Here is a 57,671-nt window from a genome sequence, read left to right as displayed (position 1 = left end):
TTTTCACTTTATTCCTCAAAATTGATGCACCCATTGCGCTGGAACCCATGCCTGCATCACATGCAAAAATAATACTTTCGACATTTGCAAATGACACTTCTTGAACAGCTTCTTCAGCAATCGATTGTTGCATAAAGTCTGCTGCACGGCTCTCTTTACCTTTTAACGCAGACGTTTTTTCCGTAGCTTTTAACAAGTCATCCTCTTCAGTTTCCTTGCCTGTTTTTAAGATGATCGATGCTACAATGAATGACACAACTGTTGCAAAGAGCACGCCCGCGATAACAGCTACAAAGCCACCTTTTGGCGTCATGGCAAGGATGGCAAAAATACTACCTGGCGATGCCGTGGCAACCAAGCCGCCTCCCAATAATTGAAATGTAAATACGCCCGTAGCGCCTCCTGCAATGGCAGCAACCAATAGCAATGGTCTCATTAAAATGTACGGGAAATAAATTTCATGAATCCCCCCGAGGAAATGAATGATCCCTGCCCCTGATGCCGTTTGCTTCGCCATCCCTTTACCAAAAATCATATACGCAAGTAATATCCCGAGACCGGGTCCTGGATTGGCCTCTAATAGAAAGAGAATCGATTTACCTGTTTGTGTAGCTTGCTCAAGCCCAATCGGACTTAACACACCATGGTTAATAGCATTATTTAAAAACAACACTTTTGCTGGCTCTATCAATATGCTAGCAATTGGCAATAAATTCGCATCGACAATCGCTTGCACACCTGCTCCAAGAGCTTTATTCAACGCCTCTACAACTGGGCCAATTCCTTTAAAAGCAACTAAAGCTAAAATGAAGCCAATAATGCCTGATGAAAAGTTATTGACAAGCATTTCAAAACCTGATTTTATTTTTCCTTCAACTAATTTATCAAATTGTTTAATGGACCATCCACCTAAAGGTCCTACAATCATTGCACCGAGGAACATTGGAGCATCTGGTGCTCCAACAATAACCCCCATTGTGACAATTGCCCCAACGACTCCCCCACGAATATCATGGACAAGACGGCCACCTGTAAAACCGATTAAAATTGGTAATAAGTAATAAATCATAGGATCTACCAGTTCACTAAAGCTTGCGTTCGGAATCCAACCCGTCGGAATAAATAATGCTGTAATAATCCCCCAAGCAATAAATGCACCGATATTCGGCATGATCATCCCACTTAAAAAACTTCCAAAACGTTGGACTTTCATTTTGAATCCTGAATTTGTTTGCTGTTCATTTTCCATAAACATACACTCCCTTCCTTTTTTATAAAGCGACAACTGTTTGATTACTACCAATAATAAAGCGTTTACATTCGTTAAGCAATTGAATGTAAACGCTATTTTGTCACTTCTATTGTTGCCATGTGTGTGCTTGATGGAACTAAGTATACACGTAGCTCTGCTTTATTGTCAGAATTAACAGTTTTCTATCTAGTTAATGGTCAACGCATATCTATTTGCTGATAAATCGTAATTAATTCTCCGGATATTGTGTTTGCAAAAACGTAACCGATTGAGTAATTAACTCTTTTAATACGTTCGTATCGATATCATCGACTTTATTAATGTACACACATGCTTTGCCAGAAGTGTGTTTTCCAAATGTCGCCAACAATGCATCACGTTCGCTATCTCCGGGTGCAAAATACAAACTAGTTTTTGCTTTTCGCGGAGAGAAACCTGCCAAAGGTGCGTCACCTTCGTGGCCCGTTTTGTATACATAATGATACGATCCAAAACCAATAATGCTTGGTCCCCACATTTTTGCTTCAAAGCCAGTCGTCTCTTTAAATATATCAAGTAGCGAGTAAGCATCTGCACGTTTTTTCGGATTTTCTACATTCTCAATAAATTCAATAACATCATTGTCTGTTGCCTTCATTTTTTGTTCGTACATATTTTATACCCCCTCTCTTCTATCACTCTACGAACTCGTCTAGACATTTTTTACATATGCATGATTTTCTCAATTGATCGTAAGGTACTAGGTCGAAAATTGCTTTCGGAAAGAACTCTCCACTACACCAACATATACCTAGAGATTTTTCTGTGGAATTACAGCAATTATTATTGCCTTTACAAATAGGACATTGGTAACTTTCTGCTGTATTGAATGCTTGGACCATCGTTTTACCTCCCTTATTTACACAGATTATTTCAGAGCTCATTATACATATCTCACACATTTAAACGGTCATAGGACTAAACGATTAGTATTGCTTACACATCAGAAGAAATTTTTGATTAATTAATATGAAGATATACGAGCAGTTGATTTCATTTCACTTTTCCTTAAATAATTTAAGTGATGAATTTCTACTCTATAAATTAAACTTTTTATATGTTTCTGTAAAAAAGGTTTAACTTTTCCGTTGTAATCCTCAAGTGATTTGCATACATAGTCTTCGTCCATAGAAACAGTAAAACTACATGTGATCACTACAGATTGTTCTTCCTCAGTAGTTGAATACCACTCGGTTATTTCAATAATTTTCATACTTACAAATTTGTTTTTCATATATGTTTTTGTTTTTGGTAATTTACTGTTGGACAGAAAAGATACAATTCCTTTTACATAAATCATTCTATTTACCTCCTAATTAAGCTGGGAAAATAGATTTCTATATAGCTAGTGAAATCCTTAATATATTGATTCAGATATTGGTAAGATACACGCCATACTCCCCCTGCTTATGCAAATGCTTTGCATGTATTGTATCACAATAAGAACATCGGTTTCATTATTTTTCGTCGATTAATTCACGCTAACAACAAGGGAGCTTGGTTCTCTAAGTCAAAATCTAACTTTGCAACATAACTGAGCAAAGCATCGTCCAATTAGGAAGAACTACAAGAAACGAGTGGATGATATGAAAAAGAAAATAGTCATAGCTGGTGGAACGGGTTTTATAGGTCAATACTTTGAAGAGAAGTTTACGAATATAGGCTATGAAGTAATTATCATTTCAAGACAACCCCATCATCTTTTTTGGACGGATAGTGTAGGTATTGTAGATGCCTTAGAAGGTGCCGAGATGCTCATCAATCTTGCTGGGAAGTCCGTCAACTGCCGCTATAATAAGAAGAATAAAAAAGAAATCCTAGACTCCAGAACTGGGACCACAGAAATACTTGGAAATGCTCTGCTAGCCTGTAAAAATCCACCGCCATTATGGATCAATTCGAGCTCGGCTACGATTTATCGACATGCGGAGGATCGACCTATGACGGAGGCTAGTGGCGATATTGGAACCGGATTCTCCGTAGAAGTAGCACAAGCTTGGGAGAAATCCCTATTTGATTTTCAGCTCTCCCAAACAAGGAAAGTCGCTTTAAGAATTGCTATTGTCCTCGGTGAAGATGGTGGAGTGATGGAGCCCTACCTCAACCTCGTCCGCTTTGGGCTCGGCGGAGTGCAAGGAACAGGTAACCAAATGTTTAGTTGGATTCATATAGAAGATGTGTTTCGAATCATCCTATTTCTTCAAAGCAACGAACAATTGAATGGCATATTCAATTGTTCGGCTCCCCAGCCGATCACGAATCGAGTATTCATGACACAACTGCGAAAAACGATGAACCGAAAGATCGGATTACCCTCGCCAAAATGGATGCTCGAAATGGGAGCCATCTTTATGAACACTGAAACGGAATTGATTTTGAAAAGCCGTTGGGTTATTCCTGATCGATTAGAAAAGGAAGGTTTTCAGTTTACATTTGGTACAATCGGGGAGGCACTTCAACAAATACTAAAAAGTTCTAATAAGATACAATGATTAATATGGACATAAAAACGGTTCAAGGAATAATACCCCCTTGAACCGTTTTTCATCGTAAAGTATTGGGTTTCAATTCCACTGTACATATTCCTCAATTCATCTAAAAAGCTGGTCGCCTATCGTATTTCCGCTTCAACTCGTCAGTGACTGGGACAGCACCATTTTGACCACATGCTCGTTGATAATGTCCTATAATCTCACTCCGCTGTTGATAGGCTTTTCGACTATATATGTTGAACAAATGAATACGGCGTATACGCTTTACAAAGGCTTTTGGGTGGCCACTGAAAAAGCCCCACTACATAGAGCAAATTAGAATTCCTGCCAATACCGCTTCGACGCTTTGTGGATGCCTCCCGCGATAAGCCAGAAAGAAGACCCCTTTCAGTCTCATCGCTCCGGCTACCACGAAGACGCACCTTCGCTGGATGGACTATGTGAGAAAGAGCATTTCGTTACCGGAATGAGACCTGCAATCTCTAGTGCGTCTTTCTTGAATTAAATCACTATCAAAAAGTAATCACATTATAATCTCGGCATCTACACTCCGAATCATAACTCTCTTCAATAATGAACAACGCTAGCGTAGGCGTGGCAAAGGGGTAGCCGAAGCCGTGAGACTGGATGCGAAGCGCCAATCCAGGCTTAGGGCGAGAGGCGTCAAGCGTTCTACCCCCCCCGAATTACACCTCTCTCATTATTGAGCGCCACAGTAAATTCAATGGGATTCTTTAATTCAACATATTTAGTTGCAATTTGCATTTTTTTCGAATGAAACCCTTCTCTACTCTCTTTTAAACTAGTATTTGCAACAATCTTGTTTGCGTTAGATTCTGTCACTTTATCGCCCTTTAGGTTTATTTATCATCTTTTTTATAATTCGAATCTGACCTCGATGATTTAGTTCGTCTTCAAACACATGAAACCATTTAAAATAATTGTTCGTGGGTAGTCCATCCCAAAATGACATTTGTTCAAATAACCATTCATCTTTCAATGTTTTAAACGTTTCAATTGTTTTGTTCCTTGTTTCAGCTAATTGTTCCAAATAGAAATCAATGCTATTTCCTTTAATTTGATCTCGCGCACTATTCCCTAAATCTAATCCTGGATTTAGCGTACTACTATCATCATCTGTAATATCTCGATTTTCGAACGTGAAGATTTGGTATGCCTTTTCAACCGATATCATATGAGCAAGCAACATTCCGATTGAATTCGATTCTTCTCCATAAAGAAAATCCAATTCTTCAACTGTTAAACTTTCGATTTCACGAATCGTTGTAACTCTAGTATAATCCATCATAGAAACCAGTTTACTGAACTCTAGACTTAACCCCTCTTTTTGATCAATTAAAAATATCGTATTATTCTCCAAAAGTAGTTCACTGCCGAAACTAACTAGGAAATTGAATCGGTATATCAGCTTGAATGAGATTGAATCTCTACTGATACACTTTGCTTGGTGGTTAGTTCCCTGCTACACTAACTATCTAATGAAGCAATTCGATAATGAATTGGACATCGTTACCATTTTCTTCTCTTCAATTATGATAGAAAATAAGAACTTAGGCTCGATGGATCTTTTTAGTCGCCAAGCCGAAAATTATTGTCCAATATTTCAGACATCATTATCTTAACATATATAGGAGATATAGTGATACATACCTTACCCTAGATCAGCATCTGCGACGATTGAACACTAGTCGTGATAAAGTATTAATTGAACAAATAGGGCTTTTCTCAGCTGTTATCCCACCTAGAATGTTCGTACTGTAATTTTTTAAATGGGGCTCATATCCCCCTTTGCAGCGAGATGAAAGATTTTATTAAGAAGAGGTGCAATGATGAATATATTTACACAACACAACCCGACGAAGTTATATTTTGGTAGGGGACAAATTAGTCAATTATCAACAGAAGTTGCTCATAAGAAAGTCCTTCTAGTTTATGGTGGAGGCAGTATTAAGCAAAATGGTGTCTATGAAGATGTGATGAAAGAACTCACTAAAGCAGAAGCCATGGTATTTGAATTTCCTGGTGTGGAACAAAATCCACGTTTAACAACGGTGCATAGAGGCGTTGAAATTTGCAAATCAGAGGGAATCGACATTCTTTTAGCCGTCGGTGGCGGAAGTGCGATTGATTGTACGAAAGCTATTGCTGTTGGAGCTAAGTATGACGGAGATGTTTGGGATTTAATTACTCGAAAAGCTCCGATAACATCAGCTCTCCCAATCGGAACTGTCCTTACATTAGCGGCAACTGGCTCTGAAATGAATCCGATATCTGTTATTTCAAACTGGGACACAAAGGATAAACTTGGTTGGGGTTCGCCACATGTATTCCCGCAGTTTTCAATCCTGGATCCGACTTATACGTACTCGGTGTCCCGTAAACAAACAGTGTATGGAATTGTCGATAGTATGTCTCATGCTCTTGAAAGTTATTTCCATCGTACAAGAAACACGCCTATGATCGATGGATTCATTGAATCACTACTCCGAACAGCGATTCAAACTGCACCAAAATTACTTGAAGGCTTAACTTCTTATGAACATCGTGAGACGATGATGTATATTAGTACAACTGCATTTAATGAAACATTGTCGAATGGAACAGATGGCGGTGACTGGGGGTCTCATCGAATAGAACATGCACTTTCGGCTGTTTATGACATACCACACGGTGGAGGACTGGCCATATTGTTCCCAAACTGGTTAGAGCATGTACTTGAAGATGATCCATCCCGAGTAAAAATGTTGGCAATGAACGTTTTTGGTATTTCTGATAAAGGCAAGAGTGATATTGAAGTCGCAAAAGAAGGAGCGAAAGCGCTTCGTACATTCTGGGATTCTCTCGATGCTCCCAATCGTTTGAGCGACTATGGGATTGACGACAAAGATATTGAATTAATTATCGATAAAACTTTTATCAAACCTGGGGTTGGCCTTTACAAAGAATTAGATCGAGAAAGTGTCAGAGATATTTTAATTCGTTCCATGTAAGGTTGCAGGTCAATACATCAAATAGAAAGCCATAGAAAAGAAACCACTTTTGAAATAAAGTGGTTTTTTCTTTGTCTTATAACTGAACACTAACACCTGACTATACGCTATTTTAGGGACTCTGAAAGCCAGACCGTAATTTAACAAATTCGAATAACAAAGGCACATTACTATATTTTTGCAATGAAGCCGTCCTTTCAGAAATCTTTTCCCAGCTTTCCTTATAAGAATCTGCACCGTTTACCAATGGCATAGATCCCTGTAAAAAGTCTTCAATTGGTATCTCCAACTGCTCAATAAACCGTTCTACTTCTGGAAATTTCCTATCCTTTTCTGGATTGGGTTCTTTGAATAGAACATGTTCCAAATTTCTTGAAAAGTAATACATACGGTAGTCGATTTCACCAGCAATTATCTTATCCAATGCCTTCATTATATTGATATTTGTACTTCTATCCATATTTCTAGCTGCTATTTGTTGCTTTTGTTTTTCATGCGGAACAGTTATTCGATCCTCGTGGTAAAGCGTTAATTCTTTTTGGGTGTCATCAATAACAATCGCATCTTCTGGGATGAAACAACCATCCATATCAATAATATGCAATACACAGAATACATCTTCAGGACGAAATTTACTTTTTATCATAAATTCATTTACTGCATTTCCAATCACAGACTTGATAGGTTCTTCCGGCCTGTCCAAGTCATATAAAATATCGCCGTGCTGAATATGGAAACGTATATTATGCTGCTCGAAAAGACTGCGTAACCGATTGTATAGCAATACCTCTTCGCAGCTTCCCTCGACAAGTAATAACACGACCTTCTTTTTAGTATTTGTCATGTATAATCCCAGCTTTTCGGAATGCCGTTTTAATATCATATAAATTCGTTTCTGCATAGACTTCTTCGTCTTGACCGCCCAGTTGCACTGCACGTAGATAGATATCCCGTGCATTGCTTAGCCTTTCAACCCCTTTTAATTGTTGGTATCTATCCTCTTCGTTAAGAGTCGTAAACCATAAGTTTCGAATTGGAAGCACTTCTAATATTCTTAAATTATGAGAAGTGAAAAAAAGTTGACCTTGTGCATTTTCGTTCAGAACTTCTAATATTTCGCCAAGTAAGTATTCAAAAATCCCTGCATCGAGCTCATCAATTACAACACAAGCGTTCGGATTATTATAAACTGCAATAAGAGTACTTAAGATAGAAATGATTTTCAATGTACCTTCCGATTCACTTCGTAAAGGAAGTTCAATCTCCCCTTGTTTTGATAGAAACTCAAAGCGAACCCCTTCACTGCCATCACTCAACTTCTGCTTATTGATCTGCCTTATCTTTATTAGTAGGCCTGGGATAATGGTCTGCAAGACAATATTCGTCTGACTAACCACTTGGTCAATCGTTTTAAATAAGTCCAGTGGTAACACCATTGTGTCCGCCATCTCATAGGGTATATGTCCACGCTTTCTTTCCAAATGAACACTAAAAGGCATAACAAGATTGGCAACTAATAAACCATATTGAATCGTATCAATAATGTGTAAATCACGATTAAGGTCATCTGAAAGACTTTTCATGATTTCAATTTCAGTTTCTTCTAAATGCTCTTCATATACTTCCTTTAACTCTTCTCGAAATACAAAAGAAGTTGAGTTACTAGTGGCCATTCTATTTGCTACTATGACTGAGACCCTTGCAGATTCATTCATTTCATGTGATTCATTAGCTCCTATCGTTAATCCTTTAACAGTTTTCGAAATTAGAACTTTGAATGGCTCATTTTCCTTATTTTCTCGATATACTACTTGTTCTTCGACAACTTGATACCTTCCTTTTCCCGCCGTCAAAGAAACTGAATAGTTAACGTAGAATTCACCGAATTGATTTTCAACAATAAATTGAAACAATAAACGAATAGTCTTTTCATTAAAATATAGCAAATTAGATGTGAGCTTGGGAAGTGGAGCATTATAATTGGCTGATAATAAAGTCTTTAACAGATTGAACGCTTCCACTGCCGCAGTTTTCCCAGAACCATTTTGACCATAAAACCCTATGACATCAGCTTTCTCCAATGTATTGAAAGTTGAATTTGTGTGAAACTCACCATTTTTAACGTTTTTCAAATTAGTTATTTCTACTTTGGTTACCCTGACAATACTTTTCATGGAGGTCCTCCTATGAATTTCTACATAAAATGAAGATATTCATTTACTTTCAATGATAAATGCATTTAAAGAGTAAATTATTATATGCGTTTATCGGCGGTGAAAATGTAATTTACTTATCAATATGCTCTTACTTGTCATAAGTTATTCAGGCTAGCAATTGGAAGCTGTAGTGAAATTAGGGTGTATTGACTGAGTAGCTTTACACAGACGTCTACCTAAAACTAATTTTCAATGCTTTAGAAATATTTACGTTATATTTAAGACAACACAAAAATGCCTACCGAAACGATAGGCATTTTAACATACGTTTTATCTTTGAAAAGTTTCGCCGTTGATTATGACTTGTGTGGCACGGAATGGGATATTTACATTCATTGAGAAATACGGCTCCAAAATGCTATAAAATGACTCCCATTGACTATCTACTTCATCATATTTACCATTAAGCTCCAAGTCAATGATACCTGTATAAATTTTTTGTAGTTTAGAAAGATCTTCCTTAGATACTTCGAAATCATAATAAGCCATTTGTTCATCAAATGAGGGCATTGGATTGGCAGCGCGATAATACGGACGCATCACGGAGTCAAATGCCTCCCATTTATCCATCGCGAGTTGATCGTCTCCATCACTACTAGCCTGGCGAGCATCCTCATATAATTTCTTTATCACCGGAAAATCTGTTTTGGAAATAGTCGTACCTAAATCTATAATATACTCTTCAAATGTGGGCTCTACATAATAAGTATTGACAATTTCAAAAAACTGATCTAATTTAACGCCAGATTCTATCTCCGCCCCACTTTTTGCAAGTGAAACCCATTGATAATATAGTTCTTCCATTTGCAGCAGGTCATTAGACGTAAATGGATATTCAAACATACTTATATAGACGTCAAATGCTTCAGGCTCCCAATTTGCAAGATAATATGGATTGGTTATTCGATTAATTTGCACCCATAGTTCTCCTGCCTCCTCCCATAACTCATCCTTTTCTAAAGTCATTACCTCATTGTAAAGAAGTTCAAGCTTTTTAATTTCATCTTTTGTCACCCCGAGCGGTAGATTTTTAACAAAGTAGTCAAAGCTATAAAAATCCGCAATGCTTTCCAGGACTTCTCCTTCGATTTGCACCAAAGCTCCAACTGAGAAATTCATCGCCTGGATTTTCTCCTCAGTAAAAGTATGCAATCCTACATGGTAGCGTTCACCGCTATCACCTTTAACGATTATTTCATTACCCCAATTTTCAACGACTGTCCCTTTGACAATCTGTCCAATTTGAAAGTGTGATCCAGCTTGTTCCACCGCTGCGAAAGTATAAGATGGCATCACTCCGCCAATCCCAAGTGCTAATGCTATAGAAAGGACCAACATTCTCTGCTTTTCTCTGCTCATATCTCATTCCCCTTTTACTAAATAATTGTGTAAGAAAAATACGCTTGGACAATATTCATTCTTCCATCTAAATGTCATTGAACCATTCATTATATGTTCTGACTTAATAAATGATGACAAACAAATAAAAGAAAAAACGTTGTATTCTTTCCTTTGCTATAATGAACTATAACGAAATGTATTTAATAGTTAGGGTGTGCGTGCATGAATTCGAATGAAAAACAACCGCCTGATTTAAAAGACGTTGATTCAAATGAGGAAATTGATGATGAAGAGCTACAAGCACTGGTATTAGAAGCACAACAGGAGGTCCTTTATAGAGAGGCGCAAGAAAAAACAACCCCCAAAACGAAACGCCCATTTCCAAAATGGCTATTTTGGCTTATCTCCATTGTGATGGTTTTCAACACATTTGCGATCATTTTTGAAGTGTATTCAATCCCAGCCATTGAATTCTTACAAACTTCCTCAAAATTATCGAAGCAAGAAAACATTGCTACCTATAAGAAATCTGTTGTTGTTATTCAATCCGCTGAAAGCAAAGGCACAGGTTTCTCCATTTCGAGTGACGGAACTATTCTAACAAACTATCATGTTGTCAAAGGAACCGACACAGTAAATGTCTTTTTCCCAGTAGAAGGACGTTTTACGGCAGAAGTTGTATATACCTATCCATCAGTCGATCTTGCTGTATTAAAAGTCAATGGACAAGACCTACCCCATTTAGAACTCGCTGAAAAAACGACTTTTACAGCTAATGAAGCCATAAACTTTATTGGTAATCCTTTAAGTTTTAAGGGCATTGCAAATGAAGGTACGATAATTGATTATATCCAGCTACCAGATTGGGATGTACCTGTCGTTATGATGAAGGCACCGGTTTATCGAGGTAATAGCGGTAGCCCCGTATTTAATAGCAAGGGGCTGGTGATTGGCATTGTTTTCGCCACGTTAGATCATGAAACACATGGAAAAGTCGGTTTATTTGTTCCGGTAGATGAGTTTTATGATCGACAATAAGTAGTGTTTGTAGATAAGATGTTAAATAGATATATAGGTGGTGTTTGGCAACCATTTTCAACATCAAAGAATCCAAATACAAAGCCACTAAAGGAAAATTAATTCCCTTAGTGGCTTTACTTTTTAATCTTATTTAATTCGTAATTCTGATTCGCTATCGAAAAAGTGTGCTTTATTAAGGTCAAATGCTAAGTCGATTGTTTCTCCAGCCACAACATTGAAACGCGCATCTACACGTGCAACAAAGTCTTGGTCATTTACTTTAGAATAAAGTATAATCTCGGCTCCCATTAATTCAGCAACTTCAATCGAAGCCCTGATTTTTGTTTCAGGAGAAAAATCAAGGAATAACGGTTCATCATGAATATCTTCTGGACGAACTCCTAGAATGATATCTTTACCAATATAGTTTTGCTCGCGAAGATATTTCATTTTACCCTCGGGTACCAGAACCTTTACATCTCCCATGACAAAATGATTCTCTTCTAGTTTACCGTTTAAGAAGTTCATTGCTGGAGAACCAATAAAACCACCAACAAAAACATTGTTAGGTTCATCGTAAACTTCTTTAGGGGCTCCTACTTGCTGAATAAATCCATCCTTCATTACTACGAGCCGCGTGGCCATTGTCATCGCTTCCGTTTGGTCATGGGTTACATAAACAGTTGTTGTTTGCAGGCGCCTGTGCAACTTTTGAATCTCCGCACGCATTTGTACGCGTAACTTAGCATCTAAGTTAGATAATGGCTCATCCATTAAGAATACTTCGGCATCACGTACAATAGCACGTCCTAAAGCAACACGTTGACGCTGTCCACCTGAAAGTGCCTTTGGTTTACGATTTAAGAGGTCCTCAAGTCCCAAAATTTTAGCCGCATTATCAACACGTTTTTTTATTTCATCTTTTTTAAATTTACGTAGCTTCAAACCAAATGCCATATTATTGTAAACGTCCATATGTGGATATAATGCATAGTTTTGGAAAACCATAGCAATGTCACGATCTTTTGGTGGGACATCGTTCACTCTTTTACCCCCGATGAAAAGATCGCCTCCTGATATTTCTTCCAAACCAGCAATCATTCTAAGTGTTGTTGATTTTCCACAACCTGATGGACCAACTAATACTAAAAATTCTTTATCTCTAATTTCCAAACTAAAATCTTTAACGGAAACAACATCTTTATCATATACTTTTCTTATATTTACCAATTTCAAGTCTGCCATTTTATTCCCTCCAGTGTATGTAAGTGCTTTCATCTACTATTAATAGAATACAATATTTACACTATTTGAGTAATGGTGAATATGCACAAAGATCTGGACAGTCTTCGTGCATATTTACTATGAACGGTGTTTCCGAACAAATGGAGTTACTTTCTGGCTAAAAGTGCCAGGTAAACTGTCATTGCATGATGAAATTGTCGGACATCAATCCCCGTCTTTTCAAAAAAACGATCCAACCGATATTGTAGGCTATTTCGGTGCATATGTAATACTTTTGCAGTCTCCGATATATTTAAATTACATTGAAGAAACGTTTCAATCATTTTCAGTGTTTCTTCATCGTTTATGTATTCTTGTAAAATAGTTTTGCCAATATCGGAACGTAAATCTGATTCTGTTTGATTGATAAGTAGATAGGGCACAGCATCAATAAACGTTACTACTGTCTTATTCGTATATATAAATACTTTCTTAGCCGCATTTATTAATGAGTGATAATACTGAGCGATGTCCTCCAAACCGTCTTTATAAGATCCTATAAAGAAGTTGATTTTCACGTATAAATCGCTCATGAGTATATCTTTAATCTCTTCAAAAGAGATGCTATCTTCATAGACTGTCTGTTCTTCTATAATAATCCCTTCATGTCCATTTTCCCATAGAATAGGAACTGGATTTGCAAATAGTTCTTGAATGGCATCTTTAAATATAATTGGGTCAATTTGATTTTTTTTGATTGAAAAGTAAATAAAGCGATAGGGATTTTTAATTTCAAAGTTAGAATTTATTTCAGTCGAATGAATTGTATTTCTCCACTTTTGTTCTTCATCGGTAGGTAATGGTAAGTTTATATTATATGGTAATAAGAAAGTAGTTAATAAAGATACATCTTTGGAAGTTAATTCTTCTTCACTAATACCAATTATTTCATTGTCGTCTGTCACAAACCACTTATATGTACGGTCTAGGTTATCCTTTCTCTCAGAATATACAAGAAGTGAAGAATAAATTTTACGTAATTGATTGATCATCAAAGCACCTCTTTACCTTTTTCAAAAAACATTTTCACTTTAGATTATTATGTCAAAATTAATAGTACCACATTAATACTTACATACGCCTTGCAATTAGATGATTCCGTTTTTGCAACTACACATAAACATAAATATGATGATGTTCCAGTAAAACGAAGTAATGTAAAAATGCCTAAGGAATTTTCCCTTTGGCATTTTTGTGATAACCAATGTATTAGTAAAAGCTTCTGCTGAAACAAGCATAGACGCTTTTACAGCCTCATTACAAACTCAATACGCCCCTCTAATTTCCGGTTGCACTTCATCCTTGTAAAATTCCGCCAATTTGGTCATTTCCTTTTCCGTAAAACTTTCTACGTTTACAGCTTGCAAGTTATCTTCTACTTGAGCAACGCTTTTAAATCCAGGTATTACACAAGAAATTGCATCGTGTTCTAAAATCCACTTGAGTGCTGCCCGTGTCATATTCCCTCTATTTTCAGCTATCCAAGTAAGTTTGTCACTTAACTCTATACCCTTTGCAAATTCTACCCCTGCAAATGTTTCTCCAATATTAAATGCTTCTCCATCTCGATTAAAATTACGATGATCATCTATTTCAAACTGTGAATTGGTTTTAAATTTCCCTGTTAATAACCCACTTGCTAGTGGAACCCGCGCGAGAATACCAACCCCCTGTTCCTTTACTTGCGGAAATAGTGCTTCTAACGGCTTTTGACGAAATAGGTTAAATATGACTTGCAATGCACTAACATTAGGTTGCTCCAGGCAGAATAAACCCTCTTCAACAGTTTCAACACTAACACCATAATAGCGAATTTTCCCCTGTTCTTTCAAACGATCAAGTACTTCAAACACTTGACCATTCTTTAAAATCTCCATTGGTGGACAATGAATTTGAAACAAATCAAGTTGATCGCGATTAAGTCGTCTTAAGCTGTCTTCACAATACTTTGTAACACTTTCCATTGAGTATGTTTTAGGGTCATGTACATCCCCTGCTCGACAGAATTTAGTTGCTATATGAATTTCAGATTGTTTTCCTTTGGTTGCTTTCGCTAATAGTTCCTCACTATGGCCATCTCCATAAACATCTGCCGTATCGAAAAAGTTTACACCTTTTCCTATTGCGTGGTCTAAAGCTTTCAATGCTTCTAGATCATTCGTTCTTCCCCAAGCTCCGCCAATTGCCCAAGTACCAAAGCTGAGCTCACTTACCTTTAAATCTGTATTGCCAATTTGACGATAATTCATTTGTCCTCACTCCACTTATCCAAGTATTTTTTAACAAAGCCTATAACAACAGATTTGAAATACAAGAACAAAAGCTTTAATACGTATACTAATGAATAAAAGCCGTTTTGGCACTCACGATAATATTAATTATTCACTCTTTTACGAACAAATCATATCCATTTCATTTCCGCAAAACTTCGGTGAACATGCTTCAAACTGTATATAATAGTTCTATCCTATTTGGATTCACTTGTTCTTGTTAGATCTCATTAGTGACTTTTATGTCAGAATTTCACACTTATCTGTTATGTTCGTCATTAACTTCTTCACCGTTATGCAGAATAGTTACTAGTATTTCTATAAATAAGAGTCCCAACTAACTAGTTGAGACTCTTATTTAAAAGGACTACCTACGGAATTCTAAAAGCCTTCGATTAATATCTTTTGTTTGACCGTAAATATCCTGATAAATAGCGAACATCTTTTTATATTTTTCCACATTAGTTTTATTGGGATGAAATCGTTTATCTTCCTTCAAGAACTCATTCGCGCAATCCTTCAATGAATCAAACCATGAACATCCATAAGCTGCTAACATGGCTGCCCCCATACCTGGTCCTTGTTCGCTTTTAAGTCTAACAATATCAGCATCGAAAATATCAGCCTGCATCTGAAGCCAATCTTCATTTTTCGCACCACCGCCAATTGATATGACCGTATCGATTTGTTTGCCCTTTTGACGAAAAATATCAATAGTTTCATTTAGCGAAAATGTAATCCCTTCAAGAATTGCTCGAACAAAATCTTTTCTGTGATGAGAACTGTCCATTCCAATAAAGCTTGCACGAATTGCAGCATCTGCATGTGGTGTTCTTTCACCCACCAAATAAGGAGTAAATACCAGTCCATTAGATCCAACAGGGACAGACCCAACATCGACTAGTAAATCATCGAAAGATTCGTCCCCCGCAAAAACGTCTTTAAACCAAGTTAAGCTATAACCCGCTGCAAGAGTGACACCCATTGTATAAAACGCGTCGGGAGCACCATGATTAAAGTAATGAACCTTTCCTTGAAAATCTTTATCAGGACTTGCTTCATAAGACAAAACAACACCAGATGTCCCAATACTACAAAGTGTTTTTCCATCCTCTAAAATCCCTGAACCAATAGCACCACAAGCATTATCAGCACCACCTGCAAATACACGTGTAGAGTTGGCAAGACCAGTAGATTCTGCAAATTCAGATGTTATCTTACCTACTTCCTGATAGGAGTGAACTAATGGTGGACAAAGACTGGTATCAATATCTAGTAATTCACAGATTTCTGTACTCCATTCTTTTTTACTGACATCCAATAGAAGTGTTCCAGCTGCATCAGAGTACTCCATTTGTAATTTACCTGTAAGCTTGTAACGCAAGTAATCTTTTGGAAGAACAAACGTCTTAACCTTACTAAATAACTCTGGCTCATGTTCTTTAACCCATACTATTTTTGGTAAAGTGAATCCTTCTAATGCGTGGTTTTTTGTAATAGATAACAAACGCTTTTCTCCAACGACTTCATAAATTCGCTTGCACTCCGCTGTTGTCCTTGTATCATTCCAGAGAATCGCATGACGTAATACTTCATTATTTTCATCTAACAAAACAAGTCCATGCATTTGCCCAGAAAAACTAATGCCTTCAATATCTTCTGGATCCCCATCGAAATCCTTCAAAAGATCAAGTAGACCCGATACAGTCTGATCAACCCAATCTTTAGGGTTTTGCTCACTATATCCCGTTTTCTCTTGAATTAGTGGGTAAGATTTCGATACCTCTTGAACAACAGCGCCATGTTGATTGACGAGTAAAATTTTAACAGCACTTGTTCCTAAATCTATACCTATTACATATTTCATAGCTACATCTCTCCTGCCATTCAAAACTTAATTAGTTAGCGAAAGCTTTCAATAAGTATTGATTGATTGTTGCTTTAATTTGTTCTAAGCGACCAGATGTCTGTTTTATATCTGATAAACCATAAGCATACTCTTCCAGTTTACGGAAGTCTGTTTTTCCTTCAACAATAGCAAGTCCAATACCTTCTGTGTAAGTCTGATAGCGATTTTCGACTATACTTTCCAAGACCTTATCATCAATTAAATTTTGTGCCACCCTTAAACCTACTGCAAAAGCATCCATTCCAGCAATATGTGCATGGAATAAATCTTCTGGCTCAAATGAACCTCTTCTTACTTTCGCATCGAAGTTTAGGCCGCCCCTACCAAGTCCGCCATTTTTAAGAATTTCATACATTGCAAGTGTTGTTGACCATAAATCCGTAGGGAATTCATCTGTATCCCATCCGATAAGTGGATCCCCTTGGTTTGCATCAACTGAACCCAGCATATTATTAATGCGTGCATAGTGAAGTTCATGTTCAAATGTATGTCCCGCTAGTGTCGCGTGGTTTGCTTCAATATTGAACTTGAAATGATCTTCAAGACCATAACTTTGCAAGAATGCATGTGCAGTAGCTACGTCATAATCATATTGATGTGTTGAAGGCTCTTTTGGCTTAGGTTCAATTAAAAATTGGGCATCAAAGCCAATTTCTTTGGCGTAGTCAATAGCCATATTATAGAAACGTGCTAAGTTATCCAGCTCCAGCTTCATGTTTGTATTCAGAAGTGTTTCATAACCTTCGCGGCCACCCCAGAATACATAGTTTTCTGCACCAAGTTCCTTACCGATTTCTAATCCCTTTTTCACTTTAGCTGCAGAATAAGCAAATACATCTGCACTACTTGAAGTGGCAGCACCATGAACAAATCGTGGGTGTGTAAAGTTATTCGCCGTATTCCAAAGTAATTTTGCTTTACTATCTTTCATATAGTCTTTGATCATACTTACAATTGTATCTAAGTTTTGATTAGACTCTCTTAAACTGCTACCCTCTGGTGCTATATCAATATCATGGAAACAGAAAAATGGTACATCAATTTTATCGTAAAATTCAAATGAAGCATCTACGCGGGCTTTAGCTAAATCCATACCACTAAACTTATCCCACGAGCGAATCATGTTGCCTCCGCCAAATGGATCTGAGCCATTCATCGTAAATGTATGCCAATACGAGACTCCGTAGCGTAATATTTCTTCCATTGTTTTATCACCGATTTTTTCCTCGGGATTATAAAATTTAAATGCATATGGATTTGTTGATAATGAACCCTCGAATTTAATCTTGTCAATGTTTAGGAAATAAGTCATTGTTTGTACCTCCTAGATTTTTTATGTTACAAAGCAACAGCGAATGTAAAGGCTTACATTTGTAATTATAACACAAATCATTAGTTTGTCTATTAGTTGAACAAAGTTTTTAACTTAAAAAACTGATTGCATTTATCACTGGAAATGATGAACTTTTTATATGAGTAGTGTATGCTTTTAATGATTCCTCTTTCTATTAAATAATGAGATTGGCTTATTCTATAAGTCAGGAAATAAGGGTGGTTGTCAATGAATCCTACTAGTGGCTTTATTTATAACGTTTTTGAATGGATAACAAGGTTTGCCTATTTAAATTTATTGTGGATACTTTTTTCATTAGCAGGCGGAATAATTTTCGGCTTTTTCCCAGCTACTATAGCAATGTTTGCAATAACCCGAGAATGGTTAAAAGGAAATACAGAAAAGCCAATTTTAAAAGCCTTTTGGGAATACTATCGGAGAGACTTCTTAAAAAGCAATCTTTTGGGAATATTTATTAGTATAATAATCTTCTTAATTACGATTGATATTATTTACATTCAAGGTAATACTAACGGGGATTTAACATGGACATATATACCTTTATTTGCATTTATGTTACTTTTCATTATGTTATTATTTTATATCTTTCCTGCCTTTGTTCATTACGATATAAAAGTACAATATGTTATGAAAAACAGCTTTTTTATTATGTTAATAAACCCCTTCAATAGTTTATTGATAATACTCTGTCTTGTACCACTCTTTTTTATTATGAAAAGTTTTCCTGCCTTGGCATTCATATTTGGTGGAAGTTCATACGCATACATAACAATGTGGGTCAGTTTACATGCTTTTAATAAAACGAATAAGAAAAATGGCAATCCCGTTAATATCGAGAATTAACGACTTTTTTCACGAAAAAAACTTCACACAACGGAGCAGTTCAATCCCCCGTTGTATGAAGTTTTTTTATGTGCCATACACTTATTACCCTTTCACTGCACTAGCAGAAATCCCTTCAACGACTTTATTACTAAAGAAGATGAATGCAAGAATAATTGGTAACACACTAATGATTAACGTTGCTCCGATTGCTCCCCAGTCTGTCATATATTGCCCAATAAAGTTTTGAATACCTACGGTTAATGTTTTATATTTTTCTGAACTTATAAACGTATTTACAAATACAAATTCATTCCAATTATAAATCATATTAATAACCACAGTAGTAGACATTACTGGCACAGTCATCGGAAGAATAATTTGGAAAAACAATCGATGAACTGAAGATCCATCTATAATTGCGGCTTCTTCTATTTCACGAGGCAATGTGTAATAAAAGCCGAGTAATATCATCATTGTGATTGGTAAATTATAAGCCGTATATGTAATGACAACAGCGAAAGGATTATCAATTAAGTCTACGCTTAAGAACATACTGAAAAGTGGTATCAAAGCAGAGTGTATTGGAATCATTAGTCCAACCATAAACAACCCCAATACGAAACCGCTTAACTTCCATTTCATTCTTGTAATTGCGAAAGTTGCCATGCTCGCAAACAATACTGTTAGGATAATCGCTAGACCAGTAATCCAAACACTATTGAAGAAATAAATGCCTATTCCACCATCCCAAACCTTTTGGTAGTTTTCCCATCTAAACTCCGACGGTAGAGCAAATGGTGATCCAGCAAATATCTCTTTATTATCTTTTAATGAGAAAATGAAAAGCCATATTATTGGGAGTATCTGGAACAACGCTACAGCTGCTAGACAAACGTAAAGAAAAAAGTAACCAATGCGACCCATATCATAAACCTCCTTCTAATATTCTATTGGCTCGTTGGAAGTAGTAAATTTCCGAACAACTAACGTTACTACTAAGGTAATGATCAACAATAAGAATCCAATGGCACTTCCATATCCAAAATCATAACTTGAAAAAGCTAGTTTATACATATAGGACGCCATAACCTCACTCGCTCCATTTGGTCCTCCACCAGTCATAACATAAATCAAATCGAAGTACTTTAGTGATCCAACAATAGCTAATACGACTGTGACGCTTACTACTTCTTTAATTAGAGGTAGCTTAATCCTAAGGGCAATTTGAAAAGCAGATGCACCATCAATTTTCGCTGCCTCTATCATCGATTCAGGAATATTTTTAAGTGCTGCATAGTAAATCAAAATATAAAATCCAGCATATTGCCACAAAATTGGTATGAAAATAGCAAATAATACTAGTGATGGCTCGGCCAACCACGCGGGCGGATTATCAATCCCTATTTTGATAAGAATAGCATTTAAAATACCATTCGACGGATTGTATACTTTGATCCAAAGTTGAGCGATCGCAACTGAAGACAAAAGCATTGGAATCAGGTATATTTTCCTCAGTAAATCAGCGCCTTTTATTTTGGATGCCAATATTAATGAAACTAACAAATATAGCGCTAAGCTCATTGTCGAGAAAATTGCTAGTAAAAACGAATGATAAGCACTACTCCAAAATTTGAGATCCTTAATCCCATTAATATAATTTTCTAATCCAATAAATTTCATTGCACCAATGCCGTCCCAGTCCATTAATCCATAGTAACCCGTAAGGATTAATGGAATAAATATTAGTACAGTAATCAACAGGAGTGCTGGTAAAATATAAAGTGCTATATATAGCTTATTTGACATTACTTTATTCATTACACTCAACCCCATATCTTATGAAGTAGAAGAGGACCATCCGATGTTAAGGATATGTCCTCTTCATTGTTAATTTGACTTTACGCAATGCAGAATGCTTTTTACTATTTCGAAAGGGCTTCTTCGTGCGCTTTCGCAAACTCTTCAGGTGTCATTTGATTCCCAAAAAGGGCTTGAATCGCATCTAAATGCACTTGTGCTACACTTGGACTCATTTGAACGTCAGCAAACATAGTAATATTGCTTGCTGAATTAAGTTCATCCAATATATCGATATACATTTGTGGCAGGTCTAAGGATCCAGCATCCACTTTTGATGCTGGAATAACGCCAGCTTTTGTGACAGATTTCTCGCCCCATTGTTTAACAAAAAATGCGGCAAATTCTTTAGCTTCTTCTTTTACATCAGAATCTTCCGCAACAAATAATCCAACTCCAGGTCCCCCAATAAAACTATTCATATCTCCCTTTCCATCCACAGTTGGAAACTTGAGATACTCTACAGAATCTCTAAATTCTTGAGGTACATCTTCATTTGTTGTGTAATTTGGTAAATCCCATGTTGCAATTAAATACATTGGTGCTTGTTCATTCATAAACATACTTTTCGCTTCTTCATCAGAAAGACCATTAAATCCTTTGACAAATGCCCCCATATCAACAAGGTTTTGCACTTTTTCTGCTGCTTCAATTAATGCTGGATCCTCGAAAGTACCGGATCTATCGATCGCTTTATTAAGGACTTCAGCACCACCAATTCGGTCTGCTAGATACATATACCATAACGAACCTGTCCAAGGATCTTTGTTACCTAAAGCGATAGGTTGTATTCCATCTGCCTTAAATACATTAATTACATTTTCTAGTTCCTCAAATGTTTCTGGTGCTTCGAGATTATGCTCTGCAAACATAGTTTTATTATAATATATTGACGCAATGTTCAATTCTAGTGGAAGACCGTAAGTCACCCCATCTATTGCATAAGCCTCTACAGTTCCTGGAATGAACGTATCGCTTAATTCTTTATCAATAAGATCATCTAATGGAGCAAACATATTACCACCTACATAGGGTTCTAAAAATCCTGCTGCCCAAGTCATTCCAACGTCTGGTAATTCTTTAGATGTTGATAGAACCTTTAACTTATCTTTGTATTGCTCATTGCTTAACACTTCTAAATCAATTTTGACACCTTCATGTTCCTTTTCAAAATCAGCAATAATTTCACTTACAATTTCATGATGCTGTTTAGAGCTCCCCTCGGGCCATAGATGCATAAACTTTATTTCAGTATCACTAGATGTTTTACCTGAATCTGAACAACCTACTAATAATAAAGACAAAACAAAAGTGGATAGCAGAATTGTAAACGCTTTCTTTTTCCTCATTATTTATCTCCCCCAACTCAAGTTTTTGAAACAACAATATTCAGATTGTTGTATGCATTTTCATTATAGCAAACAGGAAGTTGTTAGTCTAGTGGATGAACAAAGTTTTTTTCTACGTCTATTTTTGTGATTTTTAATTGTGTTTTTCCCAAAAAAATAGGAAAAGGACGTTATAATTCTTTTCACAAAAGTTAGGTAGACACTCAAATCAGTTGAATACGAAGTTGTATCTAATCAAGTTTTTATTTGTTAGAATGAAAAAAAAGAGAGAAAGAGTTGAATGGAATGAAGATGGATGCTAATCAAACTTGGAATCATCATGTAGTCAAAAAAGGCAATAAATCTTTAGTTTTAGATAAAATTAAAAATAACTCCCCTATTTCAAGGGCTGCTGTTGCAAATCAAACTGGTTTAAACAAAGGAACTGTCTCATCCTTAGTGAGCGAATTACTAGAGGATCACTTAATCTATGAGTCTGGTCCAGGTGAATCTAGCGGCGGGAGAAGACCTGTCATGTTATTATTTAATAATTCAGCTGGCTATTCGATAGGAATAGATCTAGGGGTGAATTACTTACTCGGCGTTTTAACTGACCTAGACGGAAATATTTTTCAAGAGAAAGTAATGACTTTTAAGAACCTTTCTTATAATGAAATTGAAGAACAATTATTTAACACCATCGATTCCCTAATTTCTTCTGTGCCACCTAGCCCTCACGGAATCGTTGGAATCGGTGTTGGTGTACCGGGAATAGTTGATAATAGTGGGGAAGTTTTGCTAGCGCCAAATCTAAACTGGACAAACGTTAATTTAAAGTCAATTTTACAAAAAAAATATAACCTTCCAGTTATTATTGAAAACGAGGCAAATGCTGGTGCCTACGGAGAGAAGAAATTTGGTGCTGGAAAAGAGTTTGAAAATATCATTTATGTAAGTGCTGGGATTGGAATAGGTGTCGGACTTATTCTTAATGGTTCTTTGTATAAAGGGTCCAATGGTTTTTCTGGTGAGCTTGGCCATATGACAATACAAGTTAATGGTTCTAAATGTCGTTGTGGAAATGATGGTTGTTGGGAATTGTATGCGTCAGAACAAGCATTAATCAATAACGCTGGACTGTTAGATATCCCCCTCCCTTCTAACAAAGAAGGCGACTTAAATAATTTATTAACTCTCGCAGAGAATGGCAATAAAGAGGTTATCAAACTATTTGAACAAACTGGGGACTATTTAGGTGTAGGTATAAATAACATTATTAATATCTTTAATCCACAACAAGTGATTATTGGTAACCGGATGGCCTCTTCTAAAAAGTGGCTAGAGGAATCTTTGAATACAAGAGTAGCTAACCAAGCTCTATGGTTTCAACGAAGTGATTTACAAATTGATTTTTCGGAGTTATCCACACTCTCGTCCGCATTAGGCGTAGCTGCTTTTTCAATAGAAAACTTTTTGAGTGTTAGTATCCAACAAAGAAGTATAATTCAAATTTAAAGTAGTAGTAACGGCAAACCTTTTGTTACTTTAGTCATTCGTTAATCAACTATCACTAATTTGCTAATCCAATTAACTAGTGTATTATCTAATATAGTATTGTGAAAATTGCTAATTAATGATTTCATTTATTTATTAATCCCATTACTCCCCTGCCAATAACTGTCGGATTATTGATAAACAATAGGTCATTAATTAGTATTTTTATAATTGTATTTAACCTTTCTCCATTTTGTAAGCACTTACATGCATTCACTATTTTTCAGGGTGCTCAGATTTGGTGAAAGATAAAAATTATGTAAAGGGTGAATTAAAATGACAATCATTCGAAATCCAATTTTACCTGGATTCAATCCAGATCCAAGCATTTGCCGCGTAGGAGAAGATTATTATATTGCCGTTTCTACCTTTGAGTGGTTCCCTGGTGTGGGTATATATCATTCCAAGGATTTAAATAATTGGAGATTAGTTTCAAGGCCCCTTAATCGATTAAGCCAATTAAATATGATGGGAAATCCTAATTCAGGGGGTGTATGGGCCCCCCAACTCTCACATAGTGACGGTAAGTTTTGGCTAATCTATACGGATGTGAAGGTAACAGAAGGACAATGGAAAGATTGCCACAATTACCTTGTAACCAGTGAAACTATTGATGGAGAATGGTCTGAGCGTACTTACTTAAACAGCTCCGGCTTCGATCCATCATTGTATCATGACGAAGACGGTAGAAAGTATCTAGCGAACATGTACTGGGATCATCGTATCGATCATCATAATTTTTATGGTATAGTTCTTCAAGAATATAACGTCAAGGAACAAAAACTAGTTGGAGAATCTAAAATAATTTTTAAAGGGACAGATATCAAATTAGTTGAAGCCCCTCATATATATAAAATCAATGATTATTACTACTTATTAACAGCAGAGGGTGGTACAAAATATGATCATGCTGCCACGATCGCACGATCAAAAAATCTTTGGGGACCATATGAAGTGCATCCCGAGAATCCATTGATCACATCATGGCCATATCCTAGAAATCCACTTCAAAAGTCTGGACATGCTTCAATTGTTCATACACATACAGATGAATGGTTTTTAGTACACTTAACAGGAAGGCCCTTACCAAGAGAAAACCAACCATTGTTGGATGATCGAGGATATTGCCCACTTGGACGGGAAACTGCCATTCAAAGAATGGAATGGGAAAATGATTGGCCATATGTGGTTGGCGGTAACGGACCGTCCCTTGAAATTGAAGGACCTGATATCGTAGAAGTAAAATGGAAGAATGATTATGATGAGAAAGATGACTTTGATATTGATGAATTAAATAATCATTTTCAATCACTGCGTATCCCATTAGGCAAAGATATTGTTTCACTTAAAGACAATCCTGGCCATCTGCGACTATATGGAAAAGAATCCTTGACTTCAAAGTTCACTCAGGCTTTTATAGCTAGACGTTGGCAACATTTTAACTTTACTGCAGAAACGAAAGTGAACTTCACTCCAAACTCTTTCCAGCAATCTGCAGGACTAGTCAACTATTATAATACAGAAAACTGGACAGCACTTCAGATTTCCTGGCACGAAGAGAAAGGTAGAATCCTTGAACTCAGCACTTACGATAACTTTATATTTGCTCAACCGCTTCAAGGTAAAGAAATCGTCATTCCAGATACTATAGAATATGTTCACCTCAGAGTTGATGTAAAAACCAATTTTTACGAGTATTCTTATTCCTTTGACGGAGTGAATTGGACTGTTATACCTGTCAAACTTGCATCACATAAGCTTTCTGATGACTATATCAAAGGTGGAGGCTTCTTTACTGGTGCATTTGTCGGCATGCAGTGTCAAGATACATCAGGTCAGAATCGACACGCTGATTTCGATTACTTTATTTATAAAGAAAGGATATAAATATTCCTGTATTTAAACTGAGTGGAAGCAAATATCACCCCAAAAAGACATGTGTTCCAATAGGAATCACATGTCTTTTTTGATTGAGTAAACACAAACAGAAGTATATAAACTATTACATCACAATGACATGAAGCACGAATGAACTATTTTCTCATTGTCCTTCGATTAAATTAAGCTTTGCGATGTTTTGGGATAACAAGCCCTTTCCTTGAATCATTTGATAATACTGGGTTTCGATTAGCCTGGAATCTAGGATATAATATCAGTACTATATAACAACGTATTATTATTAAGTTTTTATAAATCTATATATTGTATAACTGGGTACCTAAATAAACTAAGTAAAGGTGCTTAAAAGGTGTAGCTTAAGCCCTAAGAGTTGCGCCGAAGCTCCTTGACTTAGCGTCGGGGGAAAATCCCCCATGTCATAGTAAATTCAATGGGATTCAATATTCCGCATATCAATATATATATAATATTCCCTATATTTCATGTTACTGGACCTTCACTTCTTTTCCATTTTCAAGATTAATAGACTTTCCGTTGTGTGAGATAGTTAACGCCTCTCCCTCTATTACCAAATAAGTTACTTCAGTTCTATCCATATGGATTTTTAGTAGCCTGCCTAGATATTGTAAATAAAAACCGAGTGAATCCCATTCACTAGGAAGAGAGGGTGTTAATGAAAGCCCCCCTTCTTTCACTCGTAAACCAGCAAATCCATAAACGATTGCTAGCCAAGTCCCACCCATATTGGCCATATGAAGGCCATCTTTTGTATTTCCATGTGTATTATCCAAATCTAGGCGAACCGTTTCATTAAAATAATCATAGGCTTTCTTTTCGTAGCCTAGTTTGGAAGCCATTATGCTAAATACACAGGAAGATAATGATGAATCATGAGTGGTGATTTGTTCGTAATAATCGTAGGATCTTTTAATTGTTTCGAAATCTTGTTCATCTTCTAGCAGAAAATGAGCCAAGACAGTATCTGCTTGTTTGCAAACTTGATATCTATAAAGTGTTAACGGATGATAATTCAATAAAAGTGGGAACTTATCTTTCGGAGTATTCTCTAAATCCCAACGCGCTTTTTGCAAAAAACTATCGTCCTGAGCATTGATTTTATAAGTTTCATCGTATGGCAGATACATTTTTTCACCTGCTTCAGTCCATTTTCTTACTTCTAATTCTGTCAGTTCTAACCTTTCAGCTAATTGTTTTAGATGATTACCATCCTCTTCTTTTAACAGATAATATACTTTAGCAGCCCACAGTAAATTATGTTTTGCCATGACATTCGTATAATAATTATTATTCACAACGCATGTATATTCGTCTGGACCAGTTACACTATCAATTCTAAATAAGCCATTTTTCATGTGACCAACATCACCCCATAAACGTGCAGTTTCAAATAGGACTTCTGCCATATACTCTTTTAAAAATGCCTCGTCCTTCGTTACTAAATAATATTGAATATAACTATATGCGATATCTGCACTTATATGATACTGCGCAGTTCCGGCAGGGAAAAACGACGAGCTTTCCGGACCGGAAATCGTTCTCCAAGGGAATAAAGCCCCTTTTTCATGTCCCATCTCCATAGCTCTTTCCTTAGCACTCCCTAAAATAGAGTATCTATGAAGTAATAAGTTTTTCGCAATTTCAGGGCTCGTCATTAAGAATACCGGAAACATATAGATTTCAGTATCCCAGAAATAATGCCCTTCATAACCTTCACCAGATAAACCTTTTGCTGCAATATTACTTACCGGATCTTTGCCGACTGATTGTAAAAGTTGAAAGAGATTAAAACGAATGCCTTCTTGAAGCAGTGCATCACCATCAATCTTCACATCGGATTTACTCCAGAAATTATCTAGATATTCTCTTTGCTCCAGTAAAAGATCTTCAAAAGAAGATCCTTTAAGCTGCCGTTGAATAGCAATTGCATTTTCAATAACTGTTTCTCCATGTCTGAGTGTATCTGTATAAACATTGTATTTTGTAAATTGCACTGTTTCATCACCAACGCATGAGTAAGTCTCTTCTACGTAATTATCTGCGGTTTTACTTTCATACATATACTTTCCAGATTCAATCACAGAAGAAGTAACACAAGCCACTTCAAGCTTAGTAATATAGGTACTGTTTTTTACTATGCTGAATTCTTCTTCCTTTCGAACTTCCGTTACATGTAGTCTTTTAGCATGACCTGAAGCTACCCGGGGGTCATTTTTATCAACAAAGTTAGAGACATCGCCATTAACAGTCGAAACAATTTTCAGTTGCTGAATATGGCTTAAAGGCTCTATATTAATATTTACTGCAAATAATTCCCTTCTAACAAAAGAAATGAGTCGTTTAAAATGGATTTTAACTTCTTTTCCGTTAGGTGATCTCCAATGTACAATTCGTTCGGCAAAACCCGCATCCATATGCAGATTTCGTTGGACATTAATTACTTCTCCTTCAAACATAGAAAATAGTTCGTCATCCAAATAAATATGTATAAATTGCCCATCAATGACATTCAGGATCTTTTGCTGTGTTTCTGGAAACCCATGCAACTTCTCTCCATAATTTATTTCTGTTTCATCATGAAAAGCATTTATATATGTACCTCGAATCGATTTATATGTATCCTTATAGCCCTCCTCGAAATTCCCTCTCACACCTAGATACCCATTGCCTAAGGACAAAAGACTTTCATTTAGCAGTAAGTTTTCATTATCTAACTCTGACTTCGTTAATTTCCACGTCATTGATATATCACTCCTTAGTCAATTAATATTTGTATGAAGATTTAAATTTCTTTATTCAAATTTGATTAAATTATATTTTCTCATTATATCGTTTTACAATTTCTTCAAACATCAATTCAGACGTATTTCCTACTAGATAGTCTGCATGCGATAAATGTTCTAATGCACCAACGCCAACAGAAAACATATTTGCTTTATTAATTGCCTCTACACCTACGGCTGCATCTTCTAGACCGATACATTCAGAGTAGGGAATATTCAAGAAGTCCGCTGCTGTTGTAAACGTTTCAGGATTAGGTTTTCCTTTCGTTACTTTTGTAGCATCTACAACGTAATCAAAATAATTTGTCAATAAAAGTTTCTCTAATACCTTAAGTGCATTTTTACTAGCTGAGCCAAGCGCAATTTTAATATGCTGAGCTTTGATTTTCTTCAATAGACTTTCAATGCCAGGCAATATATAATCTGGATTTATCAAGTCTATAAACTCCAAATAATGGTCATTCTTTTGATTTGCCAGTCTTAATCGCTCCTCATAAGACAAGCTTCGCGAGGAGGGGGTCAATTCCAAAATACGCTCTAAAGATTCCATACGACTTATTCCTTTAAGTTGTTCATTAAACTGTCTATCCATCGATACACCAAGTTCCTGTGCAAGCTTTTGCCACGCCAAAAAGTGGAACTCTGCTGTATCTGTGATAACGCCATCAAGGTCGAATATAAAAGCTTTTGGGTAGTGTGTCATGTCTTACTCCCCTTTCTTTTTAAGTAATTATATCGGGATTTGGCAGCTTCTTTACTTACGTAACGCCTTGACACTTTCCCGTTCGAGTAACTGATAGTCGACATAAATATGCTTCTTATCTAGTTTGTTTTCCATCAAACTTTGTAGCAACTGCGCTGAAAGCCTTCCGATTTCAATGAAATCCTGTCGAATTGTAGTAAGTTTCGGTTGGGTATAGCCACTAAGTACTAAATCATCAAACCCAGTAATAGAAATATCCTCAGGAATTCTTAATCCTGCTTCTTTTACCGCCCTCATTACACCAAATGCCATCAAATCACTAAAGCAAAGAAACGCTGTTGGTTGTTTAGTTTGCAGATACTTTTCCGCCAAAATATACGCTTGCTGCTCGGAAAATTGAGCATACAGCACGTCTTCATCACACATCACCAAGTCATTTTCTTTAAATGCTTCCTGAACTCCTTTAATCCTCTCTGCATTTACATCGGTTTCTTTTGTCCCCGCCACGATAACAATGTCTCGATGATTGCGTTCTATTAAGTAACCAGCAATCTCTCTACTAGCTTTGGCGTTGTCAATAGAGACACTGCCAATCAATCCATTGTTCATATCTGTCATAATGTCGACAATCACACAGGGGATATTGGTATCGATTAGTTCTTTATAATATGGATCATCAGTGCGTATTCCCTGTAAAATCGCACCACCAATATTTCGCTCCCGACAATATTGAGCATAACTTTTTTGTTTCTGCTTCAATGAATCTATTAGAAAAATCGACAATTCATTTTGACTTTCTTCAACAGCAGTATACACTCCTTTGAATATATCGAATGCGTTGTTATCTTTTTCATTATTGTTAAGAACGCCAGATGAAATCAATCCAATAGTCATTTGCTTTTTTGATGATAAATTTTTGGCTACAACATTAGGTGTATAATTCAATTCTTTTGCGATAGCGAAAATTCTTTGTCGTGTTTTTTCACTAATATCAACATAATTATTGAAAGCTTTTGATACGACACCAATGGATACACCTGCTTTTTTTGCAACATCTTTTATTGTAGTCATTTTAGAATCACTTCCTTAATTAGTTAATATTAATAACGGGCAATCGCATTATCTATAGAGTCGAACCCGATAATGCTCTCATAAAACCCGAAAAAACTTGCATTCTCTTTCCCACTGCAAGAACGAATTTATTTCACTGCGCCTTCCCCAATGCCTTTAATAATATGTTTTTGTGCAAGTACATAGAAAATTACAACTGGAATGATTGTCAACATCAATCCCGCCATTGCTAAATTCCACTTAATCGTAAATTCGCCAAAGAAATAAAAAGTTGATAGTGGTATTGTTCGAAGCCCCTTGTCAGTAAGTGTTAGGGACGGTAATAGATAATCATTCCAAATATTAATAACGTTTAGGATCATCACAGTAACAGTAATCGGTTTCAACATCGGGAAAATGATTTTCCAAAAGACCCCAAACTTTGAAGCTCCATCAATCGTAGCTGCTTCTTCCAGAGTGATTGGAATAGACTTAATAAAACCATGATATAGAAAGACAGAAATACTTGAACTAAATCCAACATGCATAAAAATTAAACCTTCACGAGTATTGAACATTGGAATGTGTAACGTATTCGTAATAGTACTCATGAGTTGCATTAAAGGCATCATCAATGTTTGGAAAGGTATAAGCATCGTTGCTATAAAAGTCATGAAAATAATTTTGCTCAACTTATTGTCCGTTCTAGCTAACATCCATGCAGTCATCGAAGATAAAACAACAATAATCACAACTGAGAAAATAGTAATATATAATGAGTTTCCCAGCGCAGTCAAAAAATTCATCTTTTCCATAGCTTCTAGATAATACTGAAAACTGAATTTCCCAGGCAATGCAAGTGCATTTTCATAAAGTTCACGGCGATCTTTAAATGAGTTTACAATGATTATGTAAATGGGAGATAAGAAGAAAAGTGCTGCCAATAAGAGTAATACTTCTTTTGTAATTCCTCGTATTTTTCCCATCACATCTCTACCTCCCGCTTCTTCGTAATATAGACTTGAGTCAGTGTAATAGCAGCAACAACAAAGAAAAATACAATTGCTTTCGCTTGACCAAATCCATAATTACCATAACCAAAAATTTCATTATAAATATTCATCGCAAACATTTCCGTCGAATTAGCTGGGCCACCACCTGTTAAGGACAAGTTTACATCATAAATTTTAAATGCTGATGAAAGAGTTAAAAATAAACTGATTGTAAAAGCTGGCATTAATAAAGGAAAAGTGATTTTTCTAAGTCTTTGCCACCCACTTGCACCATCAATTTTAGATGCTTCGACTACGTCATTGGGAATACCTTGAATTCCCGCGATATAAATGATCATAATGTATCCCGCCATTTGCCATGTGAAAACGAGAACTAGGGCATATAATGCATAATCAATATCGATTAGCCAATTAAAAAATACATTGTCTAGTCCAGTCACTTTACCTATCAATGTAAATACATCCAAAAAGATAAATTGCCAAATGTATCCTAGTATTAGTCCACCGATCAAATAGGGCATAAATACCATTGTACGTGCCATATTTGCAATTCTGAGTTTGGATGTCACCAGTAAAGCAAAAGCTAGTCCTACCACATTTACTGAAATAACTGCTAAAAATGTAAACAATGTCGTTTTCCATGTAGATGCAAGAAAACGTGTGTCACCAAATAACTTGATGAAATTATCAAATCCTACAAATACTTTTGGGTTTGCTGCAATCCCATCCCATTCGAAAAAGGAGTAGTAAATTCCTATTAAAAAAGGAATAATCACTACCGTAACAAAAATTAGCAATAGCGGAGCAGTAAATAATATGTACCACCCTTTATTATTTTTTCCTGGCATGTAACCACCACTTTCTAGTAGTTTTTCTATCTTTCAACTAGTTAATAAAGGAAGATAGATTATAAAAATCTATCTTCCTATTCATGATAACTATGATGTTATAGTGATATTATTTCACAGCGTTTTTCCATGCTCCATCCATTTTTTGAATGAATTCATCACCTGTCATATCTTTTGACAAGAAGAATTCTTCTGCAGCTGGCGCAAAATCATTCGGAATAATATTAGCTGGGAAATAATTTAGTGCCCAAGGTATTGTTTGACCACTATTTGAAGCTTTTAATACATCTTGAGATAGTGGATCTAAATTGCCTGCATCGATATTTGTCAAAGCTGGAACAAATCCGAATTCCTCAACAATGTATTGATGACCCGTTTCAGTTGTAAACATCCAGTTCAAAAAGTCATTTGCTGCTTTAACTTCAGCCTCATCTTTTTCCCCATTAATCGTCCAGTTGTTACCGACTCCAACAGCCAATTTATCATTGCCCATTAATGGGAACGGTAACATGCCTACTTCAAAATCCACATCGAAATCAGACAGCATCCCCCACGCCCAGTTACCTTGATGAATCATTGCAGATTTACCAGCAGCAAAGTCACCTACTTCTTTGTCATACGTTACATCCAATGGACTTACCGTATTCGTTTTAATAGCATCCATAAATTTCCCAAACTCTTGGAATTCTTTCGTGCCTGCCATCGTAACTCCACCATCTGTCAATTTATCGATGAACTCGTAATGATCGTTTTGCAATGCGAAAGGATAGTTTGCAATATGGCCAATTAAGAAATAAGCTTCTTTAGAAAGACCAAAACCATTAATATCTTCAGCTTTAAACTTTTCTAATGTACGTACAAAAGATTCATAGTCGGCAACGTCTTCAGGTTTAACTAAATCTTTGTTGTAAACCATACCAAATCCTTCGACGCCATATGGAACACCAACGATCTTATCATCAATTTCTAATTCCATTCCAGGAGCAATGTGTTTTACATATCCTTCAGAAGTCATATCGTAAGCATACGATTTTAGTTTTTCAGCTTCTGTCACATTTTGAAGACTAAAAATAGACGGACCTTGATTACTGTTCAGACGAATTTGTAGTTGTTGGAAGTAATCATCACCTGTTGTCCCCCAGACTTCCACTTCGACGCCTGTTTCTTTCGTATATTCTTTTGTCAGTGCTTCCAACTGATCAGATATTTCAACCTTACTTTGGAAAATCGTGATTTTTTGAGCTGCTGATTTTTCAGGCTCTTTAGTACTTTCTTCCGATTTTTCACCATCTTCTTTTCCACTACTACATGCAGTTAAAAGAAGTAATAAAGCTATTAGCAATAGACTACCAATCTTTCTTTTTTGATGCTTCATTTAATTTCCCCCTCTTATCATTTGAATTTTTATAGTAAATAAAATGAATAATCATTTTATAACTACCAACATTTAATACACCCTTTACTAGTTATCCTGCATTAGTTAGCTTTATATGCAGAGGATGCAGGTCCTCCATCGAGTGATATTTCACTCTGTTAAACCAAATGGTATTTCTATAAAATCATCACACTCATGAATTTCACCAAAAACCTCAAATGTTATGCTCTCCTTGTTTTCCACCTTCACTGACAAGGTAGATTTTGTTATTGAAATAGTAACCGGCTGAGCCTGCCAATGAATCGTAAACTTCATATGATGCCAATGTTTTGGTATTCTTGGGTTTATTCTCAGTCTTCCATCGACAAGCCTGATTCCAGCAAAACCAAAGATTGCTGATTTCCAAATACCACCAATAGAAGCCGCATGAACACCATCATCTGATGTATTCATCAGTGGTCCTAAGTCGATTTCACTAGATTTTTTAAATAAAGAATAGGCTAAATCAATGTCACCAATATCATTTGCTACGATTGCGTGTGTCGCCAAACTTAGCGATGAATCATGTAATGTCTTCGGTTCATAATAATTAAAATTTGCTCGTTTAACAGCTTCTGAAATGCGTTCATCATCATTTAAAAAAGTTTGTTCTAACAAGTAAAACAAGATTAATGTGTCCGCCTGTTTCGTAACCTGCAATTTATTTATTTGTTCCGAATTATAATCTCGATAGATACCTCTAACTTTCTCCTGATTTTTATATTTCGCGAGATCAATTTCTTTTAACAGTAAATACGTATCATCTTGCGGTATTACTAGATCTTCTTCGCGCGGTTCTGGTAAATAGATTTTTCCTGCTTTATCCTGCCAATGTTGATATGCTTTATCCAAATTCAACTTTTTGGTTAGTTCTTTTAAACACATCGGGTTTTCCATTGTTAACTTTTCATAATAGCGGATTGCTAGTTTCATATTGAAATACGCCATATAATTCGTAAAGGCATTGTTATCTACATGTTCTTTGTACTCATCCGGACCAATTACATCATTGATATGATATTTTTGTTTTTTCTCGTTCCACTCAAGCCGACTTGCCCAAAACGTTGCTGTATCAAAAATAATCTCATAACCATAGTGGTCCATGAATCCCTGATCAGCTGTAACATTATAGTATTGATAAACAGCAAAGGCGATATCTGCAGTAATGTGCTGTTCGATAAATCCTGACCAAATTTTCGTCTGATTTCCAGTAACGATATCAATATCTCCCCAAACTGGCGTTACTTCTCCATCTGTCGGCCAGGCTACTTCCCACGGATACATCGCACCAAGGTAACCATTTTCTCTAGCTTTTTTCCTTGCTCCTACTAAACCATGGTAACGATAGGTTAATAGCGATTTTGCAACTTTGGGATTAGAATAGATGAAAAATGGAAGAATGAATAATTCTGTATCCCAAAACGAATGTCCTTTATACCCTTCTCCACTTAACGCTTTTGCTGCGATTCCCATTCTGTCATCGTGTGCTGGTGTCATAATGGTTAAATGGTAAAGCGAAAAACGCAATGCAAGTTGATCAAAGTCATCATCGCTATTAATCTCGAAATTATATGCTTCCCATATCTTGTTCTGCCACGTCTCCAAATGTGACTGAAAAAGTGTATCATATCCTTTTCCGGAGCTGTCTTGTAAATCTTGTAATGAATGGTCGCGAAGTTGTTGTATATTGTATTCAGCTTTTTCGAATTCCTTATCTCGGCTAGTGAACACTGTTGTTATTTTTTCTATTTCCAGTTTATCAGTAGGCTGAAGACTGAAATCATAAGTCAACCATACTTTTCGACGATCCATATTCATCTCAGGAACTTTGATTCTTTCCTCATCATTAACCGTAATTTTATGAGTTGTGTTAATTACAACATCAATTTTAGATTCATTAGTTGTTTGGACTAACTGAATGAATTGCTTATCAAAAATTCTTCGTTCACCTTCAAGAAAATGTTGTGATCCAGAATTGCTCATTTGTGCATCAATACCGGAATCAAGGGAAATTCGAACTGGATCTGTAAGACTTTTAACCATCATTTTCATCCCAATTAAATGTAAGTTATCCAGTGAAACAAACCGTCTAAAATGGAATCGTAATTCTTTTCCTCTTGGTGAAGTCCAGTCAAAATACCTTGTCAGCTCAGCCGTTTTCAGATTTAATTGTCGCTGGTAATTCTTCGTTTCTCCAAATTCAAGGCTAAAACGTTCACCATCTATCCGTATATCAAACCTTGTAACATCCGCTAAATTTGGTAACTCCGTAACTTCATTTTCCTCAGCTCTATTAAATGTTCCACTTATAAGCAAATTTCTTTTGTCTTTTATGTATGGCTCTTCAGTAGTAGATCTCAATCCCATATATCCATTTCCAAGATACATAATTGATTCACTTTTCCCTAATGTATCAGGAGAAAACTCAACTTCGGAAACAACCCAATTCTTGAGTTCTCCTTTACCTTGCGAATAATTCATCATACAATGAAAGTCCTCCCTTCAGTGAATACGCTTTCATTAATTCACGAAAACGTTTTAGTTTTAAACTAAAAAAATATACGCTTTGATTGAGATGCTCAATGTGACCATTTGCGAAATCGTTTTAGATTTTGTTTAAAAACTAATATATGAGCTTACAACGAATTATAGAACCGATATTCTAAATTGTCAATCAATTTATTTTGATTTCTATGATCCTTTAGTCTACTAGTAATCTGTTCGAAAGGAATATCTATCGATTCATTGACTTCAAAAAAGTTGCTATCCCCTATGACAAGGAAATCTTGCCCATAAGTTCTAACAACTTTATATCTACTAATTCAAAGTTTCCTTTTCAACATTCCCAGTTTCTACTTGCCTCCTCATTACGAGTCAGAAGTTAACCCCTCTACTACCGTCATAACTGCCTCTTTTAATTTCAATAAAAGCGCGTCACTTTCAACTTTTGTCGCGCCCTTCACTCCAAAATAGAACTTAATTTTCGGTTCTGTTCCAGATGGACGGATGGCGAACCATGCACCATTAGACAATATAAATTTAAGAGCATTCGCGATAGGTAAATTGAGTGGCCGCCGATCCCCCGTTTCAACGTTAACAAAATGTCCAGATGAATAATCTTCAGTGATTGAAAGGGGTTTGGTAAACTCTTTTACAAATGATGTCGACCGGAAATAATTCACGATTTCATCAATTTTCGCCATTCCAGTCTTCCCTCTTAGCGTTATTGATTCCAAACTTTCTTGATAAAAGCCGTGCTCTTCATACAGTTCGTGTAGTCCATCCAATAATGTTTGGCCTTTTGCTTTATAACGAGCGGCCACTTCAGCAATTAAAACCGATGCTTGGACAGCGTCTTTATCCCGTACGAAATCGCCAATCAGGTAGCCATAGCTCTCCTCATAACCAAATAAGAAAGTTGACTCTGCAGTTTCTTCAAATTCTAAGATTTTTTCACTTATAAATTTAAACCCTGTAAGGACGTCCATCGTTTTAACACCATACTTGTCTGCAATCGCCCTACCAAGTTCTGATGTGACGATTGTTTTTAAAACAACACCATTTTTCGGCATTGTATCGCGGTCCGACTTATCTTCCAACAATGCATTTAATAGTAATGCACCAATCTGATTACCTGTTAAAAAAACATATTCTCCTTCTAAATCCCGTACTGCAACTCCCATTCGGTCTGCATCTGGATCAGTAGCTATGAGTAGATCCGCTTTCACTTTATAGCCATATGTAAGTGCCATTTCGAAGGCTTGTGATTCCTCCGGATTTGGGTACTTAACGGTTGTAAAATTCGGATCTGGAATTGCCTGTTCACTAACTATGGTTACGTCCGAGAAGCCTGCTACCTCTAGTCCTCTACTAACTAATTTGCCCCCTGCTCCGTGAAGTGGAGAATATACAATCGATAGACCTTTATCCGGCTCTCCGCCTAAAAGTATTCCATTCAAATGCAATACATACCGGTCGCTCATTTCATGATTCAAATAAGTAAGCAATCCCTCTTTTAAGAGAATAGCCTCTTCCGCGACCTCAACCGAAAATAGATCATTAATACTCTCCGTATGAGCAGTAATCGCATTTGCGGCTTCTAAAGTTACTTGTCCACCATCTTCTCCGTATACCTTCAGTCCATTGTATTCTGATGGATTATGGCTTGCTGTAATGACAATGCCCGAAAACGTATTCAACTCCCGCACTGCAAAGGATAACAATGGAGTAGATTGAAGTTCATCAAACAAATAACAACGAATGCCATTAAACCCAAGGACTTTCGCCACTTCAAGACCAAATTCCGCAGATTGATGCCTCGGATCATAAGCAATTACGACGCCCCTATTTTCTGCAACCTCCCCGCAGCTTTTTATATATAAAGCAAGCCCAAGTGCCGCTTTCCTAACAGTGTAGATATTCATCCGATTCGTACCAAACCCCAGTTCTCCGCGCAAGCCGGCCGTGCCGAATGAGAGATTTTTATAAAAACAATCTTCCAGTAATTCTTTATTGTTTTTTTCAACCAGAAGTTGTTGCTTTAGTGCAACTTCTAAATCACCATAATTAAACCATTTTGCTGCTCCATCTTGCCACGCCACATGAATAACCTCCCAAAGTCATTTGAATGCACCACTACGTTCATATGCTACAGAACCCCTACAAATTGTCAACTCGACTGAACCTTCTTGCCCTAGAACAACAACATCAGCATCTTTACCAGTCATTAATGATCCTTTTCGTCCTGATAGCCCTAAACGATTCGCTTGGTTTATTGAGGTGATTTGCAGTTGTTCATGGATAGACAACTCTAGCCACTTGGCGAGGTTCAATCTAGCGCTATTCATCGTCACTATGCTTCCAGCCAAAGAACCAGTCGACGTTAATAAACATTTGTCGTCGCGCACAGTCACTTCCTGGCCGCCCAAATCATACTCCCCATCTGGCATCCCTTTCGCACGCATCCCGTCAGTTATGACTAGTACTTTTTCAAGCCCTTTCATTTTCACAATGAGTTTCATTAAATCCGGATGAAAATGAATGCCATCTGGAATAATTTCAACATGGATATCGTCCTGTAAAAGAACTGCTCCAACAACTCCAGGATCACGATGGTGCATTCCTTTCATGCCATTAAACAAATGCGTTGCATGGCTAACACCGTGTGATATGGCATGAACTGATTCATCATAGGATGCATTTGTATGACCCATCGATGGAATCACATTGGTTTTGTTAAGTTCAGTTAGAAGTTCAAAATCGTTGTCCAACTCCGGCGCATATGTGATGATTTTAATAGAACATCCAGATAATTCCTGCCATTCTTTAAATAAATTAGCATCCGGCGTAATAATAGCATTTTCTGGTTGGGCCCCTTTTTGTGTTTTATTAATAAAAGGGCCTTCTAAATGAATACCTAGCATTTCCGCGGTTCCCGGATCATTGCTTTCTACTCGATATCTCCCAAGACTTTTTAGCGTTTCACTAGTATAAGAGACTGGATTCGTTATGGTTGTTGCCAGGAATGAGGTCGTCCCCTCTTTTGCTAGAGCCAGCGCAATTCCTTCAAAAGCTTCCTGTTTACTATCCATAAAGTCAAACCCTGCCGCGCCATGAACGTGAATATCAATCATACCTGGAATCACATATTGTTTCCCTTTACAATCGATTACTCGATCCGCCGTAGCCAAAGAGGGGCAATCTCCCATTACACCAATAGACTCGATTTTTTCTTCTTTAATATGTATAAACCCTTCGTACAATACACTATCTTCCAAAACTAGTGTAGCATTAATTAAATATAAGTTTCCCAAGAATAACTTCCTTCCATAGGTTCAGTCTAGTATTGCAATATAAATCGACACTCATTCAATTATGCACAATCACACTTATCCTCTTTCGATTCTATCGACCAACATCTGCTCAACAGCCCACTCTACTTTTTCTGCATTAATGTGACCCGTTTTTTCTTCCAGCGCATTTAGAACACCAATTGATAGTCCATATTTGATTAAGGCTGCATCTTCTAAACCACGGGCTATTCCCGCAGCAAACCCCGCAATAACGGAATCACCAGAACCTACAGGATTAACCGCCTTAACCTTAGGCGCCTTTGCTCTGTAAAGGGTCTTGTTATTTTTCACAATTGCGCCATCCGCGCCTAGCGTGACAACAACCCAAGGGATATCTGTAAATAGCGTTGATTCTAGCGCTTCCATAATTTGTGTTTCATCAAGAGACGTTTGACCAAGTAAATCTGCAAGTTCTTCCTCATTCGGTTTAATTAAATAAGGCTTATGTTCACTTGCTACTAGTGCTGTTAATATAGCCCCATTTGAATCTAGTAAAACCTGGGTATCATATTGGTTGCAAATCTTCACTAATTCAACATAAAAATCCGTCGGCAAGCCTTTTGGCAGACTTCCAGATAGTGTTACAATCTCAACCTGTTCTGCATATTCAGTAAATTTATCTAAAAAAAGTGCCGCTTCACCTACTGATATTACTGGGCCAGTTTCTAATATCTCCGTCTGTTTTCCTTCATGGATTACAGCTATGCAATTGCGCGTTTCACCATCTATCGGAACAAAAAAATCTTGAATTCCAATTACCGCAAGTTGCGTACGAATGAAATCTCCTAAGCTACCACCTAAAAAGCCCGATGCAGCGACATCTTCGCCTAGTTGTTGCAATACCCGTGCTACATTCAACCCTTTTCCGCCCGCAGTTTTAGATACATCTTCGACCCTGTTTACCGTATCAAGCAATAAGTTATCAAGCTTATAACTAATATCTACTGCTGGATTTAATGTAATCGTTAATATCATCGTATACCACTCCATCCTCAATAATACATTACAAAGTTTACCCCTGTATACTCAAATGGAGTGAGAATATTCTCTCACTCCACATCGTCATGCTTTTCCGTCACTCATGCACATGATTATTTTCTCTTTAACTGCGTTCCTCATAGCGTCTTTAGCTGGTTTCATATACTTTCTTGTATCTGTTTCATTTGGATTTTCTATTAAATACGTGCGCAATGCTTCAGAGAACGGGATCTTTAGCTCCGTCGAAATATTTACTTTTGCGCAACCAAGTGAAATACATGTTCGAACATCCTCTTGTGAAATTCCCGAAGCACCATGAAGCACAATTGGAATTTCTACTAATTTTTTTATCTTTTCTAGACGATCAAAGTCAAGATTCGGTTTAGTCTCATAAAGACCGTGACCTGTGCCAATCGCAACAGCGAGTGAGTCAATACCTGTTCTCTCAATAAATTCTTGTACAGTATCTGGATCTGTATACGCTGCATCTGCTGCTTCAACAATAATATCATCTTCTTGCCCAACTAATTTCCCTAGTTCAGCTTCGACAGTCGCACCATATTTGTGAGCTTCATCTACTACTTTTTTAGAGAGAGCAATATTTTCTTCAAAAGTACCATGTGATCCATCCACCATGACCGCTTTTACACCTAACTCAAGCGATTCTACAATCGATTCAACTGTTTCATGATGATCTAAGTGCAATGCAATTGGTATATCATTGCTCTTTGCTGCTACTTCAGCAATTGCTTGAATATATTCACGACCACCATAAGCCATCGTTCCAGGAGTCGCCGCTAGGATGACGGGCGATCTTAATTCAACTGCTGCCTCAATGACCACTTGGATTGTTTCTAGATTATGAATATTAAAAGCAGGAACAGCATACCCTTCTTTTCTAGCTTTAATGAGCATTTCTTTCGTGTTTTGTACGTATCCCATCACTTTTCCCCCTAGTTATTCCATTAATGAATTGAATCGATTTGATAACTGGATAACTTATTTTTTATAGTCGTAAATAGTAACACCTTTAACGACACGGCTAATCGCTCCATCCGGACTCGGATTGTCTGGTGTGATTCCTAATTGAATTGATTTTTTCAATGCTAGAGCTTGGGCGAAAATGATATACAATAATGCAAGATGGAAGTCGCTTGAAAGTGATTCTGTGCCAGTATTTACTGAAATAACCCAGTCAGCTAGTTTTTCAACTTCTTCATCCTTCGTTTCAGTAAGTGCTACAATTTTCATGCCAGATTTTGCTGCCGCTAATTCCCGTAAAATATCCAGATCGTATTTTCTTGTATAGGGATCTTGTGACATGAATAAAACGACTGCTGATTTGTCATTCAAAATTGATTTCGGACCATGACGGAATCCGAGTGATGATTCGTGGATTGCAACAACTTGTCCACCGGAGAGTTCAAGCATTTTTAAAGCTGCTTCATGTGACAGTTGAGCAAGTAAACCTGAACCTAAATATGCAATTCGTTCAAAATCAAATCCCAATACTTCATCAACAGTGTTCCCTAGTCTTTCAATTAACTGTTCCGCACTAGTAATAACTTGTGTTGCTACGTCTTTCGTAAAGACATCCTCAGTAAACAACACATAAGCAGCAATGGTCATACTCGTGAAACTACTTGTCATTGCTAATGATTGATCATTTGCTTTTTCAGGCATTAACAGCGTAATACTTTTGTCATCGCCTTGAATATTTTTCGCTAATTGTCCATCCTTATTACATGTAATAACAACTTGATAAAAGTCAGTAACAATCTCTTGCCCTAATGTAACAGTCGCAACACTTTCCGGGCTATTACCGGACCGTGCAAATGACACCAAGATTGTTGGTATCTCTTTAAATAAGTATTCTGTTGGATTGGAGACAATATCAGTTGTTGGGATTGATTCAAATTGGACGTTTTGTTGATTTTGTCGTGCTAATTCTGGAACTAAAGTGTCGCCAACAAATGCAGATGTACCGGCACCAGTTAAAATAACTCGAACAGTATCATGTTTTTTGTAAATGGATGTAAGAAATCCTTTAAATGTTTCTTGCTGCTCTACTAAATCTGTAACCAGTTCCTTCCATACAACTGGCTGTTGATGTATTTCCCTTGACGTATGTACCGCATTGCTTTTCTTAATTTGGCCTGAAGTTAGATTAAACATTTTTAACATCCTCCACTTCTTCAATGAATACTTCCCTTACTTTTTCACACTATCGCGAATAATAAGTTTGGTCGAAACAAGTATTTTCTTCGCTATTTTTCTGCCTTCTAGTCGTTCTAATAATGTATCTACAGCTGTTTCACCCATAACTTCCGTATATACTCTAATCGTACTTAATGATGGATACATATATTTCGAAACTGTCATGTCATTTATCCCAATAATACTGACCCGGTCTGGGATTGTTATATTAGCCTCATGAAGTGCTCTTAAACTACCAATGGCCATAACATCACTACTCATAAAAAAGGCAGTCGGTAAGTTTTCGCCTAAGTCTTCTATAGCTTGTTTCATTAAGTTGTAGCCATCTTCAACTGAAAATGAGCCCACATAGACAAATCGTTCATCAAACAGTCCATTTTCCCACATATAGGATTTATACGTCTTTTCCCTTAAATCTTCTATAGGTTCGGTCTGGCCTTTCAGTAATTCTCTCCCGCCAATAAATCCTATTTTACGATGATCAGTGGAAAGGAAAAAATCGATTATTTTCTTTGTAGCTTTTTCAAAATCAATGACAATTGAATCATATTTATCTTCATTAGGACTGTAATCGACAAAGACAACCATTGGATTAATAGTTGTTAATTCCTTAACTTGTTGTTCGCTAAATTTACCAACAGCAATAATCCCCTCTATTTCAGCAGCCTTTATATCTTTAATATTATTGAAAAAATATACTTCTGGCTTCATACCAATTTCTTTACATCGTTTTTCGATTCCAAGCCTTATTGATAAATAATAAAGGTCATTTAATTCTTCTTTTTCCGTATACCAATGCACAACAGCGACCTTTTGATCGACATACCTCTTTGACGAAGTTTTTCGGTATGATAATTCTTCTGCTACTTCAAATATCTTCTTCTTCGTTTCATCTGCTACCGATAAGCTTGCATCATAATTAAGCACCCGAGAAACTGTTGCAGAAGAGACACCCGCTTTTTCTGCTATATCTTTAATCGTTGCCACTCTCAATCACCTTTTCCATTTCTATAATTACCGTATTTAGTAGATTACCTACAATATATACATCATACAGTATTTATAGTCATAGAACAGATTAGCAACTGTCCTATGATTTAGCCTAGTTTATGTGTGTCTATTAGCGAGACTTTTATGGGCCTCGTTCCATAATATAGGTAGATATTTCCCGGCATTGCCATAACTATAGATGTTGAAATAAAAATTCCAATTGAATCCACTTCGACGCTAGGGGATGCCTTCCACGCTAAGGTCAACTAATATAGGTATTCATTTGTTTAACGTATATACCAGAGTTCAAATTAAAGGACCTCATTAGCAAAATTAGCGATATGAATGACTTTACCATTTTGTCGCCTTGAAGCTTCAGCACCAAATGCCAAAAGGTGACTTTCAAGTGATACAGCGGCAGATGATCTACTTTCATTTCCACCGTAGTTTCTTGCTTCATGTAAGAAGTCCCTGACGATTGCTTCATCACCGCCTCCATGGCCACTCTTGGGTTCATTCAACTTCGTAACTGTTTCATTATTTGTTAGAAAATCGAAAACAGAGATTGAGTTTTCATCCATTTTCCCTCTAATTTCACCTTTTGTACCCATGATTTGCACAATACGCGTTTGCTCTCTTGTGAATCCACACATACTAAATGTAGCTGTAGCCCCGTTTTCAAATTCCAGATTGACTACTTGATGATCAACAACATTATTATCAGAACGATAGACACATTTCCCATAAGGCGTTGTATTTAACGCATGAATAATACCTTCTCGTGAATGATCAGTAGTGAACTTTTTCGCCCACCCTTTTCCTTCACCTAAGTAGTATTTCCCAGCATGGAAAACACAATCGTTTTCAATTGGGCATCCATCCAAACAGCGCAACGGTCCATTTTCAGGTGCATTTGATTCTTTAAAATGCATCAATGACCCAAACGAACTGACATGCTTACATTTCTGGTCCATCAAATACATTAAGATATCCATATCATGACATGATTTTTGCAAGATCATCGGGCTTGATACATCACTATTATTCCAATTCCCTCGAACAAAACTGTGTGACATATGCATAACTTCAACGTTTTCATTCAATTGAATGGAAACAATGTCCCCTATTTTTCCTTCATCAATAACACTTTTGATGTTTTGCCAAAATGGTGTATACCTAAGAACATGGCAAATCGTTAGCAGTTTATCATGTTCCTTTGCAATTTCCACCATGGAAATACATTCCTTGGGATCAGGTGACATCGGTTTTTCTAGTAAAACATGGTACCCTTTTTTGATCGCTTTTACTGTTGGTTCATAATGCTCCCTGTCCAATGTACATATGAAAGCAACATCCGCATCGATATCATCTTCTAGCATCTCTTCCCATGAGGCATAACACCGGTCTTCCGAAAGTGAGTATTGTTGTGCAAATGCTTCTCTTCTCTCAGGATTTAACTCCGCGACTGCTACAAACTCTAATTCATGTGGATAGTCATTGGCATAAGGAGCGTATGCTTTTGCTCCCCTATCGCCGGCACCAATTAATACCGCTTTTGTTTTTTTTGAAGTTTTCTCATCTTTATAGTGTTTCAAATCTTCTTTCCTCCCTTTACCTATTCAATCCCCTTTAAAGCGGCACCAACAATTCCTGAATCACCTTTTAATCTACTTATATGTAAGCGTTCTAGGCTATGTTGCTGTTCAGGGATTAAATATTGTTTCAAAGACTCTTTTATCAACTCTAACAAAAATGGGTTTTTATTAACAACTCCTCCACCAAGGACAATCCAGTGTGGATCTAACAAACATATAATTGAATAAATACCATGCGCTAAAGATCCGACCACTTCATTCAGTAACGTTTTTGCAACTTCATCATTATCTTCATACTTCGAGAAAAATTCGCTTGTTGTAAGATCAGGATTGTTAAATCGCTGTTCCGCAAGTTTTTTTATTGCAGGACCTGAGGCTGACTTTTCCAAGTTTTCAATTCCATTTAATGATGCTCCTGCCAATACTGGAAATAAACCAATTTCACCTGCAAAACCATTCCCACGCATAAACGAGCCTTGATGAATAATTGCACAGGAGATTCCTGTACTAATTGTTAAATATACAAATGTATCCTGCTTATTCGTGTTTGATACTTTCCATTCTGCAAAAGCAGCCATATATACATCGTTATCGATTACAATATTTTTAAACGAAAAGTAATCTTGTAATCGACTTACAATTGGAAAGTCCCTCCAAGGTAAATTGTTTTGAAAAACCGCTATCCCATTCTCACGATCTACTTTTCCAGGTACACCAACACCCATACCCTTGATGTCACTAATACTTATTTTTGAATCATCTAGTACCATTTCAATACTTTTAATCACCTGTTCAAACATCTTTTCTTTATCTGACGGATCACTCGATACTTCTGAACGTTTATATATTTCACCATTTTGATCAATTATCACGGTCGCAATTTTTGTACCACCAATATCAACACCCAGCGCATATGTCACATTATTCACCACACAATCTCTTGAAATAAAGAATTCCTTCCAATCCGCTTTGGCGCTTTATGTATGCCTTTGTTCAGTCTATACACGTACTCATAGATTCTACTTATATATCTACTTTTTAAAATCCCGGTAAACTAGTTTAGTAAAACTATTACTAATGTTTTTTCAATATTACCACACACTTATTATTACGTCTATGCAGAATATCAGTAATAAATTCTCATCTCCCGTAATGAGCTACACTCTAACGGTCATCTAGCACTAAGACACTTCTTCAATTACAATTACACAGGGTTGAATAGGGAAGACTTTTCCGCCCTTTCAGCTGATTGTCTTCCCCACACAAGCCCTATACTTTCTTTTCTGCCAGAAAACTTCTAAGCTTCCAACTTACACTCTTTACTTCCCAGCCGCTTCGATATACATCCATTTATAGCTAAAATCGCTACCGAATGGATTGATGGCAATCCCTTTTACAGCTGGGTTCCTAAGAAACATTCCTCCGCGTTGATACGTCGGCGCGATAGCTGCATCATCTTCCAGGAGGATTTTTTCAGCTTCCGCAAACACTTCAAAACGTTTGATTGGATCATTTGCATAAGTTGTTTTTGTAGATTCAATAAGTTCGTCATAAGCTGGATTTGAGTAACCCATTTTGTTATGTGGGCTTCCTGTTACAAACAACTCCATAAATGAGATTGGATCCTGGAAGTCAGGACCCCATGCTGATGCCTCGATGTCATAATCACTATTGTCATCAAGTTCCAGACGCACTGCTGAAGGAACTTCTTTCAGTTTGATTTTCAAACCTGGTAGGTTTCTTTCAAGTTCCGATTTGAACCATTCTTGTTGTTTCTTAGAATCTTCTGTGTCTCCGCCAAGAAGTTCAATTGTTAGTTTGTCTGTTCCAAGTGCTTTTAGCCCTTTTTTCCAAAATGCTTGTGCTTCTTTAACATCGTAAACAGTGAAGTCTTCACTGTAATCACGGAAGTCTTTACCGTTTTCATCGAGCACAAAGTCATTTGCAACTAGGAAGTTAGCGGCTTTAGCTCCATTCGCCAAGACTGCATCTGCAAGCTCCTCTTTATTGAACGCTCTTGCAATTGCTTTACGAATGTCAGCATTCGCAAGTGGCGTTGGTTTACCATCACGCAGTTGGTTCATTTTGAAGAAGTATACAGCCGTTTCAACCTCACTAATAAGATTGGGATCATCAGCATATTGCATTGCATACTCAGCACTCAGTTTCACACGATCTTTCTCGCCGCTTTCATATAATTTTACAGCTGTTGACGTTTCTTTAATGACATCAACAATGATTTCATCAAGCTTTACACTATCAGCTTCCCAATATGTGTCGTTTTTGGCGTATTTCCAGTTACCAGTACCGTCCCACTCTGACAATGAGAATGGACCGTTATAAATCATTGCATCAGAGTTAGTCGCATATTTATCGCCCTGGGCAGTTACGAATTCTTCGTTAAGCGGTAAAAATGTTGCGAAAGAAGTAAGAGATAGGAAGTAGGCAACCGGGCGTTCAAGTTCAACGACAAGTGTTTTATCGTCCACAGCCTTAATTCCAAGGTCTGTAACTTTCGCTTTCCCTTCACCAATTTCAGTTGCATTTTTAACCATGCCTGCCATCAAATACGGTCCGTAAGGTGAAGCCATATCAGGATCAATAGCGCGTTGCCAAGCATATACGAAGTCATGCGCAGTTACAGGTGTTCCATTAGACCATTGTGCGTCACGGATTTTAAACGTATACGTCATTCCATCTTCACTGATTTCAGGTTCAGCCTCAGCCATAGCTGGTGCTAGTAAACCTTCTTTATTCACACGATAAAGTCCTTCTATTACGTTGTTTAGTACCTTGGTACTTACTGCGTCTTCAGCAATTGCTGAGTCAACAGATGCAATTTCTGCTACTTCAATCAAATTTAGAACTTGTGGCACATCTTTACCTGATTCTTCTGTCGTCCTTTTTCCAGCTCCAGCAGCAGTGTCAGCGCTTTCTTTTTTGTCACCGCACGCCGCTAAAAACACACTAAGTACAAGTATCAAGCTAATAAGCCACATAAAATTATTCTTCTTCATATTGGTTACCTCCTCTAAACTGTTTGTAAAATTGGTATATTAATGTTTTAAAATTATTCTTACAATTGAAAACACCTTTTTATAATCTCGTAATGCACTAGAACAGGGTAATATAGAGAAATGATTTTCAGGGCCAACAATACGTTTAATGAATTTTCCCATATCTTTTCCGTAACTACCGTATCACTTGCCACAGCTGAAAATATATGTATTTTTAATAGTGTTCAATTCGAACGTTCATCACCATCAGCACTCACCACACAATCTTTTTAGCTACTTATTAATTAAACCTCCACATCCAGATAAAACTCAAGTAAAAACAATCAGTAAAATGTTTACTTAATGTTTTTTCAACAATAACATACATTCATTATTCCGTCTATACAGAATACAAAAAAATCAGTATACGAATTCTCTCACCAAAAAATCCCCTACGCCACAAAGGACATAAGGGACTCGCACACACTTCTTCACACATTATTATATGAGTACAAGATACTCATCGGATTTACAACGTATCAAATGTTGGGCTTGTCCTATTCTCATTAAAATCACTAGTTAACAGCCATGCGTTTTATCCTAGTTTAGTTAAAAATTCAATTCGGATCAAATACGTCAACTAAAAGCAAAGACACAGCACCTATAAGTGTTGCATCATCCCCCAGTTTAGTTATGGTTACTTCAGTCTGCTTTGCCCGTGGTGTCAATGCACATTCTTCAATCGTTTTTAGTATGACTGGTAAAATAAATTCTTTTGCTTTTGTTACCCCACCACCAAGTACAATTTTTTGCGGATTAATGATATGTATTAAATTTGTTAAACCTATCCCAATAACTCTTCCAGTTTCTTTTAATAACGTCACAAACTCTTCATTACCCCTAATAGCTAATTCATAGACTTCCTCTGCAGTGATAAGTTCTTGGGATATGCTCTTCATTGCTCGCCTAGCAATCGCGGGACCCGTTGTGAACGTTTGCAAACAACCGCGATTACCACATTCACAAATTTCTCCGTTCAAATCGATAGTCATATGTCCCACTTCACCTGCAATATCTTGTGCCCCGTGGTATAAATCCCCATCAATGATCAGACCCGCGCCGACACCCCGTCCAATATTCACAACTAACATACTCGTTAATTCACCGTGATCTCCAAACCAAGATTCGCCTAACGCCATTGCGCGTGCATCATTTTCTACTTTAACTTCTAGTTCAAATTCTTTTTCCAATTCTTCTTTAATCGGAACATTTGTCAGACTTAAAATAGGAGCAAACAATGATGTACCAGTTTCTACGTCCACAACTCCATGCATAGCTATACCTATACCAATAATTTTTTTACTAGTTGAGGGTATGTCTTTTATACAATTGTGAATACAGTCTTTTAAAATAATGAGAAATTGGTTGTTTGTTAGTGGTGTAGTCAACTTACTTAAAGTCCGATTCAAAATTTTTCCCGACAAATCGGTGAGGATACACTCTATCATTTCCGGTCCCGCGTCTACTCCTACTACATATAATTCTTGGTTATTGATTAAGAGCATCGTTGGCTTACGGCCACCTTGAGACTCACCAAGCTTACTTTCTTTTACAAGCCCTTGCTCAATCAACTCTTTCACATTACTACTAACCGTAGGCGGCGTTAATTTAGTCTCTTTAGCAATTTGCGCTCTAGAGATGGGTGCGTCCGTCCTTATTTTATTTAATATAATGGACTTGTTTACTGATTTCATCCATTGGAATGTGCCTTGCCGCATATTAAAGCCTCCTATTATTATAGATTTATAGATAAATAACATCCCTATTTTACTTCTAACACATTAATCTATAATACCAATCAAATCGTTTTTTCATGACAGGAAACCGCTTTAACTAGTTGATATTTAATAGCTTCTCAATTTATGCTCGAAAGGCTAACCATTATTATCATTACACGAATCGCTCATTAGCATTAATACTATCACTTATCTCTTTAGTAGAATAGACAGACAGCATTGTTTGAGTGTGAAAAGTTCAATTTTTCTTCGAGGTTTTTCCAATTGCCTTTGGCCGCATGAATTCGAGCTAAACCGCCCTACTTTTCGCCCAAATACTGAGCAATGTAATCTCTTTTCTATAAATCAAATATAGAACTAGTGTCTGCTGCCATTAGACAAATTCCATATCGATTGACGAGCTTCCCCAGTGATTCTTTGCACGTTTTCCATTTTCTGCAGACGAACATAATTTGCAAAAAAATTCATCAATGGTTATCTCAAAACTACCCGTTAAGTTGGCTTATTTCGATTCACTATAGATTCCATACTAATTCATAAATTCATTGTCGGGCATTTTCAATCATTCCATTGGAAGCTTCTTAATTTTGATAATAATTATTTCGCTAGGACAAGAAAAACTCTGTCGAACAGGCAAGTTGATATTTATCGCATTCATTGGTATTATCAGTCTCTATGTATAAGAAAGGGGACAATTATGATACACCTAATTGCAATTGATATGGATGGAACAATATTAAGCCCTGACCACAGCATCAGTACTAGAAACAAACAAGCAATTTTAGCTGCGCAGTCAAATGGAATTGAGGTTGTAATCGCTACTGGAAGAGGTTTCTCAGAAGCCTATGGTCCTGTTAGGGATAGTGGATTGAATCTTTCATACATTTGTCTTAATGGCGCAGAAATTAGAGATGCGTTTGGGGAATTGATTTCCGCAACCCATATAGTCGAAAATGACATCACAAAAATCACATCTATTTTGGATACTCACACAATCGATTATCAATTATATATTGATACGCTCATTTATATTAATAGTATTGAAGATCAAATCGATACTTTCATTCAACTTGCTGAGGCAGCTAACCAGATCCCCGTCGTAGATAAAATTCGACAAGAAGTAATGGATAGAGTAGAACAAGGTTATATCCGCCAAGTTGATTCTTACAAAGAGCTGATAAACCAACGTGGAAGTGAAATTTATAAAGTATTTGGAACGTCCTTTAATAGACTGAATTTGGATAAAGCTAGAGAAGCTCTTCAGTTATTGCCTGGACTTGCTATCAGTTCATCTGGAGCGGGAAATCTCGAGATTACAAATATCAATGCGCAAAAAGGAATAGCAGTTGAAACATACGCCAAGAGTAAAGGGATTTCAATGGAAAATGTTATGGTAATTGGTGATAGCTATAATGATTTATCAATGATGGTACTTGCAGGACGCGCTGTAGCTATGGGTAATGCTCCAGCAGCAATTAAAGCTGCTTGCACTGAAATCACAACAACAAATGAACATGATGGTGTTGGATTAGCAATTGAAGCTATTCTGCAACGTCAACCTTAAATTAAGTAAGTCGTAAGGCACCGTTATATTTGAACGTAGCCTTAGTTCACGACATCCTTTCGCAATAAGGAGGGATGCCGTTCAATCGCTCCTTATTGCGAAAGCGCTGGAGGAATTGATGGAAAGGGCAATCTTGTCCATTGCCATCAATTCTTAGGCAACTCGAAGAAGCCGACAGATGGACATAGACACTGTTCCATATCGAAAAACTTATAGTTCCTTTATCTATCAAAATCCCCCTCTTCGATTGTCTATCTAATTATAGAGGAGTTTCTTTGTTGTTTTTTATCGATACATAGCAATCATCTATTTTTTAACTCAAAATGCATTGCTCAATTTCACAGGTGATCCTTTTATTGCCGATTCTAACGCAGCCGTGGTTACTTTATGCGTCTTATAAGCATCTCCGTAGTCTGACAAAATTCTAGATGGGTCACCTGTGCGTACTGCATTGATAAATACTTCATTTTCTGTTTGATAAGGATTAACCGTGTCGATATAGTCTGCTGTAGACCCTTTCATCTTAATCTCTAAACGTTTGGGTGACCAATCTACCATTCCTTGATTTGTAAATAAGGTGATTCCCGATTTCCCAACGCTTTCTGGGAGTATACAAGTATTCGATATATTAGCTACAATCCCATTACGTAGTTTCATGGTTACCGTTCCTACATCCGCAACTGTGACAGATTCGTCTTGCGTAGAAAGAATCTGGCTACCAAATACCGCATAAACTTCTTCGACTTCCCCACAAATATAGCGAAGTAAATCGACAATATGCGTTGTCTGTTCGATAAATTGTCCCCCGGAACTAGCTTGATTTCGCCACCACGGCACTTTTGGCATACTCCCCATATACTGCCCAAGGACAATACCGATATTCTGGTCATTTAGTATACTTTTTAAATGCGAAATCGAATCACTATAGCGATAATGATAGCCTACTGATGTAAGCAAAGACTTTTGTTTGATCTCCGTAAATATAGTTAAAGGTGTTTCATTGTCTTGACTCAATGGTTTCTCCACAAAAAACGGAATTCCTCGCTTAATTAATTCCAGTTCTATCTCTCCATGTGCCATTGGCGGGACACAAATATAGACAGCATCCAAGTGAATGGCGTCCAGCATACCTTCCAAATTGTTATACCCTCTCGCATGCGTAAACTTTGATGCCATTGACTCCGCTTTTTCTATACTTGTCCCATATATAGGTGTTATTTTGACACCTGCTAAACCCGATAAAATCTTTGCATGGAATATGCTGAAGTAACCTGTTCCAATAATCCCTACATTTATAGTCAATATAACTCCCCCATTAACTTGATTTTATTCCTTCTATAGTAATCACTGGTTTAGCGGAAATCGAATTAGGGATTTTCTGCGTTATGGCAAGTTTGAATTGATTGAACTGTGGCGCCACTGGCTGGCTTGTTAAATTGCCTTTTTCTCGTATGGCGCTGCTTCTAGCAATTCAATTATTTCCACTCTAACAACCAGCATTTCTAACCTTGTTTCATTTAAATGAGCAGAAGCTTTATGAATAGGTAGATCAAAAATTTCCTTATCTGCTGACACATCTGCCAATGAGCTTAAACAATTTGTTTTATTTTTGATACACCTCAAAATTCACTCTCTTCTATTACTTTAACAAACTAAGTTATTTCAATAGAATGTCATTCGGTGAAGTTTTACGACTCACAATCCCTTCTTGCATTGACTAATTACAGGAGCAGTACCTACAATACTTTTCTTAACATTTCCAACTGAACTCTCAGTGATCTCCTATTGCTTTATCCACTGTTCTATTCAAGCTTCGTCCCATAAACGACGTACATTATCCATACCCATTTTCGAAGCTTGTTTACACTCTTCTATTCCTTCAAATTCAACTGATATATAGCCGTTAAAACCTGACTCTTTAATAACTTTGATAACTTCTCTCATATTAATATCCCCATGACCCACAATTGAACCTCTTAAATAATTACCTGATGTTGTTTGCATCCAGCCTTCTCCAGGATAAAGATGTGCTTGTCTCAGATAAAAGTCCTTGATATGTACTACAGATGCATATGAGATGTTTTTCTTAACAGCAGATACTGGATCTTCATCTACACACATAAAGTTCCCAACATCTAATGTTGTTTTAAAGTTAGAACGATTTACATGATTTATTAACGACTGTACTCGATCACTTGCTTGAATAAAAAAGCCATGATTTTCTACACTAGTTGTAATTCCATATTTCCCAGCATAATCTGCAACTATTTGACAAGCTTTTGTTAGCTTAGGTAAGTCAGATTCGAATTGTTTGATTGTTGAGTCGGAAATAGGTAGTGACGCTACATCATGGCGCATGAATTTTACCCCAAGACGATTAGCAATATCTACTTCTTTTTTAACTCGCTCAATTTCTGTTTGAAAAGCTTCTTCACCTTCTGTGATAAAATTAGCTCCAATCGCATAATTAGAAATATCAATCCCAACAACACTAGCTTTCTCTCGAATAGCATCAACTAATGCTGGATTATCTTCAAGTTTAAAACCAAGATTCGGGACAATTTCAATATGCTCTCCCCCCTGATCAGCTACCCATTGGATCGCCTCAATAATTGACATTTCCTTACTTTTCAATATTCCATATAGACTGTAAGAACTTAAACCAACTTTCATAATAAGCATCTCCTTCTATAGTAGTATAGCGGGGCTAGTCTAGAAATTTTGGTATATGTTAGTTAAATCTTTAGTCAAAAATAATGCTTGCAATAAAATATTCTATGCCCACCACATATCAGTAGGTTGCTCTTCAATTAAGACTGACTTCAAATTCTTTACTGCGCGCGAAAATCCTTCTTCAATCGACATCAATGGATCCTCATGTTCAATGCTCACAACATAATCATACCCATATGTTCGCAGAGCACTCATCATATCTGACCACTCTTGAATACTATGTCCACATCCAACAGACCTGAATGTCCATGCTCGACTTTGTACCTCTCCATAAGACTGCATATCAGTTAATCCGTGCATGTTTACATTTTCCTGGTCAATAAAGGTATCTTTTGCATGGAAATGATGAATTGCATTTTCTTTACCCAAAATCTTAATCGCTGCTACTGGATCAATACCCTGCCACCAGAGATGACTCGGATCCAAGTTAGCACCGATAGAATTGTTTGTAGCATCTCTCAATTTCAGCATCGTGTATGGTGTATGAACTGAAAACCCACCATGTAGCTCTAAGCCAATCTTTACACCATGATCTTCGGCAAATTTACCCTGTTCTTTCCAATAAGGAATCAACTTTTCTTCCCATTGCCATTTATAAATATCGGAATATTCCGATGGCCATGGAGATATTGGCCAATTTGAATATTTCGAATCTGGATGAGACCCGGGTGTCCCAGAAAAGGTATTAACAACAGGCACATCTAATAATTTTGCCAATCTTACCGTTTTGGTAAATGTCTCATGTGCATTTCGGGCAATTTCTTTATTGGGCGAAACAGGATTATCATGACAACTAAACGCACTAATGGTTAAACCACGTGAATGCACGTGATCAATATATTCTTTTCTTTTATCTTCACTCCCAAGTAATTCATCTAAATTACAATGGGCATTACCTGGATATCCACCTGTACCAATCTCTACCCCGTGCAATCCAGCTATTTGCACATAATCTAGCATTTCTTCAAATGTTTTCCCCGCAAATAGTACTGCAAAGACTCCTAATTTCATAATTATTTTCCCTCCCAATTTTAGTCGCATAGGTAGATAACTTTTGTGCTGAAATAACTGTAAACTAATACATTTATTTTAGAAGTATAGACTGCTTATATCCTGTTACTGTTAGGAAAAAGGCAGTCTATATTTCTCTTAAGTTCTTTAATTCGTCTAAATAGTGGCCTTATAACGGATCCAATTTATAATACCGGAATATGAATATCTACTTCCTTTCCTTTTTCAGAAGACCTGAAAATACCATCAATGATTGCTTGGTTGATTAGGATTTCTTCCCCTGGAATTGGTGCAGGTTTATCTTCTTTGATAGCAACAACAAAATCGCGTACTTTCGCATCAAAAATGTTGATGTCATGTACTTGTAGAGGAATAGCTGTTTCTGTTTGATGACTATCCACATCATGAAACATGCTAATTGATCCAATTCCTCCATCCCAAACCCCACTCCAGGGTCCACTACCTGCAGGCATTAACTTTAAACCAGCATCTTTTCCAAGAAAAATCGTAGGCCCTAATGTATCCATATGCATTGCCCAAGATATTTTAAAGTTAAGTACCATACCGCCTTCTAAACGAATCATGGCAACACCAAAATCTTCTACTTCGAACTTATCCGCTTCAGGATGATAAATCGGATTCTTCCCAAAATGATTCGATGTATATGCCGAGACTGTTAGCGGCTTTGGATGACCTAATGCATTTAGCGCTAAGTCAAGCGAGTATGTTCCTATATCACCCATAGCTCCTACACCCGCCAATGCTTTATTAATAAACGTGCCACCTGGCATCCCGCGACGGCGTCCTCCCCCTACTTCTACATAGTAGATGTCTCCAAGCTGGCCAGACTGAACAATGTTTGTTACCTTTTGCATATTTGGATCATATCGTGGTTGAAAACCAACAGAGAGCATTTTCCCTGTCTTTTTCGCTACTTGAACCATTTCAATTCCTTGATCAAGTGTGACTGCTAAAGGCTTTTCGACAAGTACATGTTTTCCGGCTTGCAATGCATCAATACTTGTCATATGATGAAAAATATTTGGGGTGCAAATACTAACACCATCTATATCTAGATCGAGCATTTGTTTATGATTTTCAAATGCTTGGGCATCCTCAATCGCTAAGTTATTAATGAATTCCTGTGCCTTTCCTGGTACAACATCTGCCACCCCTACAATCTGAACACCTGCCATTGCTTGATAAGCTTTTGCATGACTGACTGCAATTCCACCACTGCCAATAATGCCTATTTTAATTACTTTTGTCATCACTTAATCCTCCAGATTATTATACTAATTACGAAATTAGCAATTCTATATATTCAGTTTTTAAAATCTATATTTTTATGTCCAATAGAAAACCAAAACAATTTTATTGAAGTAGTCGAGCATAGTCAATGCACACTATTTATCAATTTATTTGATCAGTTTGATATCGTTCATATAAGATACATTCAATATTATTTTCAACAACCTATTCTTCGTTTAGACTCTTTTATTATCAGCTATAATAGAGTTATTCATTTCCTTAAAGCAACAGACTTTTTCATGGAGCTAAATTGATCTCCATATAGAAAAATGGTCGGAGTATCGTTATACTTGCATAACCTTTCTTCACATTTATGATTTTTCACTAATTCTCCTTAGTTCTTTAGCATTTTGTGCTGCACTTTCTACTGGGTCACCTGTAAAGTCTTCTTGTTCAATAACAAACCAGTCAACTTTATGTTCTCTACCCGCTTCTAAAAACTGGGCAATATCAAGTGTTCCTGTACCAATTTCAGTTGAAACAGGCTTACTATTAACAAGCTTTAGATCTTTAATATGTAACGAAACACAGCGATCTGCATACTTTTTTATTATTTCAACTGGACTGTTCCCAGCATGTGCAGCCCAAAAACAATCTAACTCCATTTTCACATATTGCGGATTCGTATTTTCATATAATAGTTCAAAACCTGATTTCCCATTAAATAAATCAAATTCAAATGCGTGATTATGATAGCCAAATGAAAAACCTGCTTTAGCTACTTTCTCACCCAAATTATTAAACAATTCAGCTGTCCGTTTATAATCATCCTCAGTTGTCCGCATGTTTTCTGGTAGATATGGACAAATCAGTAGACGATTATCTATACCTTCATGATAACGTAGTAAACCATCAACATCATCTTGTAATTCCTCAATTTGAATATGTGCACCTGCTGCCTTGATTCCTACTTCATCCATTTTAGCTTTTACATCTTTTGCTGTATGGTCAAAGAAACCTGCAAATTGAGCACCTTCATACCCCATATTAGCAACTTGCTCAAGTACACCAAGTAAATCTTGTTCAGCTGCATCTTTAATTGAATACAATTGTAATCCTAACTTCCCCATTACTTTCTCCTCCTTCAAATTCCACATTTACTCATTAGTTATATCCTGTTACTTATAACTTAATAGCCCTTTTCAATT

Annotated in this window: 47 protein-coding genes (2 of these 47 cut by a window edge); 7 read left to right on the top strand and 40 right to left on the bottom strand. The window is 36.8% G+C overall.

Translation table 11 applies throughout. The annotated features are described in order from the left end of the window. From MKX62_RS18225 to MKX62_RS18210, 4 genes are all read right to left on the bottom strand, one after another. A protein-coding gene (locus MKX62_RS18225) for a PTS mannitol transporter subunit IICB (RefSeq protein WP_067213927.1) crosses the window boundary here: on the bottom strand, positions 1-1,249 show its 5' portion. 191 nt of this gene lie to the left of the window's left edge; 1,249 of the gene's 1,440 nt are visible here — the first part of the coding sequence; it begins with the start codon at positions 1,247-1,249; the stop codon falls past the left edge of the window. Positions 1,250-1,481: 232 nt separating this feature from the next. Further along, entirely contained in the window at positions 1,482-1,904 is a 423-nt protein-coding gene (locus tag MKX62_RS18220) for a DUF1801 domain-containing protein (protein ID WP_067208812.1), read from the bottom strand. 22 nt (positions 1,905-1,926) lie between these two features. Beyond that, positions 1,927-2,133: a cysteine-rich CWC family protein gene (locus tag MKX62_RS18215; protein WP_067208809.1), complete on the bottom strand. Its 207-nt coding sequence runs from the start codon at positions 2,131-2,133 to the stop codon at positions 1,927-1,929. A 122-nt stretch (positions 2,134-2,255) separates the two neighbouring features. Next, a complete protein-coding gene (locus MKX62_RS18210; RefSeq protein WP_067208807.1) occupies positions 2,256-2,591 on the bottom strand; it encodes a hypothetical protein in 336 nt (111 codons plus the stop codon). 286 nt (positions 2,592-2,877) lie between these two features. Here MKX62_RS18210 and MKX62_RS18205 point away from each other — a divergent pair, with 286 nt between their 5' ends. Continuing rightward, positions 2,878-3,783, top strand: a complete 906-nt coding sequence (locus MKX62_RS18205; RefSeq protein WP_340742035.1) for a TIGR01777 family oxidoreductase — start codon at positions 2,878-2,880, stop codon at positions 3,781-3,783. An 844-nt stretch (positions 3,784-4,627) separates the two neighbouring features. On the opposite strand, the gene MKX62_RS18200 is transcribed toward MKX62_RS18205, so the two are convergent. Next, a complete protein-coding gene (locus MKX62_RS18200; RefSeq protein WP_067213926.1) occupies positions 4,628-5,092 on the bottom strand; it encodes a DinB family protein in 465 nt (154 codons plus the stop codon). A gap of 541 nt (positions 5,093-5,633) precedes the next feature. On the opposite strand from MKX62_RS18200, the gene MKX62_RS18195 reads away from it, so the two are divergent. After that, positions 5,634-6,794, top strand: a complete 1,161-nt coding sequence (locus MKX62_RS18195; protein WP_340742034.1) for an iron-containing alcohol dehydrogenase — start codon at positions 5,634-5,636, stop codon at positions 6,792-6,794. A gap of 112 nt (positions 6,795-6,906) precedes the next feature. Here the strand turns inward: MKX62_RS18195 and MKX62_RS18190 are convergent, their stop codons facing one another. From MKX62_RS18190 to MKX62_RS18180, 3 genes are all read right to left on the bottom strand, one after another. Beyond that, complete coding sequence (locus MKX62_RS18190) at positions 6,907-7,638, bottom strand: hypothetical protein (RefSeq protein ID WP_067208802.1); 732 nt, start codon at positions 7,636-7,638, stop codon at positions 6,907-6,909. Beyond that, the gene (locus tag MKX62_RS18185) at positions 7,625-8,968 is read right to left on the bottom strand and encodes an AAA family ATPase (protein WP_187047665.1); all 1,344 of its coding nucleotides are present in this window, start codon (positions 8,966-8,968) and stop codon (positions 7,625-7,627) included. Before MKX62_RS18185 ends, MKX62_RS18190 begins: the two co-directional genes overlap by 14 nt. Positions 8,969-9,280: 312 nt before the next feature. After that, the gene (locus MKX62_RS18180; RefSeq protein ID WP_340742033.1) at positions 9,281-10,369 is read right to left on the bottom strand and encodes a hypothetical protein; all 1,089 of its coding nucleotides are present in this window, start codon (positions 10,367-10,369) and stop codon (positions 9,281-9,283) included. Positions 10,370-10,573: 204 nt separating this feature from the next. Between MKX62_RS18180 and MKX62_RS18175 the strand changes: the two genes are divergently transcribed. Continuing rightward, positions 10,574-11,389 carry a S1C family serine protease gene (locus tag MKX62_RS18175; RefSeq protein ID WP_340742032.1) on the top strand — a complete coding sequence of 272 codons (816 nt, stop codon included), beginning with the start codon at positions 10,574-10,576 and terminating at the stop codon, positions 11,387-11,389. 129 nt (positions 11,390-11,518) lie between these two features. On the opposite strand, the gene MKX62_RS18170 is transcribed toward MKX62_RS18175, so the two are convergent. From MKX62_RS18170 to xylA, 5 genes are all read right to left on the bottom strand, one after another. Further along, positions 11,519-12,616, bottom strand: a complete 1,098-nt coding sequence (locus MKX62_RS18170) for an ABC transporter ATP-binding protein (protein ID WP_067208792.1) — start codon at positions 12,614-12,616, stop codon at positions 11,519-11,521. A gap of 146 nt (positions 12,617-12,762) precedes the next feature. After that, positions 12,763-13,647, bottom strand: coding sequence for a PucR family transcriptional regulator (locus MKX62_RS18165; RefSeq protein ID WP_340742031.1), 885 nt, complete (start codon positions 13,645-13,647; stop codon positions 12,763-12,765). 273 nt (positions 13,648-13,920) lie between these two features. Beyond that, entirely contained in the window at positions 13,921-14,904 is a 984-nt protein-coding gene (locus tag MKX62_RS18160) for an aldo/keto reductase (RefSeq protein WP_340742030.1), read from the bottom strand. A 388-nt stretch (positions 14,905-15,292) separates the two neighbouring features. After that, complete coding sequence (xylB, locus tag MKX62_RS18155; RefSeq protein ID WP_340742029.1) at positions 15,293-16,792, bottom strand: xylulokinase; 1,500 nt, start codon at positions 16,790-16,792, stop codon at positions 15,293-15,295. 31 nt (positions 16,793-16,823) lie between these two features. Further along, positions 16,824-18,146: a xylose isomerase gene (gene xylA, locus MKX62_RS18150; RefSeq protein WP_338652503.1), complete on the bottom strand. Its 1,323-nt coding sequence runs from the start codon at positions 18,144-18,146 to the stop codon at positions 16,824-16,826. Positions 18,147-18,395: 249 nt separating this feature from the next. Between xylA and MKX62_RS18145 the strand changes: the two genes are divergently transcribed. Then, positions 18,396-19,031, top strand: a complete 636-nt coding sequence (locus MKX62_RS18145) for a YesL family protein (protein ID WP_340742028.1) — start codon at positions 18,396-18,398, stop codon at positions 19,029-19,031. A gap of 84 nt (positions 19,032-19,115) precedes the next feature. On the opposite strand, the gene MKX62_RS18140 is transcribed toward MKX62_RS18145, so the two are convergent. The 3 genes from MKX62_RS18140 to MKX62_RS18130 form a co-directional block, all read right to left on the bottom strand. Beyond that, the gene (locus MKX62_RS18140) at positions 19,116-19,937 is read right to left on the bottom strand and encodes a carbohydrate ABC transporter permease (protein ID WP_340742027.1); all 822 of its coding nucleotides are present in this window, start codon (positions 19,935-19,937) and stop codon (positions 19,116-19,118) included. A gap of 15 nt (positions 19,938-19,952) precedes the next feature. Then, on the bottom strand, positions 19,953-20,831 hold the full coding sequence (locus tag MKX62_RS18135) for a carbohydrate ABC transporter permease (RefSeq protein WP_187047656.1): 879 nt from the start codon (positions 20,829-20,831) through the stop codon (positions 19,953-19,955). Between the two features lie 104 nt (positions 20,832-20,935). After that, a complete protein-coding gene (locus MKX62_RS18130; RefSeq protein ID WP_340742026.1) occupies positions 20,936-22,219 on the bottom strand; it encodes an extracellular solute-binding protein in 1,284 nt (427 codons plus the stop codon). Positions 22,220-22,510: 291 nt separating this feature from the next. Here MKX62_RS18130 and MKX62_RS18125 point away from each other — a divergent pair, with 291 nt between their 5' ends. Both MKX62_RS18125 and MKX62_RS18120 read left to right on the top strand, forming a co-directional pair. Further along, a complete protein-coding gene (locus MKX62_RS18125) occupies positions 22,511-23,713 on the top strand; it encodes an ROK family transcriptional regulator (protein ID WP_067213924.1) in 1,203 nt (400 codons plus the stop codon). A gap of 315 nt (positions 23,714-24,028) precedes the next feature. Continuing rightward, positions 24,029-25,639 (top strand): glycoside hydrolase family 43 protein, encoded by a 1,611-nt coding sequence (locus MKX62_RS18120; protein WP_340742025.1) that lies wholly within the window; start codon positions 24,029-24,031, stop codon positions 25,637-25,639. A 497-nt stretch (positions 25,640-26,136) separates the two neighbouring features. Here the strand turns inward: MKX62_RS18120 and MKX62_RS18115 are convergent, their stop codons facing one another. The 17 genes from MKX62_RS18115 to MKX62_RS18035 form a co-directional block, all read right to left on the bottom strand. Further along, a complete protein-coding gene (locus tag MKX62_RS18115) occupies positions 26,137-28,410 on the bottom strand; it encodes a glycoside hydrolase family 65 protein (RefSeq protein ID WP_340742024.1) in 2,274 nt (757 codons plus the stop codon). 70 nt (positions 28,411-28,480) lie between these two features. Next, positions 28,481-29,155 (bottom strand): beta-phosphoglucomutase, encoded by a 675-nt coding sequence (gene pgmB / locus MKX62_RS18110; protein ID WP_340742023.1) that lies wholly within the window; start codon positions 29,153-29,155, stop codon positions 28,481-28,483. A gap of 51 nt (positions 29,156-29,206) precedes the next feature. Continuing rightward, on the bottom strand, positions 29,207-30,226 hold the full coding sequence (locus MKX62_RS18105) for a LacI family DNA-binding transcriptional regulator (RefSeq protein WP_340742022.1): 1,020 nt from the start codon (positions 30,224-30,226) through the stop codon (positions 29,207-29,209). A 128-nt stretch (positions 30,227-30,354) separates the two neighbouring features. Next, positions 30,355-31,191, bottom strand: coding sequence for a carbohydrate ABC transporter permease (locus tag MKX62_RS18100; RefSeq protein WP_340742021.1), 837 nt, complete (start codon positions 31,189-31,191; stop codon positions 30,355-30,357). Then, positions 31,191-32,066 carry a carbohydrate ABC transporter permease gene (locus MKX62_RS18095; protein ID WP_340742020.1) on the bottom strand — a complete coding sequence of 292 codons (876 nt, stop codon included), beginning with the start codon at positions 32,064-32,066 and terminating at the stop codon, positions 31,191-31,193. Before MKX62_RS18095 ends, MKX62_RS18100 begins: the two co-directional genes overlap by 1 nt. Positions 32,067-32,175: 109 nt before the next feature. Further along, positions 32,176-33,441: a sugar ABC transporter substrate-binding protein gene (locus MKX62_RS18090; protein WP_340742019.1), complete on the bottom strand. Its 1,266-nt coding sequence runs from the start codon at positions 33,439-33,441 to the stop codon at positions 32,176-32,178. 150 nt (positions 33,442-33,591) lie between these two features. Further along, positions 33,592-35,964: a glycoside hydrolase family 65 protein gene (locus MKX62_RS18085; protein ID WP_340742018.1), complete on the bottom strand. Its 2,373-nt coding sequence runs from the start codon at positions 35,962-35,964 to the stop codon at positions 33,592-33,594. 383 nt (positions 35,965-36,347) lie between these two features. Then, complete coding sequence (locus MKX62_RS18080; RefSeq protein ID WP_445683557.1) at positions 36,348-38,087, bottom strand: phospho-sugar mutase; 1,740 nt, start codon at positions 38,085-38,087, stop codon at positions 36,348-36,350. A 12-nt stretch (positions 38,088-38,099) separates the two neighbouring features. Next, positions 38,100-39,293, bottom strand: coding sequence for an N-acetylglucosamine-6-phosphate deacetylase (gene nagA, locus MKX62_RS18075; RefSeq protein ID WP_340742016.1), 1,194 nt, complete (start codon positions 39,291-39,293; stop codon positions 38,100-38,102). Positions 39,294-39,368: 75 nt separating this feature from the next. Beyond that, positions 39,369-40,307, bottom strand: a complete 939-nt coding sequence (locus MKX62_RS18070; protein WP_340742015.1) for a hexose kinase — start codon at positions 40,305-40,307, stop codon at positions 39,369-39,371. Between the two features lie 87 nt (positions 40,308-40,394). Further along, positions 40,395-41,252 (bottom strand): tagatose-bisphosphate aldolase subunit GatY, encoded by an 858-nt coding sequence (gatY, locus tag MKX62_RS18065; protein ID WP_340742014.1) that lies wholly within the window; start codon positions 41,250-41,252, stop codon positions 40,395-40,397. Positions 41,253-41,309: 57 nt separating this feature from the next. Then, positions 41,310-42,485 (bottom strand): SIS domain-containing protein, encoded by a 1,176-nt coding sequence (locus MKX62_RS18060; RefSeq protein ID WP_340742013.1) that lies wholly within the window; start codon positions 42,483-42,485, stop codon positions 41,310-41,312. A gap of 36 nt (positions 42,486-42,521) precedes the next feature. Next, positions 42,522-43,514 carry a LacI family DNA-binding transcriptional regulator gene (locus tag MKX62_RS18055; RefSeq protein ID WP_340742012.1) on the bottom strand — a complete coding sequence of 331 codons (993 nt, stop codon included), beginning with the start codon at positions 43,512-43,514 and terminating at the stop codon, positions 42,522-42,524. A 314-nt stretch (positions 43,515-43,828) separates the two neighbouring features. Further along, positions 43,829-45,112 (bottom strand): Gfo/Idh/MocA family protein, encoded by a 1,284-nt coding sequence (locus tag MKX62_RS18050; protein WP_340742011.1) that lies wholly within the window; start codon positions 45,110-45,112, stop codon positions 43,829-43,831. A gap of 20 nt (positions 45,113-45,132) precedes the next feature. Next, positions 45,133-46,032: an ROK family protein gene (locus MKX62_RS18045; protein ID WP_340742601.1), complete on the bottom strand. Its 900-nt coding sequence runs from the start codon at positions 46,030-46,032 to the stop codon at positions 45,133-45,135. A gap of 399 nt (positions 46,033-46,431) precedes the next feature. Next, positions 46,432-48,129, bottom strand: coding sequence for a peptide ABC transporter substrate-binding protein (locus tag MKX62_RS18040; RefSeq protein WP_340742010.1), 1,698 nt, complete (start codon positions 48,127-48,129; stop codon positions 46,432-46,434). 596 nt (positions 48,130-48,725) lie between these two features. Further along, positions 48,726-49,886: an ROK family transcriptional regulator gene (locus tag MKX62_RS18035; protein ID WP_340742009.1), complete on the bottom strand. Its 1,161-nt coding sequence runs from the start codon at positions 49,884-49,886 to the stop codon at positions 48,726-48,728. Between the two features lie 715 nt (positions 49,887-50,601). On the opposite strand from MKX62_RS18035, the gene MKX62_RS18030 reads away from it, so the two are divergent. Continuing rightward, complete coding sequence (locus MKX62_RS18030) at positions 50,602-51,468, top strand: Cof-type HAD-IIB family hydrolase (protein WP_340742008.1); 867 nt, start codon at positions 50,602-50,604, stop codon at positions 51,466-51,468. Between the two features lie 318 nt (positions 51,469-51,786). On the opposite strand, the gene MKX62_RS18025 is transcribed toward MKX62_RS18030, so the two are convergent. The 7 genes from MKX62_RS18025 to MKX62_RS17995 form a co-directional block, all read right to left on the bottom strand. Next, entirely contained in the window at positions 51,787-52,770 is a 984-nt protein-coding gene (locus MKX62_RS18025) for a Gfo/Idh/MocA family protein (RefSeq protein WP_340742007.1), read from the bottom strand. A 129-nt stretch (positions 52,771-52,899) separates the two neighbouring features. Further along, complete coding sequence (locus MKX62_RS18020; protein ID WP_187047605.1) at positions 52,900-53,091, bottom strand: hypothetical protein; 192 nt, start codon at positions 53,089-53,091, stop codon at positions 52,900-52,902. Positions 53,092-53,274: 183 nt separating this feature from the next. Further along, the gene (locus MKX62_RS18015) at positions 53,275-54,141 is read right to left on the bottom strand and encodes a sugar phosphate isomerase/epimerase family protein (protein WP_338652525.1); all 867 of its coding nucleotides are present in this window, start codon (positions 54,139-54,141) and stop codon (positions 53,275-53,277) included. Positions 54,142-54,243: 102 nt separating this feature from the next. Continuing rightward, on the bottom strand, positions 54,244-55,212 hold the full coding sequence (locus tag MKX62_RS18010) for a sugar phosphate isomerase/epimerase family protein (RefSeq protein WP_338652526.1): 969 nt from the start codon (positions 55,210-55,212) through the stop codon (positions 54,244-54,246). A 185-nt stretch (positions 55,213-55,397) separates the two neighbouring features. Continuing rightward, positions 55,398-56,483 (bottom strand): Gfo/Idh/MocA family protein, encoded by a 1,086-nt coding sequence (locus tag MKX62_RS18005; protein WP_340742006.1) that lies wholly within the window; start codon positions 56,481-56,483, stop codon positions 55,398-55,400. Positions 56,484-56,834: 351 nt separating this feature from the next. Further along, on the bottom strand, positions 56,835-57,593 hold the full coding sequence (locus MKX62_RS18000) for a sugar phosphate isomerase/epimerase family protein (protein ID WP_187047601.1): 759 nt from the start codon (positions 57,591-57,593) through the stop codon (positions 56,835-56,837). Positions 57,594-57,645: 52 nt separating this feature from the next. Then, a protein-coding gene (locus MKX62_RS17995; RefSeq protein ID WP_187047600.1) for a Gfo/Idh/MocA family protein crosses the window boundary here: on the bottom strand, positions 57,646-57,671 show its 3' portion. Its footprint extends 949 nt past the window's final position; 26 of the gene's 975 nt are visible here — the last part of the coding sequence; its start codon lies off the right edge, out of view; the stop codon is at positions 57,646-57,648.

The organism is Sporosarcina sp. FSL K6-5500 (assembly GCF_038005665.1).
Classification (GTDB): Bacteria; Bacillota; Bacilli; order Bacillales_A; family Planococcaceae; genus Sporosarcina; species Sporosarcina psychrophila.
This window is presented reverse-complemented; position numbering and strand designations above follow the sequence as displayed.

Coding starts and splice junctions, on each gene's coding strand:
- MKX62_RS18210 (WP_067208807.1), bottom strand. CDS start 2,591: ATGATTTATGTAAAAGGAATTGTATCTTTTCTGTCCAACAGTAAATTA.
- MKX62_RS18070 (WP_340742015.1), bottom strand. CDS start 40,307: ATGATATTAACGATTACATTAAATCCAGCAGTAGATATTAGTTATAAG.
- MKX62_RS18130 (WP_340742026.1), bottom strand. CDS start 22,219: ATGAGGAAAAAGAAAGCGTTTACAATTCTGCTATCCACTTTTGTTTTG.
- MKX62_RS18085 (WP_340742018.1), bottom strand. CDS start 35,964: ATGATGAATTATTCGCAAGGTAAAGGAGAACTCAAGAATTGGGTTGTT.
- MKX62_RS18195 (WP_340742034.1), top strand. CDS start 5,634: ATGAATATATTTACACAACACAACCCGACGAAGTTATATTTTGGTAGG.
- MKX62_RS18010 (WP_338652526.1), bottom strand. CDS start 55,212: ATGAAATTAGGAGTCTTTGCAGTACTATTTGCGGGGAAAACATTTGAA.
- MKX62_RS18060 (WP_340742013.1), bottom strand. CDS start 42,485: ATGTTTAATCTAACTTCAGGCCAAATTAAGAAAAGCAATGCGGTACAT.
- xylB (WP_340742029.1), bottom strand. CDS start 16,792: ATGAAATATGTAATAGGTATAGATTTAGGAACAAGTGCTGTTAAAATT.
- MKX62_RS18095 (WP_340742020.1), bottom strand. CDS start 32,066: ATGCCAGGAAAAAATAATAAAGGGTGGTACATATTATTTACTGCTCCG.
- MKX62_RS18030 (WP_340742008.1), top strand. CDS start 50,602: ATGATACACCTAATTGCAATTGATATGGATGGAACAATATTAAGCCCT.
- MKX62_RS18160 (WP_340742030.1), bottom strand. CDS start 14,904: ATGAATTATCGTCAAATTGGCAATACAGATTTAAAGGTAAGTGAGCTC.
- MKX62_RS18125 (WP_067213924.1), top strand. CDS start 22,511: ATGGATGCTAATCAAACTTGGAATCATCATGTAGTCAAAAAAGGCAAT.
- MKX62_RS18145 (WP_340742028.1), top strand. CDS start 18,396: ATGAATCCTACTAGTGGCTTTATTTATAACGTTTTTGAATGGATAACA.
- MKX62_RS18120 (WP_340742025.1), top strand. CDS start 24,029: ATGACAATCATTCGAAATCCAATTTTACCTGGATTCAATCCAGATCCA.
- MKX62_RS18140 (WP_340742027.1), bottom strand. CDS start 19,937: ATGGGTCGCATTGGTTACTTTTTTCTTTACGTTTGTCTAGCAGCTGTA.
- MKX62_RS18190 (WP_067208802.1), bottom strand. CDS start 7,638: ATGACAAATACTAAAAAGAAGGTCGTGTTATTACTTGTCGAGGGAAGC.
- MKX62_RS18185 (WP_187047665.1), bottom strand. CDS start 8,968: ATGAAAAGTATTGTCAGGGTAACCAAAGTAGAAATAACTAATTTGAAA.
- xylA (WP_338652503.1), bottom strand. CDS start 18,146: ATGACTTATTTCCTAAACATTGACAAGATTAAATTCGAGGGTTCATTA.
- MKX62_RS18220 (WP_067208812.1), bottom strand. CDS start 1,904: ATGTACGAACAAAAAATGAAGGCAACAGACAATGATGTTATTGAATTT.
- MKX62_RS18205 (WP_340742035.1), top strand. CDS start 2,878: ATGAAAAAGAAAATAGTCATAGCTGGTGGAACGGGTTTTATAGGTCAA.
- MKX62_RS18005 (WP_340742006.1), bottom strand. CDS start 56,483: ATGACAAAAGTAATTAAAATAGGCATTATTGGCAGTGGTGGAATTGCA.
- MKX62_RS18035 (WP_340742009.1), bottom strand. CDS start 49,886: ATGCGGCAAGGCACATTCCAATGGATGAAATCAGTAAACAAGTCCATT.
- MKX62_RS18180 (WP_340742033.1), bottom strand. CDS start 10,369: ATGAGCAGAGAAAAGCAGAGAATGTTGGTCCTTTCTATAGCATTAGCA.
- MKX62_RS18100 (WP_340742021.1), bottom strand. CDS start 31,191: ATGGGAAAAATACGAGGAATTACAAAAGAAGTATTACTCTTATTGGCA.
- MKX62_RS18040 (WP_340742010.1), bottom strand. CDS start 48,129: ATGAAGAAGAATAATTTTATGTGGCTTATTAGCTTGATACTTGTACTT.
- MKX62_RS18215 (WP_067208809.1), bottom strand. CDS start 2,133: ATGGTCCAAGCATTCAATACAGCAGAAAGTTACCAATGTCCTATTTGT.
- MKX62_RS18000 (WP_187047601.1), bottom strand. CDS start 57,593: ATGGGGAAGTTAGGATTACAATTGTATTCAATTAAAGATGCAGCTGAA.
- MKX62_RS18200 (WP_067213926.1), bottom strand. CDS start 5,092: ATGATGGATTATACTAGAGTTACAACGATTCGTGAAATCGAAAGTTTA.
- MKX62_RS18135 (WP_187047656.1), bottom strand. CDS start 20,831: ATGAATAAAGTAATGTCAAATAAGCTATATATAGCACTTTATATTTTA.
- MKX62_RS18015 (WP_338652525.1), bottom strand. CDS start 54,141: ATGAAAGTTGGTTTAAGTTCTTACAGTCTATATGGAATATTGAAAAGT.
- MKX62_RS18165 (WP_340742031.1), bottom strand. CDS start 13,647: ATGATCAATCAATTACGTAAAATTTATTCTTCACTTCTTGTATATTCT.
- pgmB (WP_340742023.1), bottom strand. CDS start 29,155: ATGACACACTACCCAAAAGCTTTTATATTCGACCTTGATGGCGTTATC.
- MKX62_RS18090 (WP_340742019.1), bottom strand. CDS start 33,441: ATGAAGCATCAAAAAAGAAAGATTGGTAGTCTATTGCTAATAGCTTTA.
- gatY (WP_340742014.1), bottom strand. CDS start 41,252: ATGGGATACGTACAAAACACGAAAGAAATGCTCATTAAAGCTAGAAAA.
- MKX62_RS18175 (WP_340742032.1), top strand. CDS start 10,574: ATGAATTCGAATGAAAAACAACCGCCTGATTTAAAAGACGTTGATTCA.
- MKX62_RS18105 (WP_340742022.1), bottom strand. CDS start 30,226: ATGACTACAATAAAAGATGTTGCAAAAAAAGCAGGTGTATCCATTGGT.
- MKX62_RS18170 (WP_067208792.1), bottom strand. CDS start 12,616: ATGGCAGACTTGAAATTGGTAAATATAAGAAAAGTATATGATAAAGAT.
- MKX62_RS18115 (WP_340742024.1), bottom strand. CDS start 28,410: ATGACGTGGAAATTAACGAAGTCAGAGTTAGATAATGAAAACTTACTG.